Origin of the sequence: Winogradskyella eckloniae (genome assembly GCF_013249045.1) — a bacterium.
Lineage (GTDB): Bacteria > Bacteroidota > Bacteroidia > Flavobacteriales > Flavobacteriaceae > Winogradskyella > Winogradskyella eckloniae.
Map to the genome: position 1 here is coordinate 403,701 of NZ_JABRWP010000001.1, position 57,671 is coordinate 461,371.

Below are 57,671 nucleotides of genomic sequence, written 5' to 3' on the forward strand. Positions count from 1 at the left end.
GTTAATATCATTAATAATCAATTAGATATTTACAGATCAATTTCTAGAGAAGAAATTCAGTCCGTGGCTAAAAAATATTTAAGCCCAAATCAGAGAGTAGAAGTACAATACCTTCCAAAAAAAGACGATCAATAATATGAAAACAGCATTAAATATGAAAACTAAAATAGTAGCGTTTTTCGCATTATTTATAATTACTATTAGTGCAAATGCGCAAATAGATAGATCACAACCGCCTGTTGCTGGTCCTGAACCAGAAATTTCTATAGATAAACCAAAAGAATTTGAATTAAAAAATGGTTTAAAGGTATTGGTCGTAGAAAACCATAAGTTACCTAAAGTAACGTATTCTCTTAGAATAGATAACAAACCAATTGCAACAGGAAATAAAGCAGGTGTAGAGAGCTTACTTGGAAGTATGTTAGGTAATGGAACAACTTCAATTTCTAAGGATAAATTTAATGAAGAAGTTGATTTTTTAGGTGCAAATTTAAACTTTGGCTTTAGTGGAGGTTTTGCAAGCAGTTTAACAAAATATTCTGAGCGAATTTTAGAATTGTTATCTGATGCAGCGATAAACCCATTATTAACTGAGGAAGAATTTAATAAAGAAAAAGATAAATTACTTGAAGGCTTAAAAGCAGATGAAAAAAGTTCTGATGCCATAGCGAGTAGAGTGGGTTCGGCTTTATCTTATGGAACAAAACATCCTTATGGAGAGTATATTACAGAAGAAACAATAAACAATGTTTCCTTTGGTGATGCTGTTGCTTTTTACGAAACGTATTTTAACCCTAACAATGCTTACTTAGTTATTATTGGTGATGTAGAATATAAAGATGTAAAAAAACAGGTAAAAAAGTATTTTAATGATTGGACGAAGTCTGTAGATGTAAATTCTGCGGTGCCTCAACCCAATCCGAATGTGCAGTATACTCAGATTAATTTTATTGATGTACCAGATGCTACTCAATCAAATCTTTCTATTACTAACAATGTGAAATTTAAGATGAATGATGAAGATTATCATGCAGCTTTAATTACAAATAACATCTTAGGTGGTGGTGGTGAAGGTTACTTATTTAAAAACCTTAGAGAAGATAAAGGGTATACCTATGGAGCGTATTCTAGTTTAGGAAATGATAGATATGGCGCATCTCGTTTTAATGCGACAGCAAAAGTAAGAAATGAAGTGACTGATAGTGCTGTGGTTGAAGCCTTGAAAGAAATTAAAAGGATAAGAACAGAGCCTGTTGATGCTCAACTTTTAGAAGATGCCAAACAAAAGTATATAGGTAATTTTGTAATGGCTTTAGAGCGTCCTCAAACCATAGCTAATTATGCTTTAAACATTAAATTAAATGATTTACCTGAAGATTTCTATACAACGTATTTACAAAAAATTAAAGATGTAACTGTTGAAGATATTACACGTGTTGCTAACAAATATTTTAAAGCGGATAACTTAAGAATTATAGTTGTAGGTAATGGAGCAGAGGTATTAGAAAATTTAGAGAAGACAGAAATTCCTATTAAGTATTTTGATAAATACGCTAATCCATCGCAAAAACCAAAATTTGAGGTAAAATTACCAGAAGGTGTAAACGTAAGTTCTGTATTAAATAAATATTTTGACGCTATTGGAGGAAAAGATAAGATTGAAGCTTTAAATTCAATTTTGCTGAAGTATGAAGCCAGTATCCAAGGTTCTGCTGTAATAAGTGAAGAAAAAAGAATGAGTGGTAAGCTAGCGCAGACGCTATATATGAATGGAAATCCTATGATGGCCATCTTAGCGACTCAAGAAACTGCAACCATCAACAAAAACCCTCTACCTCCAGGAATGGCAAATGACATGAAACAATTAGGTGGTTTAGTAACAGAATTAAATCTATTAAATTCTGAAACTGCTAAAATAACAGGTATCGAGAAAATTGAAGGTAAGGAAGCTTATAAAGTACAATTTCCAGGTGAGGTTGTATCGTTAACCTTTTTCTACGATGTAGAATCTGGATTGAAAGTTAAAGAGATTCAAACGACCTCTATGCAAGGGCAAACACAGAGTCAAGAAACATTTTTAAAAGACTATAAAGAGTATGATGGAATCAAATTCCCAGGTACAAGAGAAGGTTCTCAAATGGGACAATTAGTTGTATTTAAGCTTTTAGAAGCTAAGTTAAACGAAGGCATTACTGATGCAGATTTTAACTAAGAATACCAGTTATTAAATATCTAAAAACCGAAGTGAAAGCTTCGGTTTTTTTATGCTTTTTTTCTGTTTGCCAAATAGACTCCAAATAGAATTAGTAGTGATGCCAATACTTGTATAACGCTAAAAGCTTCTCCATCTAACAGGCCCCAAATTAAAGCAACAATAGGCATTAAATAGGTAACTGATGAAGCAAATACAGGTGTTGACATTTGTACTAACCTAAAGAATAATATTTTAGCTAAGGCAGTGCCAAATACGGAAAGAATTGTGATGTACATTAAGGCTTCAGGAATAGCAGGATCTTTAAAGGTCTCAACTGTAAAAAAATCACTTAATAACAGAACGATTAACGCAGGTATAATTATAAAAACATAATTACCTGTTGCAATTGCTAAAGGTTTTACATCTTGTAGATAGCGTTTAATGATGTTTACATTAGCGGCATACATAAGCGTTGATGCTATAATATAGCCAGCATAAAAATAGTTTTGATCAGGATTTAGTTCAGAGCCTTTTAAAATTAAAATAGAAGTGCCAATAAAACCTATTATAACACCTAATACTTGCCGTTTGTTTGAAGCAATTTTAAAAACAGCCACACCAAGTAATATGGTATTTAGAGGCACAAGTGAGTTTAAAACAGACGTTACAGCACTATCAATTTCTGTCTCGGCAATTGCAAAGAAAAAGGCAGGAATAAATGAACCTAATAAACCTGATAGTAAAAGCCATTTCCATTTTGATTTATGAATCGTTTTAAGTTTTTTGTATCCGAAAGCAAGTAAAATAACACCTGTAAAAAGTGTTCTAAGCGCACCTATTTGATATGGTGTTAAACCGATTAACGATTTTTTTATTAAGATAAATGAGCTTCCCCAAATAATAGAAAGTAGTATTAAATATATCCATTTAACGTTTAAGTTTTTCATAGTAAGGGAGTCTCAATTAATCACAAAATTCGTTAATTATCTCACAAGATTCGTCTTTATTTATTAGATTTATCCAAAATATTAATTGTTTAATTCTATGAACACATTTAAAAGAATAAGTATAATTGCGATTTTAACATTGGTTATTACCTCATGTAAAAATGAATCGAAACCTGAAGTCATTTCGGCAGGTATTGAAGTTTCTGAGAAAGACGTTGCTAAGAATTTAGATCCAAACGCAACTTATGCAAAAGTAGAGTTTGGTATTGAAGGTATGACATGTGCTATGGGTTGTGCCAAAACTATTGAAAAGAAAATGGCTAAAATGGACGGCGTAAAATCTGCAAAAGTAGATTTTGATAAGCGTTTAGCGATGGTTGAATATGATGAAGCCAAAGTAAGCCCAAATTCATTAGAAGAAACCGTTGGTAAGGTAGCAAAGACTTACAAGGTAAAAGATATGCGCAAAGTAGAGGCTTTTGGTGCAGAAAAGAAAGCATGTTGTGCTAATAAGACAGAAGCAGAAAAAAAGGCGTGTAAAGAAAGTTGTGCAAACAAAACAGAAGCAGAAAAAAAAGTTTGTAAAGAGAATTGCAAGGAAAAATGTTGTAGTGGTGAAAAGAAAATGAAATAATGTTTTTTTCTCTATTAAAAAATAAAAACGCTACCAATTTGGTAGCGTTTTTATTTTTTAATATTTATCGCAATTAAACTTGCAAGAGGATAAATGTAATAAGATAGCCTGCTATAGGTATTAACCATAACAAAACTATTGAAGTATTAATACGTACAGATTTTGCATTTAAGATGACTCTTTTTTTACCGTTGTAGCGCATCCAGTTTTTAAAAATAATGAATAGTGCTATAAGGGTTATTAAAATCCAAAATTTGGTAGTCGTCATTATTTGCATTTTCATTTGTTTAGCAAATGCCAAAAAAAATGCACCTAAAGCCATTGTAATGGATAGTTCTAAAAGATTAATATACATTAAGGCTATTTTAAGACTGTGTTTGCCTAAATTCTTTTTATAATGATTAAGAATAGTAATGTAGAATTTATCCAACATATTAATTAATATTTAAAAAAATAAAAAACCTGCTAAATGAAATTAGCAGGTTTTTTTAAATATATTATTTGTACACGCAATTATTGCGCAATTACTTTTACGTTATCTACTTCGTAAGTTGCAGAACCAGATGTAGTAGACGTGTATTTAAAAGCGATAAATAAATTACCACCAGCTGCAGCAGATACATCAATCTCACCAGAATCCGTCCAGTTCCAGCTCCCAGAAGATAATGTTGCAGAAAGCGGTGTCCAAGAACCACTATTATTAGGGTTTCCTCCAGCATAATCAGTAGACATATAGACTTCTAAAACAGGACCTGTATAATTCATTGCTGTTTGAAATGTTAATACAGCACCACTTACAGAAGATAAATCAATAGCTGGTGTAATTAGCCAATCTTCATTATTTTGGTTAGAACCTGCATATCCTGACATAGCTGCACATTTTCCTGGATTACCATAAGTGTTTGGCGACCAAACTTGAGCACCTGTAACGCTATAATTAGTCCAAGTTAAGAAATCTGTTTCAAAAGCTTCAACAAATAATGGATCACATCTTACTTCATCCATAACAACATCGTCTGTTGTATTTAATTGTAAAACTAAATCATAACCATCATAGGTTTTATTAATAATTCCTGCGATAGATCCTTTACCATTAGTAGGTAATGTAATATCCTTAAAGTTAGCAAATGTGCTAGACTCCATTACAAAAGTTGAAGATTCTCCACAGCTTTCAATAGGTCTAGAAGAATCGTAATCATCAGTTGGGTCTACATATGGTAAACCTGCTAAGCCTATAGGAAATTGAACATCAATAAGTTTAACATACATTCCTAAATGAGATTCAGTAATTTCAGATAAATTTAATTCTAGAGGTGTTAACGTTTCGGTTACCGTTGATCTAAACAAATGATTTGGTATTTGATTTGCAGTCATTTCAAGAACGTCATTGTCAAAATCATCAATTTTTCCTCCAATTGTGATAACGTCATCACCAGTATTTGTTTCACCGATAACTAAATCTTTTAAGTAGATATAAACTTCTCTACCTTGGTTAAACTGGTTATACGTATCAGCTTGGTTCAATACAACTTTAAGTGTTGTTGTTGGGTTTGAAGGTGCATCTTGGATGAAAAACTCTTTATAAAAGTTTCCGGTTTCATCACTAGAAGATACATAGCCTTTCACCATGATTTCTGATTCTATTGTTATAGCCTCATATTGTACAGCTAAAGCTCTTACTTCAGTTATAGACTTCATCTGAATTTCATCGTCTAAACCATTATCTACACGGCTTAGTAATTCATTTAGTGTTTCGTTTTCCTCATTTCCTAAGCTATTAGGAACAGTATAATCGTCATCTTGCACACAAGATGTAATGGCAACTGAGACCATTAAAACTAACAGTAATTTAATTGTTTTATTCATAGCTTTTTTGTTTTTAATTTTTGAATTCATGAATGTTACACATTTCATAATCGTAATATTTTTTAGTAATTTTTCTTTTTTTTAGAATCTAAGATACACATTTAAAAAATAATTGGCTCCTCTACCATACCAATATTTAGAACCAAAGACTCTTGTGTCATTGCTAACATCATCTCTTAAGGCTCTATAATCAGCTCTTCTTCCTTGCTCATAACCACCTGTTTTATAAACCTTATCTAGTAAGTTACCTACACTTGCAAAAAAGCCAATATATTTATCTCCAACCTTCCAAGATTTACCACCAACAAGGTTAATGACCATGTAACTATCAAACTTTTCTTGTTTTAATAACTCTTCTGCTAATTCAGGATCATAGTCATTATATGGTAAACCATCTGCATCTGTATAAAATTCGTTAGATCGCGATAATGGACTAACATCTATATAGGCATTGTCAAAGAAGTTCGCCGTTGCACCAAACCACCAATAGTTAGGATCTCTATATTCAAAACCTATAGAATATGCCGTTTGCGGTCCACCTGCTACTTTATAGTTTTCTAAGTTTGAAGTACTAACCACTCCAGAGGTATTCACAGTGGTGGTTAAACCTGTGTTTGCATCAGTTTCAGTTTCTGTAAAATCATCAGATGTTGACGTCACATATAAATTTGGGTTGTTACTATACGTGTATTGACCAACTGAAGCGGCACCTTTTAATTTAATGGTTGGTGTTACCTGAGCTTCAATCCCTAATTCTCCACCAAAATGTTCTTTGTTTACACCAGATAAAACCTCTTGAATAAAACCTGTTGTACTACCTTGAGTAAAAAAGAATGAAATCTCATTAGCGTCTTCTATAGTTGTATAAAAACCTGTTAATTTTGCTTTTACTATTGGAGATCTAAAGATGTAACTCGCATCTACTGATGTAATGGTTTCTTCAGTGATGTTAATATCAGTATTATTAACTCCATTAATTTTACCTACATAATCATGACTCTCTCTTGAGTTGGTGTATGTATTTCTAATTGAAGGTGCTTTAGTCATATAACCTCCATTAAAATTCAATAAGTGTTTACCTGTAATTTTATAGGTTAATCCAGCCTTGGCACCTATACCTGTAAATTCTAATTTATCACCTTTACCGAATGAATTGTCATATTCTGCACCATCAATAAAAGAAATTTGATTTTCGTTTTTATATAACCCTTCACGTTGATAATCAGTTTTGGTTACGCTACCTGCTACGAAAAAGTCAATTTTATTGTATTTAAACTGAGCTTGCGCAAACCCTTTTAATTCGTTTGCGTAGATGTTATAGTTGTATCTAAATTTATCACCTTCAAAAGCAACTTGGTTAGGATTGTTTAAATCAAATTGATTTTGACTAAATGAATCTACATTTAATGCACCTGTTGTGCTACCCAACAAATCAATGATTTCTGCAAAATTTTCAGAATCTAATCGTTTATAATTGATACCACCATTTAAAAGTATGTTATCATTTAATTCTGTATTAAAGATAGTGTTAACAGTTAGTTGTTTGTCATCATTTCTATCTTCATATAAAACGTAGGCTGCATGTGCTCCAGAAATATTGTTTGTGACGTTAGCATCAATAATTCTTTCCCAATTTATTTGGCCATCGTTTATAAATTCTTGCTGAGCTTCATACGCACCTGCTAAATCATCATCCTCTAAAAAATAACTTGGTAAGTTTTGGTAATACGCAGGACTTGGATTAACACCACCTGCATAATCTAAACGGCTATTTCCTACTCTTCCAAATTGGTATCCAACATTGGTGTTTAATGTTGTTTTGCTGTTAATATCCCAATAATGATTTAACATTAATATAGGTTCTTCTACTTCTTTAATACGTGAATTGCGTTGCTCACCATCTAAATTACCCCAAAACTCATTGTATTGAATTCCTTTGAGATCATAAACTTCTTGCGTGTTAGCTGAAGACTTTCCTCTTCTATTTGGTGTGTAAATAGATGTAAAGTTTATGCTATGTTTATCATTTATTTTCTTTTCAATTGATCCAAAAAATGAATTTGAATCATATAAAGTAGCGTCTTGGTAGCCTTCTTCTCCCCAACGTCTTCCTACCATAAAGGCATAAGACCAACCACCTTCTGTAAGACCTGAAGCATAGCTTACCATAGCTCTATTGGTGTAACTTCTATTAGAAGAAGAATACGTAATACGGCTTCCTTTTCTATAGCTAGATGCTCTTGTGATAATATTTGAAGTTCCTAAAATGCCTCCAAAATTGTATTCAGAAGCTTGTAAACCAGTAGCTAATACTTGGTTGCGCATCATATCGTTTAATCCGCCCCAATTACTCCACTGTGGTCTTCCGTTATACATTTTATTCATTTCAATACCGTTCATTAACACAGAACCATTGTCAGAATCTAAACCTCTAATTCTAAAAAAAGAAGAACTGAACTCAAAGGCTGCGGTTCTTTGAAAAACATCTAATGAAGATGATAATAAACCAGATATATTATCTGCGCCACTTGTGTCATCATTTAACTCATCGTCAGACAATGTAATTGTAAACAAATCTTGAGCACCAGTGATTTCAATCTCTAAGGTCATGTCTGTTATGTTTACAACGCCGCCTTCATTTACAACAATAGGATAGCGCTTTGTTTCATATCCCGTTTTAGAGATTCTAAGCACTTGTTCCCCTAGAGGAACATCACTTGAAAACATAAATTCACCTAAACCATCTGTTAAAGTGGCTTGCTGCGTTTCTTCAATGGTAATTGTTACATCTGGAATTGGCTCAAAAGACACAGCGTCTTTTACGCTACCTTTTATAATGGTCTTTTGTGCCATCATGGTAAAGGACGTAAAAATTCCAAATAATAAAATAATTAAACTTTTTTTCATACTAAATTTTAAAGTTAATAGTCTTTGTAGATTAAATTATAGTTATTTAAGGCGTGCAAATTTACATTATTTATAATAAATATATACTTTTGGCTTAAGATTTGTAACGTTATTAATGTTAACATAACATACGCTAAATGAAAAAATTAAAACTAGGATTACTTGTGCTATTCGTAATAGCATTCGTTAATTTAAATGCTCAAGAAAAAAAGAAGTTTAAAATTCACACCGTAGCCTTCTACAATTTAGAGAATCTTTTTGATACCATTAATGATCCTACAAAATATGATGAAGCGAGTCCTATAATGGAAATGAATGAATCATTACGAGGTGAGGTTTATAAAAATAAGGTAAAGAATATGGCGCGCGTGGTTGCGGATATTGGATCTGATGCCACTGGAAATACACCTGCTATTATAGGAGTTTCTGAGGTTGAGAATAAACAAGTACTAATGGATTTGGTTAATGATCCTCAGTTGTTACATAAAGATTATGGAATCATACATTTTGAATCTCCAGATAAACGAGGTATCGATGTAGCTTTATTATATCAAAAAGCGCTTTTTACACCATTAGAGTCGAGTTCGCATGAGTTGCTTATCTATGATGACCTCACTAGAAAACGTGTTTTTACAAGAGACCAGCTATTAGTTTCTGGTAAATTAGAAGGTGATTTAATTCATGTTATTGTTAACCATTGGCCGTCGCGAAGTGGTGGAGAAGCTCGTAGTAGATCTAAAAGAGTGGGAGCAGCAAACCTTAATAAAAGAATTATTGATTCGTTGCAATCTATAGATCCTTATGCAAAAATTATTTCTATGGGTGATTATAACGATGATCCTACAAATGCCAGTTTTAAGAAAGCACTTAAGACACATGCAAATAAAAACAAAGTGCCATTAAAGGGGATTTATAATCCTTTTGAAAACCAATTTAAGAAACAAGGTTTAGGAACTACAGGGTATAGAGATGCGTGGAGTTTATTTGATCAAGTATTAGTAACAAAGCCATTTTTAGAAAAGGACTATTCTTCATTTCGATATTATAAATCTGGTATTTTTAATAAACATTACTTAAGCAATAAACACGGAAGATATAAAGGCTATCCGTTAAGAAGTTTTGCTGATGGTGGTTTTACTGATGGATTTAGCGATCACTTTCCTGTTTATATTTATTTAGTAAAAGAGGTCGATGCAGATAAACCTAATACAGAAGACCTAAAGGAATCTAAGACTAAGAATTAACATATTCTAGCATAAAAAAAAGCGTCAAAACTTAGTTTTGACGCTTTTTTTATGCATAAACTTTATTGTTAGAACCAAAGACTCCAAGGGATTTTAGCTAAAACTAAAACCAAAGCGATGCTGTAAAAAATAGCTAAAACTTTAAATTTTGGTTTAGAAGTAAGTTTCTTTTTATGTTTAGAATAACCTATAGTTACTAAGGTAACAGCGATTATCATAGTTAAAGGATGCTCAATAATTAAATTTCTTAAAGCAGAATTTTTCATTACTTCACCCATGCCTCCAACTTGTTTAATGGTAGAAAAATAGTCTTTTGTAAAAAATAAGATGAATCCAATTAGTAATTGAATATGCATCGTAATTAATGCAAACAACGAAATTCTAAAATCCTTTGCATCAAATTCTTTATCTCCAAAAAACTTAATAAGTGCATTAAGCGTAGCTAGAACTAAAACTAAAAGAACTAAATAAGCCCAATTTGAATGTATAAACTGAAGTGTTTCCATAATGAATATCTTGTTTTATTTCTGCAAAAGTAGCAATTTGAAGCTGAATGTGGTTACTCAGAAATTGTAATTTTGTGTTTTAAACTATTTCCTAAGGCATCCATAACCGTAATTATATGTTCGCCAGCACTCGGTAAAATGGCCATATCATGTATGTCTTTGGTGCTGCCAATATAGTCACTATCAACATACCAATGGATCTCGAGTTCTGGTTTAGAATGTGCTATTTTTAAGATTAAATCATTAGTTTTTCCATTAAAATCTTTAGGTAAATAAATGGTGCTTTGCTGATTAGGGTAAATAAATTCCATAGAAACTTCTATAGATTCTATACAATCTTCTCTAAATGGAGGTAAAGATTGGTAAAATGGATTTTTGTTTTTAAAATAATGGGCTTGCAAAGGAGGCAATACAAACCAAGGTTTATTGACAATACGAGTTACAGATTCGCAAGATGAGTTTACTTGGTATTGTTCAGTAGCATCTAAGTGAATGAGTTTATGAAATGGACATGGTTCTGTCTTTTTGCCACTTGCTTGAATAAATCTCAATTCGGTGTCATCACATATTTTAGATGCTCTATAACCACTCTTTTTGCAAATATTTACTTCTAGCATTTCATCAAAAGGTTGCTGAAACCAGTTGCTTTTAGGTAATAAATCAAAAACATCAAATAATATTGGAGCTGCAGTTTGCACACCAACCAAACCAGGTCTGCCTTCACCATCTGCATTACCAACCCAAACACCAACAACATAATCTTTTGTAGTACCAATTGCCCAAGCGTCTCTAAAACCAAAACTTGTTCCTGTTTTCCAGGCAATGTCTTGTGAGGAGTCATAGTATTCCCAACTTTCATCACTTTCTGGTCGGTTTACTTGTTTCATACTTTCAAAAGTGAGGTAAATAGAAGCGGCATCGAAAATATCTTTCTGAGTGGTTTGTTGCCCAAAATCTAGTGTTTGATTTGTATTGTAAATCGGTTCGCAAAATTCATTTGTAAAATACTGGCTAGAATTGTCATTAAAATGATTTAAAGTTGAAGACATAGCAGCATAACTTTTACATAAATCCCATAGGTTGCTTTCTGCGCCTCCAAGAATTAGTGATAAACCATAATGATTAGCGTTGTATTTTAAATCTTTTAGTTTTAGTGCTTTTAGATAATGATAAAAGCGATCTAAGCCAAATCCTTGAAGCATTCTTACCATAGGCACATTTAATGAACGCGATAAAGCGTCGTTTGCAAACACGGCACCATCATAAGATTGATGATAATTTTGAGGTTGATAACTACCAAACTGCGTTGGTACATCTGCAACTAAAGTATTTGGTAATAAATCACCAGCATCGAGCATTGCTGCGTACAAAAATGGTTTTAAAATACTACCAGTACTTCTGGGCTTGTCTATAATATCTACACTTTTTTGATGGGCATTATCTGTAGGTGAATTACCAATGTAGGTTAACACTTTTCTGGTTTTTACATCTAGAACTAAAACAGACATATTGTAAATTTCGTTTTGCTTTAATAGATTATAGTGTTGTTTTACAATAGTATTCGTTTGTTCTTGAAGTCTTAGATTTATAGTGGTTTTGATGCGTTTTCCTCTACTGTCTTTCGCTACTTTTTGCAGTAGGTGTGGTGCAATTTGTGGTAATGGATAAGGTTTTTGTGGTAATCCTTCTGCAATGGATAGCTCATAAGTAAGCTCGTCAATTGTGCCATTATGGTATAATTTTTTTAACAATCGATTGCGCTTTTCTAACAATCTTTGCTGGTTTTTTCCAGGATAAATTAAGCTAGGTGCATTTGGTAAAACGGCTAAAGTGGCACTTTCTGCCCAAGATAAGTTGGATGCATTTCTATTAAAGTAACGCCAAGCAGCAGCGTCGATCCCAACAACATTGCCGCCAAATGGTGCATGACTTGCATATAGATTTAGAATCTCTTCTTTTGATAACCTAAACTCTAAGCGCGTTGCTAAAATAATTTCTTTAAGTTTTTCTGTGTACGTTCTAGATTGTCCTTTTCTAGATAATCTAATGACTTGTTGGGTAAGTGTGCTTCCTCCTCGTTTTACAGAACCAGAACTGATATTACCTTTTATGGCTTTAAATATAGAAACAGGGTTAAATCCTGGATGTTTGTAAAAGTATTCATCTTCAAATTGAAGAATACAGGTTTTAAATTTCTCAGGTATACTATCATTTGCAGGAAAGCGCCATTGACCATCCTCTGCAATTAGTGCGCCTATTAATTCGTTAGACTCGCTCGTTATTACAGTTGCCGTTGGATCTTTAAATAAATGTTGAGGTAAACAGAAATAATAAACTACGCCAAGAACAATGATAATTGTAGATTTTATCTTATTTCGTTTTATGTAATTGAGGAGTTTCAAATTTTAATACATGGTTTCTGTTCTGAAATGTTTTTTAAGGTATTTAAGCGATTTTTATTCATTTAGAAATTCATATTCACGCTCTACTTTGCAGATGCGTACATTATACCAATTGTACCATTGTTCACGTCCTTTTTGTTGTGCAAACAAATGCGATGTATTAGCTTTCCAATTTTTAATTGCTTCTAGACTTTTCCAATAACTTACTGTGATACCAATGTCGTTTCGTGCAGAATCTATGCCTAAAAATCCATCTTGTTCTTTAGCTAAACGTTCCATTTTTTCAGCCATCTCAGTATAACCCTCAATGTTTTTAGTTTGTGTTGAGGTAAATATTACGGCGTAGTATGGTTTGTCGTTCATCATGTAAAAATGTGCTTGTGCTTCAAGAAATATTATAATAAAGACCTATAAGGTGTCTAAAACCTTACAGGTCTCTAATTAAGTGTTTCTATTAATAATCTTTTGGTATATCAAATTCAATTATTTTTTCAGTGATATTATCATCATAATCTGTGATAATAAATTTAAGAAAAACGCGGTTTGTAGATACAGCAACGGGATAATTTTTCACGTTTTTTATATTCTCAACATATTCTAACCATTTGTCTCCACATTGGTCAATAACTTCTGTTTTTAAGTCTTCAATTGACGTTTTTATGAATTTTTTCCAATCGTTTTCAGTATAAGTTAGAGTTTCAAAAGTATTAGATCGCAACTGTTTTATTGGTTTCCATTCAGAATCATAATGTTTCCATTCATTGGTATCACATTTTTTATCTGCACTCATAAACGAAATGCTATTTTCATAGCGTTGAAAGATGTTTACATGTTTATAGTCATTTTCTACCAAAACAATTTGCTTTTGTTCTGGTGTGGCACCTATATCTACATTTATTTTTAGTGAATCTTGTTGTTTTAACTTGTGAATTCTTTTGTTGTCACTTGTAGCTAAATTTTTTATTTCAACATTTAATTTTTCTAATCCTATTCTAATCGTTTTAGAAATTTTTGTTGACGATAAATAACCGTTAAACACATAACCAATATGATTTCTGGTTTCAACTTTTACCCATTGTCCACTTACTTTTTCTCCAGCCTCTACAACTACCAGTTCTTTATCTGTTTTTTCAATAACACCAATGGCTTCACCGTAAGATAATTTACTCAAAAGCTTTGCGCTAATATCTGGTTGGTCTCTAAGAGATAATCCACTTTCTGCAGCAACATAAGCTGTTTGTTGTGCTGTTACTAATGCAACACTTAAAAGCATTGCGATCGCTAAAATCTGTTTTAAATTGTTCATAATTTGTTGTTTTTGGGTTAAACATTTTTTTAGCGGTTTTTATTCTAGGATTCTTGTCTGTCGACCGACAAGTGTTTAGTTTGTTTTATCATGCTGAACTTGTTTCAGTATCTTATTTTTAGACCTGCTAGGTTTTAAAAACCAGCAAGGTCTTGGTTACTTCTCTACCGTAATCCATTGGCCTTTATTTCTAACTAAATAATCATTATCATACATGGCTTCAGCTTGTGCGCCTGGCAAATAATAGGTGCCTAAATATGATGCATTTAGTAAAACGGTAAAGGTTTTGGTGCCGTATTTTCCTTTTTTATTCATATCAAAATAGAAATTGACACGATCGTCTCTTATATCAGTATATCGAGCTTGGCTTACAGTTGTGTCTCCAAAGGCTGTGAATCTTGTATTCACAATATCCCAACCCGAAGGGAAAATTTGAGTTAACGCAACATCTCTCACATAATCATTTGTTAAGTTTGAAATACTTACGGTTGCTACAAAATCTTGTCCTTGTTGAAGCTTTGAAACGTCAATTTTATTGCCTTGTAAATCTTTATAAATAGTTGAAATAGTAAAGCCTCTTTGCTCTGCTAATTCTTCACCTAATTTTAGTTTACCAGAACTTACAACTCTAACATAGACTAAATTATCTTTGGCATTATTAATAGAAATTTGGTTAGTACCATCTTTAATAGGTATGCTGCGTTGTGCAATAGCATTTTTAGTATCAATAGTCTCCGATTTTCCATTAATACTGTATGATAGCTTTAAATCTTTTCCGCCATTTTTAATGACCATTTTTCCCATAGCTAATAAACTATATGCTGTGGTTTGAGTACTCATCCAATTATCTCCAGATAGATCTTTAGCAATTGTTTTTGCTAATTCTCTAGCTTTAGGATTACCTGTAATAATCATAGTTTCTAAAGCCATTGCTCTATTTCTATCTACAGAACCGTACGTGTAATAATTAGATCTTGGTGGCTGAAAATTAATATTTGCCGTTTTTGAAATAGCATCACTAGCTTCTTTTTGACCAGCCAATGCATAAGCTGCTGCTAATCGCCATTTAGCTTCGTTTGAGATTTCTTCAAACTCACGTAATCTATTCATACTGGCTAAATCTGGACTTCCGGCTAATGCCAACGTGTATAAACGATACGCTTGTGCTAAATCTGAATGATAAATTTTATAGCTTGGTCTCCAATTACGAGCTGCTTGTTTTTGATAGGCTAGCCAATTACTCTTAAACGTTAATGGTAAAACAAAACCTTTTTTCTCAGCTTCAATCATAAAATGACCTGCATAACTTGTAGTCCAATCATTTGCTGTGTTTTCTCCCATCCAATAACTCATACCTCCATTTGGTTGTTGAAAATTCCCTAAACGTTTTATTCCACTTTCAATATTACTTTGAAGTTCTTTCTTCCTTTTCGCTGTTAAATCAAAAATATCTGCTAAGAATAACTGAGGGAAAACACTAGATGTTGTTTGTTCTAAACAACCATGTGGATAACGAATTAAATATTGTAATCTTCGTGTAAAATCCATTGGTGGTAAAGTTGAAAATTCTACGGTTGCTGAATTGGTTCCAGGCACACCAAAAGTAGTAACATTAACAGATTGTTTAGCGTTAGCTTCTAGTTCATAATCATTAACTTTAGAGGTATAAGGGTTAGGGTTTTCTACATCTATCTCTACTTTATATGTCGATTTTTCGCCATTACCAGACGCTATAACTTCTATAGTATTTATGCCTTTTGCTTTAGTGACATCCAATTCAAAATACACCATTTTTTCGTCTGGTTTATTGAATTTTAAGGATTGAGACGCTTCGCCTTTTACAGTAATACCATCACTTAGTTTTAAAGACAGATTAACGTTTTTTACTTTGTCTTCCATGGCAAAAACCGTCACAGGAAGTGTTACTTTTTCGCCAGGACTTAATTTTCTTGGTAAGGTTGCCAATACCATTAACGGTTGCTTAACCTGTACGGATTTGTCTGTGCTTCCATAAGCTTCAGTGGCATTATTACCAGCAACAACCATGGCTCTTACGGCACCAACATAATTTGGCATTTTAAGTTGATGTGTTTTGGTTTTGCCTTCGCCTAAAAGGAAAGGACCTAAATACGTTACTACAGGTTTAAAACGATTGGCTTTTTTGTTTTTTCCACCAGCAGCACTGCCGTCACCACCAATTGCAAATACTTGGTCTACGCTGCCAGAATATGCACCTATAACATCATCAAAAATGTCCCATGTTTTTACACCCAAAGCTTCTCGTGCATAGAAACTATCCCAAGCATTTGGTGTTTTAAAACGGGTTAAGTCTAGCAAACCTTCTTCAACAACAGCGATGGTATAAGTCATAGCTTTGTTGTTTTTCTCAGACACAGTTATCTCATAAGATTGTTCTGGTCTAATGACATCTGGCATCTTAATTTCAGGTTCTAATTTTGTTGATGGATCTTCTACCATCATTGGTATGACACCAAATAATCGAATTGGTAAATCATTAGATGAAATGGCATGTGGTTGTAATAGTGAAATGTTAATAAAAACATTTGGTGCCATTTTAGAGGTTACCGGAATATCAACTGTAGTTTCTCCAGGCTGCGTTTTTACCCATTGGTGTTGCAGTACTTCTGAGCCATTTTCTATGCTAACTAAAGCTCTTCCTTCAGTGCCAGAAGGGAAGGTTAATTTTGCGACATCTCCAACATTATAGTTATCCTTATCTGTAGAAAAGACTAACATTTTTGCGGCTTCCTTATCGTTTGATGGATTTGTAGACCACCAATTTTTATAAAAATATGCGGTACGTCCTGTGGCATGTCCACTCACAGGATCTACGATTCTAATTAAGTAACGACCGCGTTCGTTCTCCGGAATTTTAAGTTTAAAATTCGCTTTACCATTAGCGTCTGTGTTTACAGAAAACGTTTGGACTGGTCTATGGTAATTGCTCGATACGTAACTCGATAGGTTGTCGTAAGACGAATTCCACCACCAACGCCATTCTACTTTATAAACTTTTACATCTAGGTTTTTGCGTTGTACAGGTTTGCCTTCTGCCGTTACAGTAGCTACATTAAAAGTGTGATTTTCGTCTGTAAAGAAAGATCCATAATTGTTTCCTTTTGGTGATTGTAAGCCTACAAAACTTTCGTAAGGTGCGTAAGGCATAGAGAAAGCATCTAGTGAAAAATCGCCACCATTTTCAAAAGCTCTTACTAAAAACTGCGCTCTTAACATGCCTGGTGCATTTTTACCAATATTTAATTTTGAATTAATTTTTGCATTTCCATCGTCATCTAAATTGCCTTCGAAAACATTGGTTTCTTCTGAGGTAAATGTTCTCGTAGGATCGTTGAAAACATAATCCTTGTAACCTTCAAAACTAGTATATGATGATGTGAATTTTGCTTTTACTTCGGCTTTTAAATTTTTAGCTGGTGCACCATGTAACCAAGTGACATTTAGGTCGCCTTGAAGGGGTTTATTGTTCGTTAAAATTTCATCTTCAAAGTCTATTTTAATTTTTAGTCGATTTGGTTTTACGGTTTCGATTTTTAAACCTTTTGAGAAGGTTGCACCACCTACAGATACTTTAGCATTATAGTTTCCTGTTTTATAATCTGATGAGGTTGGTACTATAAAATCATAGAAATTATTAAGATTATCTACTGACACTTTTCTGTAAACTAATTTACCAACAGGATCTGTAATTTCTAGTTTTACAGGATGACGTTTTGGTAATTTATTGGCATTGTCATTAAGCATAAAGGTTAAAAACAGACTGTCTCCAGGTCTCCAAACGCCACGTTCTGCATAGATATAACCTTTTAATCCGCGTTGTAATCTGCTTCCAGATACATCGAATTTACTTAGTGATAAGGACATGCCATCATGTAATTTTACATAACTCACACTTTTTCCTTTAGTGACGATGGCAAAGGCTGCTTTGTTTTTGGCATCAACCTTAAAAATACCGTCTTGGTTTGTGTTTCCACTGGCTAATTCTTGTTGCTGGTAATTGTATAGTGTCACATTTGCTGCACTTTCTGGATCAGTGTTTAGAATATTTGTAACGGCAAACATATAGTTATTGTCATTGCCTTGTTTTGCAATGACACCAAGATTTGAGCTAATTAAGTTCTGAGAAACAACACGGTTTCCGTAGTTAAAATAAGAATCTGTGCAAGGGTTATCTCTATCTCTCCAGCGGTAATTGTTGTTTCTGTAACTGTAGCTTAAGTTATCCCAATACAATTCTTCCCTATAATTTTCTTCTTCTTCGGTAAGGTCTTCAGAGGTATAGTAGTCTTCGCCATAATAATCGTCGTAGTAATCATCTTCTTCAATATTTGTGGTTTCAGCTTTTGAAGAACAATCGTATAATGAATACGACTTTTTATAGCTCAATTCTACGCGATAAATGGCACCAGGATCTGCCGATAAGTATTTAGATAAATCTATGCTGTAGGCTTTCCATTTACCTGTGTTTTGGTTGTCTTCTTGAATTAACGTTATGGTTTCCTTAGCGATGCGTCTTCCTACTTTTTTAATCGCGTATGGATCGCCACTACTAATATGATAATCTTGTAAAAATTGAAGCACGTTATTTTCGTATATTTTAATAATTCGCACATCGACTTTACTCAAATTAACGGCTTCAAAATTAAATTTTAAGTTATTGGAATTTGGAAGAATACTTCCATTACTGATGAGTCTTACTTCTGGTTTAATTTCTTCAAAAGTGATCGTTTCTGAAAATGGCTTTTTTAGCTTATAGCCATCTGTATTTTTGATGCCTTTAAATACATCGACCTGAATGTTGCCAACTAATTTAGTGTCTGGATACACACGTAAAACGTTGCCATCTACTATGTATTTTGGATTTTTTGCATTTTGAAGCGAAACTAAACCTGCAAAGTTTTGTTGTTTTACTAAGGGATCAGAAAAATTTAAGGATAAGTATTGTTCTGGACTTTGTACCACTTCGGTATTAACAATTACAAAGTTGTTTTTACCAGGAATGGTTAAGAAATTCTCGCCTTTGTTTTCTGCTTTTATTGCGGCACCATCCCAAGCGATATCAATTTTGCTGTCTTCAACTAAACGATTGATACTGTCTATTTTAAACTCGAAGTATTTTGAATATTCTAATTCTTCATTCCAAACTAATTTTAAGTCTTTTGAGTTTTGAGATGCCGAAACTAACTTTTTTGCATCGGAAAGTGAAATCACATCTGCAGATCTTAAATCAGCAAAAAGGTATTGCCACTCTTTACTGTAAGACTGTAAATTTTGCGTTGTAATATTAAAGCTTGGTGTAATGGTTTTAAATTGAAATGTATAATCTTCAAACTCCTTTGGGATATCGTTGTATACCTCTGACAATTTTATTTTTACCGTGTATTCTGTAGCAGATTCTAAATTTTCGTCTGGTGTAAAAAGCACTGTGTGATTGTTCATGGCTTTTAATTCGCCTTGAACGTGTGGTGTGATTTTTATAAGATCTGTTGGTAATACTTTATCAATTTCCCATCCAGCGACCGTATCAGAAAGGCTAATTTTTATGGGTTCTGCAACTGAAACTAACCCTGAAGTCGTATAACTTATATAATTTCTATACTTAAATATATTATCGGTTTCAATAGTTTTATCCTTACAAGAGTATGCGGCAATGACAATTAGGAGTAGGACGAGGTGCTTTTTGATGTTCATGATGTTGATGGGTTAAAGAGTAAAACTACGATTTAAAAAAGAAGGGTAGGTGCATTCTTGTTAAATAAGTACTGTGATTTTTATGGGTTTAGACTTTGGTTGGTTGTTAAATTGTTCTTAAAGTTAAGAATTGTTATGAAATGAAGGGAGGAAATTAGGATTGTTTTAGCATTGAAATTTGCAAATAATATGTAACGATTTATAATTATTTTTTAGAGGATTTAATAGGAGGATTAATCTCAATCTTGCGCTATTAAGTCTCAAACCTCAAGGATACGTTGTGTTAAGATCGGCCTTACTATTTATAAGCTTTGCATAGGTTGCGCATTACATAATGGCACGTTCAATTTGAACATCATTTAAAATGGGTAAACTTTTAGTTTTTGCGACTTTAGCTAAATGAAAAATAGCTAGTATTTGCTTAGCGTTTCGATACTCATGAAGTAAATAAACTCTATCATTTAACCATAACTTTAACATTAGTTGTTTTAAGATTTGAATTGATATTTAAAAAGTAAACGCCACTTTTTAAGTGAGATAAGTCGAGCTCTGTATTTAACGTGTGGTTATTAAATTGAATTTCTTTTAGATTTCTACCATTAATATCAATTACTGAAATTGTATGAAATGCCGTTTTACTAGATATGTTTATGAAGCCCGAAGTTGGGTTCGGAAAAATTGAGAAATTATTTAAATCATGATCTGCATTAGAGAGTTGCTCAACAAACTCTGTTGATACTGTGTTTGTTGTTATTGCAGGATTAAAATCGAAATAAATGTCTGCGGTATTTTCAACAATATCAGAAATCTGAACTGAATTTATTGGTTTAATTTTATAAGCAATATAACCATGGGAATTAGGTTCATCGTTAGTACTGTCTGGTAGGTTGATATCGTTAAAAATAAAATTAACTTGTGTGTTGTTTGTGATTTCCACACGACCATCATGACTTAGGGACTCTAGTTGCATGGTTGTCCAATCTAGTTTGTCATCTAATGTATTTTCTACATTGACGTTTATTGCTTCTGCTGTACCCGTATTTTGAAAACGAATGATATAATGTAAATAGTCATCTGAATCATCAATATGAACAGTTTCACCTTCTAAAACTCTAATATCGTTAGGGTCATAAGCACCAATTACAAGATCTTTGAAGAGAAAAACATTGTTATCTGGTGTTTCATCTCCTGCTATTGGATTTACGGTTGCAGTAAATTCTATAACATCATCAATATTAGTTGTTGGTATCTGAAAAACATTAAATCTTAAATCAATGGTTCTAATTTCAAAAGGGCTGAGGTCTGTAAAACTTAAACTCAATGAGGTATCTGAATCTTGAACAACATTTTCATTCGCAGTTATATATTGTATTTTTTCATCATCAAATTCTAATGCTACATTACCAGTTAATTCTGTGTTACCGTTATTGCGATAGACGAGTTTGTAAATAATGTCAAATCCAGGTCTAGGATCAGATAATGGATATAGCGATATACTTAAATCATCTACAACTCCATAACGTTGCAGGCAAAAATTGGCTGTATCAGTATTGCTATAACCTGTAAAAGAGGAGTCGTACGAGCTTGGGTATACATTAAAATAACTTGGTAATTGAGAGGCGATAGTTGTCGTATAATCACCTTCACCTGGAAATAATTGATACAAACTATTATTTAACGTCATTGATGTCAACGTTTCTGTACCATTTGTGGTTGTTACAAATATATTAGGTATGTCGACATTAGGATTTGTACAACCCGTGAGATTAGTGTCTAGTTTTACGTAACCTGAAATTTCATTACTTGAAATACCGAGATTTTTATACCAACCCATATCAGAAGAACTCACAAAAGCTATATCTAGAATACCATCTTCATCTATATCTTTTACAGAAATAGAATGAGCACCATGACCAGGACCACTAATACTTTGTATACTTCCAAAAGTACCAAGTCCGTTTAGGTTTTCAATCCAAACTATTTCTGCAGTTTCAACAGTACCGCCATAGCTACCATACGAAGCAATAATATCGAGATCGCCATCATTATCTAAATCGGCACTTTCAATTTCTTTAGGAAAGCTTAATTCGGTACTAATAATTTGTTGTGCACCGAAAGAACCAAGGCCATCCGTGTTTTCGTACCAGGCAATTTTACTATCACTAGAAGATACCGAGAGTACATCTAAATCGCCATCACCATCTACATCAGCAAACGTAGCTTTATAAACATAACTTACAAATGTGGTAATGACTTCGCCCAATACAAAAGTACCTAGTCCATCTGTATTTTTAAACCATCTTATTACGTTGTCGTAGTTAGAGGCTACAAGTAGATCCATATCACCATCACCATCAACATCTGCACTCTCAATATAACATGCACCATCTGCATTATTAAAGATAATTTGTTTAGAGCCAAAGTTTCCTAAGCCATCTGTGTTTTCATACCATGCCACAGTATCATCATAAGCAGAAGTTACAAGAACATCTAAATCGCCATCACCATCTATATCTTCTGCAAATACAGAAGAAGGTGCATTTTGAGTTTCTGTTATTATCTCCTCAGCGTCAGTATCAAAATAAATAAAACCATTGTACTCATTTCTATGCCAAGATACCTTGTCTTCTAATGAGTTTGCTGTAATAATATCTAAATCATTGTCACCATCTAAATCTGCAGCGTGTATAGAGGTCGCAAAGTTTAAACTAGAGATGTAAGATGGAGAGGCAAAACTACCTTCGCCATTTACATTAGTAACAAATTTTACGCTGTCACCACTACCTGCATAAGTTGTAGAATAAATAATATCTAAATGTCCATTATTTGTTATATCCTCCAAACAAAGTGACTCGTTGTAGGAGGCTTCACCGTATACGTAATGTGCTTCAAAACCTAATTGGGCAAAGGTTATGTTGAAAGCAAATAGAAATAAAAGTGTAGGTAAAAATGACTTCATGTAAATTTTGGGTTTTGAGTTAAAAATACAGTTTCTTATGAGTGGTTATTCAATTTATCAACTAGAATTCTACGAGATATCATAAATTTTATGTTGTAAACGTGTTAAAAGATAACATAGGTGTTTGTATGTTTATGGCTACATCGTAAAAGATGTAATTTAATAAATAACTGCTTAATAGAAAATTTTTGTAGATTTTTGTTTTATAGATGGAAGTAAGTAATGAGTTTAGATTGATGCTGTTTATTTTTGAGTTAAAATTGAGGAGTGATTAAAAGAGTAACTTTATTTATTCTTCTTCTTCTTCAATTTTCTACTTTCAATTCTTCAAAGACTTTTATTGTATTTTCATTTTCTGGATTTAATTATATTGATTTTTTTATAGTTTTTAATGCCATTTTCCTTACTAAGCATTCGGCAATAGCGTATTTAAAGTATTTAGATGTTTTGTTTTTCTCTATAAGGTCTTTTCTAAAATGTCAGAAGAATTTAATCATTAGTATAGTATATTATCTAAGGTCATGTCTAAACGTTCTTCCATCATACTAAAACTGCAATCCGAAAAAAATATCTTATACATTTCTCTTCTAAACGCTGCAAGTTCCATTTGGCTGTAATCATGATTATTAATGACCTTTTCAATTTTATCTAATCGCTTTTTAGAAGAATGCTTATGGAATTTTTTATGCATTTTTAAAAAGGATTTTGGAGCGGTTTTGTTTTGTATCATTTTTAATTCTTCCTCAGTTTCTGTTTTATCAGCATTAGCGCAGAGTAGCATAATATACACTTGTAATTCTGTTTTGGTCCAATTTGGCTTTTTACTTTTCATGATGTTTATATTTAATTAATAGCTTTATTTATGTTCTAATTCGTGATCAATTTCTTTTAGAATGGTTTCTATTTGCGTTTTAATGCCACCAAATAATCGAGGACCATTTGTGGCTTTAGCTAATAGGTAATAATCCACAAGATAATTTTCAAATTCAATAGAATTAAAGATGTCCTTGTTGTTGGTTTTTGCAGATATAGATTGAAATTGAGAATCAATGATTTTTAAATCTGTAACAATAGTTTTAGCGCTTCCGTTTTTAAAAAAAAGACTTGTTAATTTTCGTTGAGTAAAATCAGCATCATTTAACTGTGTGCTTAAATAATTTATGGTACTTTCAAAAGACGCTAAATCTTGCCTCAAGTTTTTATTTAAAATAAGATTCAGTTTACCAGAACTAATAATATCATTTAAGACACCTGTTGCTGGTGTGTATTGAATATCACTACCAAAAATAGGACCAAGTAATTGAGAAATTGTGTGTGTACTAGTCGTATCGCTTACATTCTTGTTAAATAAAGTCAAAATCGTTTTTAGTGATTGTACGCGCTGTTCATTGACGGAAATAGATGTGTTTATTTTTTTTAAATTGGTTTTAAACTCTGTTTGAAGCGATGTTAAATAGTCGTGTTCTATTTTTCTTTGCGCATTAAAATTGTTGTTGTTATTAATACCTAACGCAATAAGAATACCAATTACCACAAGGATGATTTCTCCAATGGCATAGATCAAATATTTAGAAAATTTGTTCTCGCTTAGAAGCCGTTGTCTAAATCGGCGTAATAATGTTATCATTTACTTTCTTTTAGGTTGAAAGTAAATTAGGTCAATGGTTGTAGATGAGGTTGGTTAACTATTTGTTTTTAAAGATATTAAAATGTTACAGAATTAACCCTAAGTTGTTGTAAAAGATGAGCAAAAAAACATAAATAAGCATCTTATTTGAAATAAAAAATGTTTCTTAGCTATCACATGAGACTTCATTTTATTATCAGTTTTTATTACAATTTATACAGCAGTAAAATTTGACATTTTATTACTAACTTCGCATAAAAATTTAATAATTCATAAAATTTAAACATATATGGAAGCAATTGCTACCGATTTCGGAATAAATGACGCTTTGAGTCAGTTAGGTGTTAAGGATTTAAATGAAGGAACTTCAACAGGCTCTAATACTTTTTCTAATGGAGCAATTATTGAAAGTTATTCTCCTGTAGATGGTCAATTAATAGGCAAAGTAAAATCTACGACAAGAGCAGATTACGATAAGGTAATGGATGCTGCAACCAGCGCGTTTTTAACATGGAGAGATAAACCAGCACCACAACGCGGCGAAATAGTGCGTCAGTTTGGTAATAAACTAAGAGATTTAAAAGAGCCATTGGGTAAATTGGTGTCTTATGAAATGGGTAAATCTTTGCAAGAAGGGTATGGTGAAGTACAAGAAATGATTGACATTTGTGATTTTGCCGTAGGCTTGTCGCGTCAGTTAAACGGACAAACAATTCCTTCAGAACGACCTGGTCACGTGATGCGTGAACAATGGCATCCTATAGGTGTAGTTGGTATTATTTCGGCCTTTAATTTTCCGGTTGCTGTTTGGGCTTGGAATACAGCTTTAGCATGGATTTGCGGTGATGTTTGCGTGTGGAAAGCGTCTGAAAAAGCTCCATTGTGTTCTATTGCTTGCCAAAATATTATTGCAGGTATTTTAAAAGAAAATGATCTGCCAGAAGGTATTTCATGTATCATTAATGGCGACTATAAAGTTGGAGAAATGATGACAACAGACTCTAGAATACCTTTAGTCTCTGCAACGGGATCTACAAGAATGGGCCGCATTGTAGGTGCAACTGTAGCAGAACGTTTTGGAAAATCGTTATTAGAGTTAGGTGGTAACAATGCGATAATTATTACGCCTTCGGCAGATTTAAAAGTTGTTGTGCCTGGTGCTGTATTTGGTGCTGTAGGTACATGTGGTCAACGTTGTACGTCTACTAGACGACTCATTATACACGAATCAGTTTATGATAAAGTAAGAGATGCCATTGTTGGTGCTTATGGGCAATTAACGATTGGTAATCCTTTAGATGAAAAAAATCATATTGGACCGTTGATCGACAAAGACTCTGTAGCGACTTATTTAGCTGCAATTGAAAAAGCAATAGCAGAAGGCGGAAATGTTTTAGTTGAAGGTGGTGTTTTAGAAGGGGAAGGATACGAATCTGGATGCTACGTAAAACCAGCAATCATTGAAGCCGAAAATCATTTTGAAATCGTACAGCACGAAACTTTTGCACCAATTTTATATCTCATGAAATATTCTGGAGAGGTAGAAAATGCAATTGCCAAACAAAATGGTGTAGCTCAAGGGTTATCATCAGCCATTATGACTAACGAGATGAAAGAAGCAGAGAAATTCTTGTCTTATGCTGGTTCAGATTGTGGTATTGCAAATGTAAATATTGGGACTTCTGGTGCCGAAATTGGAGGTGCTTTTGGAGGAGAAAAAGAAACTGGTGGAGGACGTGAGTCTGGCTCAGATGCTTGGAAGGTTTATATGAGGAGACAAACTAATACCATTAATTACTCAGATGAGTTGCCTTTAGCTCAAGGCATAAAATTTGATTTATAAATTCGGTTTACCGATTGTGATATAAAAAAAGCTGTTTCATGTGAAATGGCTTTTTTTATTTTAACATAATCTGACGCAACGGTTTCTGACAAAGTTCATCTTAATGTTATATATTTAGTTTAAATAACAGTGTATGAAAATTAACCTCAAGAGCCTTTCTATTGTTTGTATCTTTTTTTTGACTTTTGGTTGTGTAAATGAGTTTGAAGATGATGTACGGATTTTAGTTAAGGGAAATGTTGTAAACAATGATGGAGCACCTATAGAAAGTGCGCAAATTAGTGTGTATACAAAACGACCAAGAGGAATTTTTGTGAGCTCAGGATATGATGAGTATTTATTGGGTAGAGGTTATAGTGATGGAAATGGTGAATTTTCTGTGACGTCTATTTTAGATTTAGATGATGAGTTTTCTATAGAAATTGATGCAGAAGATCAATTATCTAAGTATAGATATTATACAAATACTATTAATTACATTCCGCCCAATTTAGTTTATGATTTAAACACAGTAGAGTTAAAATCTTTAGCGACATTGCATTATAATATTACCCGAACAAGTGGAGAAGGACACACGTTAGACTACAGCTTTAAATACACTAATATCTATTGTGTAGATTACTATGAGCTAGGTAGTATTAATGAAAGCCAAAGCTATTGTTATAATGACTTAATAGATTATAGAGTGTTAAATGATATCAGCTCTGATGTAGAACGTAGTTTAAGCACCACTTTGGGAGCAACTATAGAATTTAGATATGCTATAGATGACCAGCCAGAAATTATTGAAACCTTTACCATAGATCAACCAACGTATGAGTTTAACTTCAGTTATTAATAAAGCAATTGTCAGTTTTTGTTTGTTTATAAGTTGTATAGGTTATACACAAGTAGACACTGATGAAGAACTCGGTAGCAGAGAAACATCAAGTGTGTTTGGTAGTATAGAGCGTCAAAAATTTGTTTCATTTTCGGTTGGTTACCACATCCCAATATCAAGTGGAAATAATTTTGTTGGAAGCGCATATAGTGGAAAGTCTGGATATGATTTAAGACTAAAGTTATACGTCTATAAACAATTTTTTATGGAGTATAATAATTCTATAAGTTACTTTTCGGTAGATAACAACGCTTTAGTGGGGAATTATAATAAGAGTAAGTTTCAAAGCAACTTTCTGTATTTTGGTTATGAGTTTCTACCAGCTCCACATTTTAGACTAGGTGTTAATGCTGCGTTATTTGGAGAAACTAAAATGACAAATACGGGCTTTAATTTAAGCGAAGGATTTCAAAATGATTCTGGTCAACTGTCTAGTTATGGGTTGTATTTGGCTTATGAAATACAATCGCAAATTTCTCTGTATATAGATTATGCATTCAGAACTGTAAAAACCAATATTAGAGCACCTCAAGAAATAGAATCATTTTTTAGTAAAGGTAATTACAATACCATTGGTGTGGGTATAATGTTTTTATTAGGTAAAAGAGATTTTATATCTAGGTTTACGGATAAAAAGAGCCGGTAAATTGTGACTTAATGAGGAATTGTGTTTCGTATAATTGACTAAAAATGTTAAATTTTTAATATATTGACGGTCAATTAACTAAAAACACTAACCAATGAGTAAAAAAACATCCTATCTTTTAGGGATTTTGCTTACAATTATTATTGGAACTTTATTGTATTGCTACTTATGTGACGACTGTTATTGTTGTCCAGAGGAAGCGGTTACAACCGAAGAAACTAATACCATTGTAGCAGAACCAGAAGTTATTGAAGCAACACGAAACGGTTTTAGCCTTTCGGATGCCAATGGCGACTTCAAGATTAAAATTAATGACAACTTTAATTTTAAAACATCTAAGTTTTCAATTTTAGATCCACTGTCAGAAAACGTAACCGCAGAGGTTTCAAGATTAAAAGATTATCTCGCAGCAAATCCATTGAAAACAATTGATATCACGGGCTATTTTAAAAGCGATGAGACCAACAATTCTGCATTCCCTAATTTAGGAATTGCAAGAGCAAATGCTGTTAAAAATTATTTAGTATCACAAGGTATTATGGCTAAGCAAATAAATACTTATGGAAAACTAAATGATAGTATAAATCCAGACGATACTAACACATTGTTTGGTCCTTTAGAATTTGGTATGCTTACAGCGGAAACCGATGCTAAAGATGAGGCCTTAGAAGCCGCTTGTGCTGAGATTAGAAAAAATCCGATTGTATTATATTTTAATACAGGACAAGCACAAATTAACCTAACTGCCGAGCAACGATCAAAAATTGCAACGATTTCACGTTGTGTAGACAAATTAGGACTAAAAGTACAAGCAATAGGTCATACAGATAGTTCAGGAAGTGCTGCAAAGAATATGGAATTAGGACAAGATCGTGCAGATTTTGCTAAAGACTATTTAGTGAGAAATGGCATTTTAGAAGCTAATATAGAAACTTCTTCTAAAGGTCCTAATGATCCTATTGCAGACAATAGCACAAAAGAAGGTCAGGCTAAAAATCGACGAACCGTAATAACAATTAACTAACTAAAAAAATATTATAAATTATGAATTGGTGTATATTAATCCCATTGCTAGTAGGTCTCATTTGTGCTTTACTAGGTTATTTACTTGGAAAACTCCTAGGCGGAGGAAATGATAATGATTGTGAAGAACGCGTAGCACAATTAGAGGCAGATTTAGCGGCATGTAAAAAGGCGAGAACAGCTTTAGAAGCAGATTTAGCAGCATCTAAAAATGCAGCCTCTCTTTTAGCAGCTGATTTAAATACTGCAAAAACAGAAAATGCTAATCTAGCAGCTTCTTTGGCAGCTCCAGCAGTTGCTTTAATTCCGTTTGATGCTGACGCAGCAAAAGCTGTATTTGGTAAAAAAATAAAGCAAGATGATTTAACCGTTGTTGAAGGAATTGGACCTAAAATTCAAGAATTATTTCATAACCATGATGTAAAAACATGGAAAGCCTTATCAGAATGTACAGTAGAAAAGTGTCAATCTGTACTAGATAGTGGAGGAGAACGTTTTAAAATGCATAAACCTGGCACATGGCCAAAACAAGCCAAATTTGCTTATGAAGGTAAATGGGCTGAGTTGTTAAAATGGCAAGACGAACTTGATGGAGGAAAATAATCCAGATAAGAATATTTAAGATAAAAAACCGTTTCTTTAACAGAGACGGTTTTTTTGTAATTTAAACGTTTTCATAATTATAGAGTCTTATGTAATATGACAGCAACAGAAATTCATCATTTATATTGGCGCGCTGGTTTTGGCGCTAATCCTTTTGTAGTCAATACGCTACTTAAAGAAAGAGTGCAGGTTGTTGATCAACTTTTTGAAGATTCTAAGGCTGTGACCTATTTAAACATAGACCTTTCCTTTATGGATGGAATTACCCAAAAACGGTTAAAAGACCAACCTCAATTAGCTCAAAAAATTAAAAAGGAAAGTCGAAAAAAATTAGAAAACCTTAATACAGCATGGATTGATAGATTAGTGCATCCCAAAGAACTTTTAAGAGAAAAAATGACATTGTTTTGGGCAAATCATTTTGTATGTAAAGAGAATCATGTTGTCTTTGCTCAAAAATATAATAATACATTAAGACATTATGCGCTGGGTGATTTTAAAGCCTTTGTAAAAGCGATTTCTAAAGAAGCAGCAATGCTGAAGTATTTAAACGGAAAGCACAATAGAAAACGACAACCAAATGAAAATTTTGCACGCGAATTAATGGAGTTGTTTACTTTGGGTGAAGGGCGATATTCTGAAAACGATATAAAAGAAAGTGCCAGAGCTTTTACAGGATATAACCATGATTTTAATGGCAACTTTAAGTTTAGAGCTAAACAGCATGATGAGAACTTAAAGACGTTTTTTGGAAAAACAGGAAATTTTTCAGGAGATGATATCATTGATATAATACTAGAAGAAAAGCAGTGTGCAACATTTATATCAACAAAAATTTATTGTCATTTTGTTAACCCAAAACCAAATTTAGAACACATTGAAGCTATGGCAGAAGTGTTTTATAAAGATTATAATATTGAACAGTTAATGCGTTTTGTTTTTCTGTCTGATTGGTTTTATGATAAACACAATATTGGCGTAAAAATTAAATCACCAATAGAATACATTGTAGGTATGGCTAACACGATACCAATGCAATTCGAAAGACCAAAAGATTTGCTGAAAATACAGAAATTACTTGGGCAAATATTATTGGCACCACCAAACGTTGCTGGTTGGAAAGAAGATAAAGCATGGATTGATGCGAATACCATTATGGTGCGTTTAAAATTGCCTTCTGTGATGTTAAATAATGCTATGATTTCTTTAAAAGAAGGCGACACTAATATTAAGGCAGATTTAAAACGATTGTACTTAAAAAAGAATAAGGGAAAATTGCCATTTAGAATAAAAGCAGACTGGCATAAATTTTTGTCAGATTTTGAAAACATTTCGCACCATGATCTCACAACTTTTATAATTCAAGGTGCTATAAATAAGGGCACTGCAGACTATATAGAAACACTGAATACATCTTCTAAAAAAGAATATTGCATTCAATTAATGTCATTGCCAGAATATCAAATGTGCTAAAGGAACTACTGTTATGGATAGACGAAAATTTTTAAAGAATTCAGCCCTTGCGAGCAGCCTATTTTTTGTTCCGAATTTTGTAAAAGCGTTTGAAACAGTGGCTACAGAACAACTAGGATATAAACGATTAGTTATTGTTCAATTAGCAGGTGGAAATGATGGATTAAATACCATTATACCTTATAACAATGATGTGTATTATAATGCGCGCCCAAGATTAGCTATTTCAAAAGACATTATAAAATTAAATGATGATTTGGGTTTTCATCCAAGTCTAAAGCCTTTGCGCTCGTTATTTGATAATGGCGAGTTGTCTATCATCAATAATGTTGGGTATCCTAATCCTGTAAGGTCGCACTTTAGGTCAATGGATATTTGGCATACGGCAAGTGGGTCAGATGAATATTTACAAACCGGTTGGTTGGGCCGTTATTTAGATCAATACGGTAAAAAGCCATATAACGCCATAGAACTAGATGAGCAACTCAGTTTAGCCATGAAAGGAGAACACTTTAATGGAATTGCTACAAACGATTATAATGTATTGTATAAAACAGCACAAGATCCTTATTTTAAAAATGTAATTAATCACTATAACGATGCACATTTAAGTGAACATAATTTAGGGTACTTATATCAAACTATGATTGAGGCAACGTCTTCTGCCAAATATATTTTTGAAAAAACAACTGTAAAATCCTCAAATGAAGATTACCCTCAAAACAATTTTGCAAAGCAACTAAAAAATGTAGCCCAATTCATCAATTCTGGTTTAGATACAAAGGTGTTTTATGCCTCTTTAGGTGGGTTTGATACACATGCCAATCAAACTAACAAACAAGCAAAATTATTGTCTCAATATGCAGATAGCGTTTCGGCTTTTGTAAAAGATCTAAAACAGAATAATACGTACGAGAATACTTTAATCTTAACCTTTTCGGAATTTGGCAGACGTGTGAAACAAAATGCTGCTGATGGCACAGATCATGGAGCGGCAAACAATGTTTTTGTTATTGGTAAAAACTTAAAACACGCTGGTGTCTATAATAGCTTGGCTAGTTTAAGTAATTTAGATTCTAATGGCGATTTAAAATATAGTATAGATTTTAGATCTATTTATGCTACGATATTAACGAAATGGATGAATGTATCAGCAGAAGGTATTATTCCATCACAGCAGAAACAGCTGAATTTTATTTAAGGACTAAAAAAAACCTTGTTTCAATTTTAGCTTTTCGCGTCATAGAAACAAGGTTTAGTAATTGATTAATAGCCCTACAAAGATGTATAATTAATTCATTGGTGGGCAAATTTTTTGATGAATGGTTAAAAAAAATGTATAATCAGTAGGGTTTTTAGAGGGTTCTCGACAAGACGCAAAAAACAAGGTTGAAAAATGGGTTATTTCCGATAAACTAACTGTATTTTACTTTTCTAATAATTCTCATGGTCTCTTTATAGGATGTGTAGAGGTCTGAATTGTAGTCTTTTATGTACGGTTTTAAGATTTCTAATTTTACTAATGCATCCTTAAATCCGTTGAGATAACAGATTAAATAACTGTTGCCTATATGTTTTAAATCTTCTATTTCACTGAGGTTTAATGTGTGCTTTTTTTCAAGCTTTTCTAAAATTGCGTTGTTAGCATTATATATATGATGCAATACTTTTTTATCGTATTGTGGCGGCTCAAAAATGAGATTTGTATGAATTGAATAATGTGCGTTATTTTGAAACCGTATGATCTTTTCTTCAAGTTTATAATACTTATAAGATTTATTTAGACCTAATTTTACATATTCAATGATTTTAAAAACATCATCTGTATAAGCGATGGAAACTTCATCTAAAGCAGAATAAAATAAACGGACTTGCTCGTTTATAAGTTCTATATCTACACGAGAATAAAAAGTTTCATTTTTAACTACTTTTTTGTCTCCAGACCAGCATAATACAAAGTATTCTTTAAATACGTGATATTTAGGATGGTAATCTTGGCGTTTGTTCATAAAGTCAAAAACACCATCAAGCATGAGTTTAATGTTGTTTTGGGCATGATTTTCTATGGCAGTAACAATTGTAGAGTTAACGTCTGTGATGTTTACCTCAATTCCTTTTGGCATACTTATGCTGCCATCTCTAAAAAACGTTGAGCCTCCTTTGTATTTCCAAATTGTTTTTTTTAGTGATGTTGTTTCGTTATTAGGTCTAATGGTTACAAGGCCTACGACTTTGTCATCTGGTAAGTGCGGAAAAGAAATGTTTTCGTATTGTACATTAGGCGGATTATTGAGATAAGCATTTATAAGATTTTGAATTTTGCTGTCGTCAAAAAAATCTACACCTATAATCTTATTGTCTTCATCCTTAACGCCAATGACAATATAGGAGTTGTTTTTAGGGTTGCTATTAGATAGCGCGCAAACATGTTTTAAAAATTTACCTTTTCCTTCTTTATGACTAATATCGATTTTTCTCTTTTTATCATAAAAACTGTTCTCATCGTTGTGAGCAAGTAAATTTTTTATGAGTAGTCTTTTATTAATCATTATGGTTTAGTAGAAAACGAGACCTCGTAATTAAAGCATTTCTATTTCTTTAGTTAAGTTGCTGCGTGCTTGTTTTTCAAATTGCGTTTTAAACTGTTCTGTTAAATATAACCTATCTCTTTTAAGGAATTGTTGAAGTATTTTTTTTCGTCCTGAGTTGTATATGATGTTTGGGTAATTTTTATATTCTTGTCTTATCTTTTTAAGATACACATTGTAAGTTGCCCAATCTGTTCCTAAAATTGATAAATCTAAATCGAGTAAAACGGCATTGTCGTTAGTTTTAGAGCACTGTACCTCGTGTGCTTTTGTAGACATGATGAGTTTTTTTATGTTTTTATAGAAAATGCATCAATATCGAATGATTTTAATGCTTTTTCTGCAAAATTTGCGCTTTTTTCCTCGTTGTTGTTTTTTGTAGAACTATATATTATATCATGGTACCAAATGGCAAATTTGAGCTGGTCTAATGCTTCAATTTCAGTTTTAACTTGGTCGAGCAGAATAAACATGTGATGCAAATGTGCAAGGTTGTGGTAATACCTATTCTTAGAGGAGTAATGCGTTTCAATATCATGCCAAGACGCTGCAATAATTTGCTTGTCTTCGGTGTATTTTGAAGATAATTGCGTCCATTGGTATTTTAATTTTGTTTCCATTAAATTTTAAGTACCAGCATAGAAAAATACTATTTTATTTCAATTCTTTTTTACGGAACTTTATGTCCTTGGGCAGCTACTAAAATTAAAAACCAATCTTCTAAATCTAATGTTATGGAAGCTGCTTTAACGGCTTGTTTTATCCGTTCTTTTGTAGTGGTGCCTATCACTGGGTGAATATGAGCAGGATGCTTTAAGATCCATGCAAGTAACAATTGGTCTTCCGTGGCATTATATTTATCCATTAAAAGGCCTAGTTGTTTGTGTATGCGCCTCGTTTGCTCTGTATCTTCTCTAAATACTGAGCCTAAAGGTGACCAAGCCATAGGTTTAATACCATTGGTAGTCATAAAATCTAATGTTCCATTATGCATAGCAGTATGTGCTGTTAATGAAAATTCAATCTGATTTACATTAATATCTGTGCGTAAGCCTATCATATCCATTTGAGAAGGTGTAAAATTAGAAACACCAAAATCTCTAATTTTGCCATCTTTTTTTAAGACAGTAATAGCATCGGCAATCTCCTCGGCAACCATTAAAGGGCTAGGTCTATGTAATAGTAATAAATCTAAATAATCGGTTTTGAGATGCTTAAGAGAGTTTTCAACTGACCAAATAATATAGTCTTTACTATAATTATAGTGTTTTACGGTGTTTTGGCGATTGTCGCAAACATATTGAATACCGCATTTAGAAATGAGTTGAATATCCTCACGCTTTAATCCAGATTCTGAAAATGCTTTTCCAAAATCAGTTTCAGTTGTATATGCGCCATAAATATCAGCATGGTCAAAGCTTGTAATTTGGTTTTCTACGCAGAAATTCATTAAGGCTGCCATTTCTTTTTTTGAGAATTGTTTGCCCCAACTTCCCCAAGTCATGGTTCCTGCAATTAATCGAGAATATGTCACTTAGTTTTCAGTTTATATGGATTTTTTTGTAATTGGTGTATAAAAATACTGAAAACATAAAGAAATAGATATTATTGAAGAAGAATTATTCATTATCCCAAATCATGAAGCATATACAATCCATAAAATCCGTTGTTTTATTCCTAGTTATCTTAGTTAGTATGACAAGTTGTACAACAGAAGATTTAGGTAGAAGTGGTAATAAAGCTGCAGTATCTGTAAGCTTAAGAAGCACCTCTACTGACGTGTCTGAGGTGTTTTTAGATATTGAAGATGTTCAATTAAAAGTAGGTCAGAGTCCGTCAGAGTCATGGATAAGTTTAAACGCAATCAATACAGGAACACACAATATCTCGGATTTAACAGAGGCATCAGCATTACTTTTGGTAGATCATATAGAAATTGACCCAACCTATATTAACGAGGTAAAATTAGTGCTTGGCGACAACAACTTTATGAATATAAACAATGTATTGGTAAATTTAGAACGCGATGAGAGTACTATAGCATCAAATTTAGTGCAAAGGGCGTTTGAAGGTAGTTATATTTATCAATTGATAATAGATATTGATATCGATCAATCCATAGAATTCAATGAAGCTACTAATGCCATGGTATTAAACCCGAAACTACAAACAGAAATACGAAAATTTTAGTATTAATTAACCTTAATCTATAATTAAATCATAAAATGAGTGATACTTCGGTGTGACTCTTTTTTTTTAACCAATTGTTAACAGCATCTAAGAAAAAAATTTAACATTTTGCATCCTCTAAAATATTAACAAGCCAATTATTGCAAAATAAGCAATATGGTAATATAATAGTGTTGTTCTTAAACCCTTTAAAGTAATGGAAGAAACGAGTACAGTTGACATTAAGTCAATTAATGAAAAGATAGAAAAAGAAAGTGCATTTGTAGATTTATTAACCTTAGAAATGAATAAGGTTATCGTTGGACAAAAGCACATGGTAGAGCGATTGCTTATAGGTTTGTTAGGTCAAGGTCATATACTATTAGAAGGTGTACCTGGTTTAGCAAAAACTTTAGCTATTAATACATTGTCTAAAGCAATCGATGCTAGTTTTAGTAGAATACAATTTACTCCAGATTTATTGCCTGCCGATGTTGTCGGAACATTAATTTTTAATATGAAGGAGAATGACTTCACTATTAAAAAAGGACCAATTTTCGCCAATTTTGTATTAGCAGATGAGATTAACAGAGCACCTGCAAAAGTACAATCTGCTTTGCTAGAGGCTATGCAAGAAAAACAAGTGACCATTGGAGATGAAACCTTTGTGTTAGATAAGCCGTTTTTGGTTATGGCAACAATGAATCCTGTAGAGCAAGAAGGAACTTACCCTTTGCCAGAAGCACAAGTGGATCGTTTTATGCTAAAAACAGTTATAGATTATCCAAAAATTGAAGAAGAGCAAATGATTGTAAGAGCCAATTTAAAAGGATCTTATGAAAAAGTGAATCCAGTAGTTTCTGTGGCTCAGATATTAAGTGCTCAAAAATCAGTAAGAGAAGTTTATATGGACGAAAAAATTGAGAAATACATTCTCGATATAATTTTCGCAACACGTTATCCAGAAAAATATAGACTTGCGGATTTAAAACCTTTAATTTCATTTGGTGCATCACCTCGTGGTAGTATTAATTTAGCCACAGCAGCTAAATGTTATGCATTTATAAAACGCAGAGGTTACGTTATACCAGAAGATGTTCGTGCAGTAGTGCATGATGTGCTGAGACACAGAATAGGAATTACCTACGAAGCCGAAGCAGAAAATGTGACTTCAGAAGACATCATTAATAAGATCGTAAACGAAATCGAAGTACCATAAATAGTTGTCAGTACATCAGTATTCAGTAGACCGTAGTTTACTTGAATCCTGATCTGTATTAACTGCTAACTGAAGACTGCATACGGCATACTGAAAAAATGGACACTAAAGAATTACTTAAAAAAGTACGAAAAATAGAGATTAAGACACGTCGTCTGTCTGATCATATATTTGGAGGCGAATATCACTCGACTTTCAAAGGTCGTGGTATGACGTTTTCGGAAGTGCGTCAATATCAATTTGGTGATGATGTAAGAAATATAGATTGGAATGTTACTGCAAGAACCAATCAACCACATATTAAAGTGTTTGAAGAAGAGCGAGAATTAACAATGATGCTCGTCGCAGATGTTTCTGGGAGTAAATTATTCGGAACAAAAAATCAGTTTAAAAATGATATTGTTACAGAAATCGCTGCAACTTTAGCCTTTTCAGCCACTCAAAATAATGATAAAATAGGGTTGATTTTGTTCTCAGATGAGATAGAATTATTTATTCCTCCAAAAAAAGGACGTTCTCATGTTCTTAGAATTATTAGAGAATTATTAGAATTTCAACCTAAAAGTAAAGCCACTAATGTCGCAGAAGCATTAAAGTTTTTGTCTAACGTACTGAAGAAAAAAGCTATTGTTTTTGTGCTTTCAGATTTCTTTGCAGATGACTATAAACACAATTTAAAAATAGCAGCAGGACGACACGATATTACAGGAATTAGAATTTACGATAAACATGAAACCGAAATTCCTAATATTGGTATGGTACAGATGGAAGATGAAGAAACAGGTGAGTTAATTTTAGTAAACACGGCATCTAAGAAAGTAAGACAAAATTATAGCAAATACTACCAAGAAAAGGTACATTATTTTAAAGATAGTTTTGCAAAATCAGGCTCAGGAGCTATTGATTGTCGCGTAGATGAAAGTTATGTAAAAAAACTGTTAGGCTATTTTAAACAAAGAGGATAAAAGGATTTTAGATTTATGACATACAATAGTATATATAAAAATACAAGCACTGAAGGCATGCGTCATTGGACTTGTCATTTTGGCTTGTTTTCAATACTATTTTTTTTAGGTACTCTTTTCTCTTTTTCGCAAGTGACTTCCGAGATTGACACCACAAAGATTAGAATTGGTGAACAAATCAATTATAAAATTAATGTAGAAGCAGATTCTCTATCCTTGGTGGTTTTTCCAGAAGGGCAAACATTTTCGCCTTTAGAAGCTGTAGAGGCTTTACAAATAGACACCACAAAACACAATGCGAAATTTTTATTATCTCGTATTTACAAACTCACGCAATTTGATTCTGGTGCATATACCATTCCAAGGCAAAAAATTATAATAGACGAGAAACCCTTCTTTACAGATTCTTTAAAGGTAGAAGTTCATACAGTAGAGGTAGATACATCTAAACAAAAACTCTATGACATTAAACCAATTATAGAAGTTGAGAAAAGCACAAGCAATTGGTGGAAATGGCTTTTAATTACGTTGGCAATAATAGCATTAGTTGCATTTTTATTGTATTGGATTATCTGGCGAAAAAAACCATTAACAGAAGAAGCTAAAATCGCGCTATTGCCACCATACGATCGCGCAAAATTGGCGATTAAAAAACTAGATGAAAGTGAATATTTAGTGCGTGAGGAGGTCAAAGAATATTATTCAGAATTAACTTATATCATCAGAAAATATTTAGATGAAAAAGTTTACGATAGAGCATTAGAAAGTACTACAGGAGAACTTATTAAGAGATTAAATCTATTAAAAGACGGCAACCAGATTCCGTTATCTAAGGAAACGATATTACATATAGAATCGATATTACAACGTGCCGATTTAGTAAAATTTGCAAAATCAGCACCAGATATTGAATTAGCCAAAATGGATAGTATTACCATTGATAAAGCTATAGACCATGTTAAAACGAGTTTGCCAGAACCAAGTGAAGAGGAAAAATTATTAGATCAGAAATATAAAGAAGAACAAGAACGCAAGAAGAAGCGTAAAAAAATCTGGATTACAGTCGGTATTTCCGTGTTTTTAATCGTAGCAACTTTAGTTGGATTTGGAGCTAAATATGGTTTTGAATATGTAAAAGACACTATAATTGGGCACGAAAGTAAAGCGCTCTTAGAAGGGAAATGGGTAAAAAGTGCATATGGATATCCACCTATTTGGATAGAAACACCAAAGGTTTTAAAACGAGAAGAGGTTAAATTACCAGAAGCTTTAGAAGGCAAAGCCAAAATGAGTGTGTTTGGTTATGGTAGTCTTATAGAACGCTTCTATATTCTTACGAGTACAACCTTGTTAAATAAGCCAGAAAGCGAAAATCCAGATGAGCAAAAAGCTATAAATATTGAAACCGTTGTAGAAGGTAATTTAAAATCGTGGGAAGCCAGTGGTGTTGAAAATATTATAACCAAAAACGAAAAATTTGTAACACCAAATGGCGCAGAAGGTGTTAAAACCTATGGAACAGCACAGTTCCCTGGATTAACACCAAATAGTTTTGAAAAAGGAGAATACACACTATTTAGTTTTACAACAGAAAACGTTATTCAACAGGTCGTTTTAATTTGGAGAACAGATGATACTTATGCTGAAGATATTATAGAGCGTATTACGGATTCTATTGAGTTAAAACCAACAGAAGAAGAAAAAGAGAACTAATGTTAGAACAAATACAATTTTTAAATAAAGAATTTTTCTGGCTGTTGTTGCTTTTGCCTATAGCCATCGTTTGGTACGTTTTAAAACACAGTAAACAAACTGCTGAGTTAAAAATGTCTAGTATCAAAGGGTTTCAGGATACATCTTCGTTTTGGACAAAATTTAAACATGTTTTATTTGCATTGCGTTTAATAGCCTTAGCGCTTTTAATAACGGCTTTGGCAAGACCTAGAACTGTAGATGTATCGACTAAGACCAAAACAACAAGTGGTATAGATATTGTAATGGCTATTGATGTATCTGCAAGTATGTTGGCGAAGGATTTACGTCCTAATAGATTAGATGCCTTAAAAGAAGTTGCTGCAGATTTTATTGATGGTAGACCTAATGATCGTATTGGTTTAGTAGAGTATGCAGGTGAAGCCTTCACAAAAACACCAATTACTAGCGATAAATCTATTGTACAGCGATCACTAAGAGATATAAAATATAATACCATTATAGAAAGTGGTACTGCAATTGGTATGGGATTAGGGACTTCTGTCAATAGATTAAAAGACAGTAGAGCAAAAAGTAAAGTTATTATATTATTGACAGATGGTGTTAACACGTCTGGGCAAATAGATCCAAAAACGGCAAGTATATTAGCTGTAGAATACGGAATAAAAGTATATACCATAGGTTTAGGAACTAACGGAATGGCTTTATCTCCAATTGGTTTTAATCCTAACGGAACTTTTAGATACGGTAGAGCACAAGTAGAAATAGACGAAAATTTGTTAAAAGAAATAGCCGAAGAAACGGGAGGAAAGTATTTTAGAGCTACCAATAACGACAAATTAGCTCAGATCTATGACGAAATTAATAAGCTCGAAAAAACGGAAATAGAAGAAAAGAAATACTACAATTACGACGAGAAATATAGACCATTTGTGCTATTAGCTGGTTTGTTATTATTGATAGAGTTATTATTAAGAAACACAATATTTAGAAGCTTTGTTTAGACTTGATGAAACAATATGGTTTTGGACGTTACTGGTTATTCCGGTCATAATTTTGCTATTTGTAGTTTTACAATTATGGAGGCGATCTACCCAGAAAAAATTTGCAGATTCGGCATTATTAAAACGCCTAAGTCCTAATCAATCACTATTTAAAAGTATATTAAAAGTACTGGTGCTTTGTGGTGCTTTTGCATGTTTTTCATTGGCATTAGTAAATCCTAAAATAGGAACTAAATTAGAGACAGTACGTAGTGAAGGTGTAGATGTGGTGTTTGCAATAGATGTGTCTAAAAGTATGTTGGCAGAAGATATTGCACCAAGCAGATTAGATAAATCCAAGCAATTAGTAACGCAAATTATCAATAGCTTAGTAAGCGATAGGGTTGGTATCATAGCATATGCAGGCAAGGCATTTCCGCAATTGCCAATAACCACAGATTATGCCTCAGCAAAAATGTTTTTGCAGAACATGAATACAGATATGCTATCTTCACAAGGAACAGCAATTAGCGAAGCCATTCAGCTTTCAAAAACCTATTTTGATAATGAAGATCAAGCCAATCGTGTATTAATTATCATATCAGATGGTGAAGATCACGATGGTGATGCTATGGATGTCGCAGAAGAAGCCGCAGAACAAGGCATAAGAATTTATACAGTAGGTGTTGGTGATCTTAAAGGAGGGCCAATTCCTATTAAACGAAATGGAGTTATTTTAAATTACAAGAAAGATAACCAAGGCGAAACCGTAATTACACGTCTTAACGAAACAACCTTAAAGGAGATTGCATCTGAAGCCAATGGTGTGTATATTAATGGAAGTAACACATCAGAGGTCGTTAAAACCCTTACTGGTGAGTTAGCAAAAATGGATAAACAAGAATTTGAATCTAAGCAAATAGCAGATTTCAAAGATCAATTTCAGTGGTTTCTAGGGTTAGGAATCTTTTTATTATTTATTGATATATTTTTCCTAGAACGAAAAACAGCTTGGTTGAAAAAACTTAATTTATTTAATGAAAATTTTTAGAATTTCTTTAACGCTAAGTCTTTAAAGGCTTTAGTAATTTAGAGATCGTTTTTTAAAATTAGTACAACATGAGATTTTATATATTCATTATTACATTTTTAATTGGAAGCATTGGTTTTTCGCAAGACCCAAATGAATTACAATTAAAAGCAGAAAAAAACGCTACAAATCTTGTTTATAAAGCTAACGAACTCGTAGGATCTGATAATTATATTGAGGCAGAAATGGCTTATAGAAAAGCCATTTCAGAAGCACCAAGTAAAGCTGTAGGATCGTATAATTTATCACACTCGTATTTTAGAAAAGGTAATTTTGACGAATCATTATTTAGAAGTCAAGAAGCCGCAAAGAATGCCACTACTAAAGATGAAAAACACAGAGCTTTTCATAATATGGGTAATATTTTAATGCAAAACGAAGCTTGTAAAGAAGCCGTTGAAGCCTATAAAAATGCGTTAAGAAATAATCCAAATGATGAAGAAACGCGTTATAATTTTGCTTTAGCTAAAGAATGTGCAGAGCAGCAAAATGATGGAGGAGGCGAAGACAACAAAGAAGACGAGAATAAAGACGAAGAGCAAGACAAGGAAGACGAGCAAAAGAAGGAAGACGAAAACAAAGACGAAAAAGATAATAAAGATAAAAAGGACGAAGGCGACCAAGATAAAAAGGATGGCGATAAGGAAAAAGACGAAGACGGAAAGCCTAAGGACGATAAGAATGATGGAAAAGGCGATAAAGACAATAAGGATCAGAATCAAAAACCTAAACCACAACCAGGAAAAATGTCGCCTCAGCAGGTAAAAAATATTCTCGAAGCCATGCAAAATCAAGAACAAAAGGTTCAAGAAAAAATGAATGCAGAGAAACAAAAAGGCGTCAAAGTAAAAACAGAAAAAGACTGGTAAAATACGTTACGATTGTAGAATTTCAAATTTTGATTTAAATAAACTGAATCATAAAATAAAAATTTAGAGTCGTCAAAATTATGTACATCAAAAAACACATATCAATACTATTTTTAATACTTGCAACAAGTATAGCTTCAGCACAAGTAAAATTTGAAGCTAAGGTAAGTAAGAAGAAATTAGGCGTTAATGAACGTCTTAGAATCGATTTTGAGATGAACCAAGATGGTGATAATTTTGAGCCACCGAGTTTTGCAGATTTTGATGTTGTAGGTGGTCCTAATACTTCTGTAAGTAACTATTCTAGAAATGGTCATCGCTCTTATAATAAAACCTATAGCTATTTTTTAGCACCAAAAAAGCGTGGTAAATTCACAATTAAGCAAGCCAAAATTGAGATTGATGGCGAAACTTATAAAACGTTTCCTATAACCATAGAAGTTACAAAAGCTGTCAGTAAACCTAACGGAAACACAGCAGCATCTGATGTGGCATCAGAAAATATACATCTCGTAGCTGAGGTGTCAAACGCGAGTCCATATCTCAATGAAGCGATTACGGTAGTTTATAAATTATATGTATCGCCAGATATTGGTGTTAGTAGTAACTGGAGAGAAAAGGAGATTCCTAGATTTAATGATTTTTGGAGCCAGAATATTGAAATAAAAGGCCTTAATGTATTAACAGGTGAATATAAAGGCAAAGAATACCGTTATGTTGTTTTAAGAAAAACGGTGCTTTATCCACAAAAATCGGGTCGATTAAAAATTGAGCCTTTAGTTATGGATATCACAGCAGAAGTGCCTTCTAATAAAAGAGATATTTTTGGAAGAGCCTTAATGACAAAAGTACCTAAAGAAGTCACAGCCGGAAGCCGAGTAATAAATGTAAAACCATTGCCAGAAGACGGAAAGCCTTCAGATTTTAAAGGCGCAGTAGGTAATTTTTCTTTTGAAGTAACGACGTCTAAAACAGAATTGAATGCTGCAGAATCACTGCAAGCAAAAATAGAAGTAAAAGGAAAAGGGAATTTAAAACTATTTGAACTGCCTAAATTAACAGTACCAAGTTCATTAGAAGTTTATGAGCCAGAGCACAAAGAAAATGTGCGAACCAATTTAAACGGAATGCAAGGAGGAATCGCAGATACGTATACAATAGTTCCTCAATATAAAGGTAAATATCCTATACCAAGTATTTCGTTTTCATATTTTGATCCAGAAAAAGAAACGTATAATAGAATATCGTCAGATGAAATCATTATTGATGTAATAACTGGGCCAACAGCAGCAAACGGAACGACAGAAAATGCGTCTGCAAATACCAAGCAAACCGTACAAGCAAATAGTAATACATTTTCGTTTATTAAAACAACTTCAAATTGGGAATATAAAACAACAACGCCATTTTTTAAATCTACCACTTTTTGGAGCTTAACATTAGTACCTTTTTTGGCTATTCCTTTAGCGATATTTATAAGACGTAAACGCGATGAACGTCATGCAGATGTGCAAGGTAATCGAATACGTAAAGCAGATCGTTTAGCTAAAAAGTATTTGAGTGAAGCCAAAAAAGCAATGGGACAAAAAGAAGCGTTTTATTTGGCTTTAGAAAAAGCACTGCATAATTATTTAAAGTCTAAATTAAATATAGAAACCAGTGATTTTAATAAAGAAAAAATAGAAGATTTACTCACAGAGCGTATGGTAGAGCGAAGTGTTGTTGAAGATTTTATTTCAATACTAGAGCATTGTGAATTGGCAAGGTATACACCAATTACACAAGTAACAATGCAGAATGATTATGATAAAGCAGCGAAAACAATTTCGTTAATTGATAAACAATTAAAATAATATGAGAGCTTTTACCTTCTTACTTCTTTGTTGTTTAAGTTTTATTGGATTTTCTCAAAACGACGCAGTTTTTGAAGAAGCAAATACGCTATATAACAATGGTAAATTTGCAGAAGCTATAGACAAATATGAGTCTATTTTAAAGTCAGAGCAACATTCTGCAGAGCTTTATTATAATTTAGGTAATGCCAATTACAAACTCAATAATGTAGCGCCTAGTATTTATTATTTTGAAAAAGCGTTATTACTAAACCCAAATGATAAAGAGATTCAAAACAATTTGGCATTTGCTCAAAACATGACAATTGATGCTATAGAAGTGGTGCCTAAAGTGGGTTTTTCAAGACTTATAAATAATGTGGTAAACACTTTTAGTACAGATGCTTGGGCGAAAATTACGGTAGCATGTATATTAACATTTGTAGTATTGTTTTTAGTTTATCATTTTTCGTATAGTACCTCTAAAAAACGAATTGCTTTTGTAACCAGTATTATTAGTTTATGCGTTGCATTTTTTTCTGTAGCGATGGCGTTTCAGAAATCGGGATTGGATAAAAAAGATAATCCAGCCATTGTATTTGCTCAAGAAAGTAGAGTGAAGTCAGATCCAAATCAGGCAAGTGAAGAGGTGTTTAGATTGCATGAAGGCACTAAAGTGGATGTCGTAGAAACCTATCAAGATTGGAGTAAAATTCAACTTTCAGATAACTCTACAGGGTGGATTCCTGCAAAAGACATAAAATTATTACAGATTTTTTAACAATAAAATAAGAATTGAATATTATATTTGTTGCTTATGCAAAAAAGCACAAGATATAAATCTGCCATTTTTTTTACCATAATTTTTATGGCACTTATTTCTGCACCTACAATAATTTCGTCATTAGATGATTCCATTGACATTACGTGTTTTTATAGTATCAGTGAAGAAGAAGAAAATTCAAATACCAAGCTGCTTTTTGATAAAGATCATACCATAGCAGAATCACTGTTCGAAGATCAAATAGATACAGTTTTTATTGCCTATACCTTTAAGCAATATGCTAAACCGCATTTAAATTTAATTTCGCCACCTCCCGATTTTATTTAATTCCTTCTGTATTAGACAAATTTTGTCTGTCCCTAATTAATTATTAAATCATCTATTGAGAAGCCTCAATAGTAAAAATCATTATATAATATGTTTAAAACATTAAAAAGCGACTTGCCTGCAAGTGTCGTAGTATTTTTCGTTGCATTACCATTATGTTTAGGTATTGCATTAGCTAGTGGAGCACCACTTTTTTCTGGGTTAATTGCCGGAATAATTGGAGGTGTTGTTGTTGGGTCTTTAAGTGGCTCTAAAATTGGTGTCAGTGGACCTGCAGCTGGATTAGCTGCAATTGTATTAACCGCAATTGGTACGTTAGGAAGTTATGAAAATTTCCTTGTTGCTGTTGTATTAGGAGGCGTTATTCAATTAATTTTTGGAATTTTAAAACTAGGGATTATTGGATATTATTTTCCATCATCGGTTATTAAGGGTATGCTAACAGGTATTGGTATTATTATTATCTTAAAACAAATACCTCACTTTTTTGGATATGATGCCGAGCCCGAAGGAGCCGATAGCTTTTTTGAGTCCTCTGGTGAAAATACCTTTTCTGCGCTCTGGAATGTTTTTGATAATCTTATTATCGGTTCAATGGTAATAGGCTTTATATCTTTAGGTATTTTATTATTATGGAGTAATGTGCTGGTGAAAAAAGGGAAGTTTTTTGAAATTATTCAAGGGCCATTAGTAGCAGTTGTTGTTGGTATTGTTTTCTTTATTTTTACACAATCTAGTGAATCTCTCGCTATAGCAGAAACACATTTGGTAAGAGTACCAGTGCCAGATAGTTTTGATTCATTTCTAGGTCAATTTAGTTTTCCTAATTTTTCTGCGATAACAAATCCTGAAGTTTGGATAGTGGCTTTCACAATTGCATTGGTAGCAAGTTTAGAAACGTTGTTATGTGTAGAAGCTACGGATAAACTAGATCCTAACAAAAATGTAACACCAACAAATAGAGAGTTGTTAGCACAAGGCGCAGGTAATATATTATCTGGTTTAGTTGGCGGTATTCCTATTACACAAGTGATTGTTAGAAGTTCTGCAAATATACAATCGGGAGGAAAGAGTAAAATGTCTGCAATTATTCACGGATTCTTATTACTGATTTCAGTAATCTTAATACCAACGTTATTAAATAAAATTCCGTTATCTGTACTAGCGGCAATTCTATTAATTGTAGGTTATAAATTAGCTAAACCAGCATTATTTATGAAGATGTATAAACTAGGTTGGAAACAATTTGTACCATTCGTAGTTACAGTATTAGGAATAGTTTTTACAGACTTATTAGTAGGAATTGGCTTAGGTCTAGCCGTAGGTATTGTTGTGATTCTTTTAAAGAGTTACCAAAACTCGCATTTTCTTCATATTGAAGATAAAAGTAATGGTAGGCATAAAATAAAGATGGAACTCGCGGAAGAAGTTACATTCTTTAACAAAGGTGCTATCTTAAAAGAATTAGACAGTTTGCCAAGAGATACATATTTAGAATTTGATGTAAGAAAAACAAGATATTTAGATTATGATATTATTGAAATATTAGAAGATTTTGCATACAAAGCAAAAGAAAGAAATATTGATATTAAATTAATATCTAAGCGAGGTATTGTAGAAAATCCACCAAGTTTTATTGAATTTTTTCAATTAAAACCAAAATCTAATATGAGTTTAAGCTAAAAAAAGCATGGATAAAAATAAAATTTTGGTGCTGTCGGATATTGGTAATATGTCTGACAGCATTTTAAAAAATTCTGTATGTTTAGCTAAAATAATAAACGCTGACATAGAGCTATTCTATGTAAAAAAACCGACGGAAGTTGTAGTTGCAGAAAATCAATTTTCTGCAATGCGCGTCATTAATCAAGACTATAATACCGTTGATAAAGCTATTAAGGCGTATATAAATCCAATTTATGAAGAATTTGGAGTAAATATAACGTATAGTTTTTCATATGGTAACGTGAAAAACGAAATTAGTAGCTATATCGAAGATTGCCAGCCAGATGTTATTGTGATAGGAAAAAGAAAGCCAAAAGCGATCAATTTTGTAGGAAACAATATAACAGATTATGTTTTAAAAAAGCATAACGGTCTCTTAATGATTACGGCAGAAAATAATCCATTAGAACCAAACGAAGAATTAACGTTAGGTGTTTTAAATTCTGATGAAGAAACTACAAATGTTTCCTTTGCAGAAGGTTTTTTACCATATACTTCTAGAAAAATTACATCGTTTAGAATTTCTAAAAAGACAGCAAAAACAGAGCAAACTTATACACATTCCAATAAGCAAATAGAAGAATGCGTTTTTGATAAAAATAAAAACGTAGTAAATAATTTATCCAATTATTTAGTAAAAAATAAAATTAATCTGTTTTGTATAGACAGAGAAAAATCTATTAAAAAAACCAAGTCATTATTTGCCAAAGAAGATATAAAGCGAATGATAAATAAGATTAATGTTACAATACTTTTAACAAAATCAAACAATCCATTAAGCTTGTAAATATGAAATTCAAAATCAATACAGTACTGTTAACTTTAGCATTTTGTATTTCTTTTTTTTCGCTTGCACAAGATAGCAGTTTAGGAAATTGGCTTATTTATATTGGAAACAAAAAAGTCAATGATAAGTGGAATATTCACCACGAAGTTCAGTATAGAAATTATAATGTAATTGGTGATTTAGAACAGTTGTTATTACGTACAGGATTAGGTTATAACATTACTGAAAATAACAATTTGTTATTAGGATATGGCTACATCTTATCTGAAAACTATGTTGGAGATACTGATGATAAGGTATCCGTAAATGAGCATCGTATTTTTGAACAATTTACGACTAAGCAAAAAATAGGTAATGTTGGTATAAATCATCGTTATCGTTTTGAGCAACGTTTTGTAGAAGATGATTTTAAAATGCGTTTTCGATACTTTTTAGGTGTTAATATACCGCTTCAAAATAAAGAAGAAGGCAAGAATCCTTTATATGCATCATTATATAATGAGATTTTTTTAAATACCGAGACGTCTATATTCGATAGAAATAGAGTTTATGGTGGTTTAGGTTATAAATTTTCGACATCACTACGAATGGAATTAGGCTATATGAATCAGTTTTTTGAAACTTCAGGAAGAGATCAAATTAATTTGATTGCATTTGTAAATTTTTAAAAAATTTAAGTAAGGTAGACGTAAGACGAAAAACGAAGACATGAAAAACTTATTTTCAAACATTAAAGGCGATGCTTTTGGTGGCATTACAGCAGGTATCGTCGCTTTACCTTTAGCGTTAGCATTTGGTGTCTCGTCTGGTTTAGGACCAGAAGCAGGTCTTTATGGTGCGATTTTTATCAGTTTCTTTGCCGCGCTTTTTGGCGGCACAGCGACTCAAATTTCTGGGCCAACAGCGCCAATGACGGCTGTAAGTATGGTTGTTATTGCTGGTGTAGTTGCAGCTAATGATGGCAGTATAGAAAAAGCGTTACCAGCTATTCTAATAGTATTCTTAATGGCCGGACTAATACAAATAGGATTGGGCTTTTTAGGTTTAGGAAAATATATTAGATACATTCCGTACCCTGTGGTTTCTGGTTTTATGACGGCCATAGGTGTTATTATTCTATTAACACAAATATTACCATCAATTGGGTATTATCCTAAAGAAGATGAGGCATTTGTAGAAAATTTTAAGCCACAAGCTGAGGAGGTAATACTCGAAAATATTTTAAAGGAAGAAGCTGGCGAAGGTATTTTAGTACTTGAAAATTTTAAAGAAACCATAAAACGAGCCGATCAAATTACAGAAGCACAAATCTTAACGGAATCACAAACCTTAGCAGCAAAAGAAGCTTCTGGTACAGTTGGTGCTATTAAGGTTTTGCCAAGAGCGTTAAAGAACATTAATTGGTTAGAGTTTGCTTTGGCATTAGGAACTATATTCATTATTTATGGCTTTAAACGTATTACTACTTTGATCCCAAGTACATTGGTTGCGCTTGTTGTTATGTCAGGAATTGCCTATGGTTTTAAATTAGGTTACAGACCTATTTCTCAAATTCCTGGAGGCATACCAGTTCCTAGATTAGAAATGTTTACAACGTTTAGTTTAACGAGTGTTACACCATACATTTTTACAGCATTAACCTTGTCGCTTTTGGGAGCAATTGATTCATTGTTAACAAGTGTAGTTGCGGATAACATGACGAAAACTAAACACAGACCAAATAAAGAACTAATTGGCCAAGGTATAGGGAATAGTATCGCAGCCGTTTTTGGAGGCATTCCAGGCGCAGGTGCCACCATTAGAACCGTAGTTAATATTAATGCAGGAGGAAAAACCAAATTGTCTGGTATGATTGCAGGTGTAATGTTACTGCTTATAATGCTAGCCTTGAGTGATGTGGCTTCAAAAATACCAGCAGCCGTTTTAGCAGGTATTTTGATTACTGTTGGCATTGGTGTTATGGATTATAAAGGTTTAAAAGCTATACCAAGCTTACCTAAGGACATCAAATTTGGACCTCTAAAATTAAGTTCAGAAGTATTAATAATGTTGGTTGTTTTAGTATTATCTACATTTTGGGATTTAATTTATGCAGTAGGTATTGGCTTAGTTATAGCATCACTAATGTTTATGAAGAAAATAGGTGATTTAACAGCGGAACGCTCTGATGTAAAATCTCTAAAAGAAGAAGCCTGGGAAGATGAAGGTAAATTTCCCGAACGTTTAAAAGAAGAGGTATTTATTAAACATGTTAAAGGACCATTGTTTTTTGGTTCTACAAGCGATTTTCAGGCGTTAACCGAGCAGATACCACAAACGGCTAAAACTGTAATTTTAAGATTAGGACGTATGCAGTATATGGATCAATCTGGTTTATATGCCATGGAGGATATGCTTCAGGAACTAAAGAAGAATAATGTTGAAGTCTTATTTGTCGGTCTTCTTAAACAGCCAAGATATATGATGGAACGCATAGATATTATTCCAGATTTTATTCCAAATGAGCATGTTTTCGAAAATTTCAAATCCTGTTTAGACTGGGTAAAAAGAAATGTTGAAGATAAATATTAAATAAAAAAAATTATTAACTTCAGACATCATATGAATATGATATTCTGAAATAAAATTAAATTCAAAATGAGAAATTTAGCAATTACAAAAGACGTTCAAAGTGCATTAACGCCAAATAGTGTATTACAAGATTTATTAGAAGGAAATAAACGTTTTACAAACGGAAAATTAGAAGGTGCTGATAATTCGGCGTTAGTTAACCAAACTACAGGAGGACAATTTCCTAAGGCTGTGGTTTTATCTTGTATCGACTCAAGAGTACCTGTAGAAACTGTTTTAGACCAAGCGATTGGTGATATTTTTGTAGCCAGAGTTGCTGGTAATTTTGAGAATGTAGACATTCTTGGTAGCTTAGAGTATTCTTGCAAAGCTGCCGGAAGTAAGTTAGTTTTAGTATTAGGTCATCAAAGTTGTGGTGCAGTTAAAGCAGCATGTGATGGTGTAGAATTAGGAAATATTACTGCAATGCTAGATAATATTAAACCAGCTGTAGAAAAATCTAAAGATGAAGTTGAAGGCGAATCAAATTCTTCAAACGCAACATTTGTAGCTAAAACAGTTGAGAATAATGTGAAGTTAACTATTGATCGTATTAGAGAAAAATCTGAAATTTTAAAAGAAATGGAAGACAACGGAGAAATTGCAATAGTTGGAGGCGTTTATAGCTTAGAAACTGGTAAGGTAGAAATGTTGTAGAACGTTATTTCTTAAACTATTTTTAATTGAAATATAAAGCCATTCGTAAGAGTGGCTTTTATTATGCTTCCGGCTCTCTAATGATAGGCTCGTCTTCACTCTTAATTAAATTAGGAAAAATCAGTGGTGCCAACGATTTTACGGGCTTGTAAAGCATACTTTTCTCTAAATCTTCTTTTTCCATAAAAGGTAAGGTATTGTTCATTTTATGAAAAACAATTAAAACAACGCTTAGGATTAAACCTATTTTTAGTGCGCCAAACACGGCTCCAGCTAGTTTATTAATAATACCTAATGCTGCAAAATCTGCGAGTTTGGTTAATGCTTTGCCAGCTAAACCAATGGCCAATACAATCACCACAAACGTAATAGCAAAAGCAACGATATTAATGGTTCTCTCGGCCCAATCTACCTTTGATTCTAAAAAGCCTGCAGCAAAACCACTAAAGTGAATGGCGCCATAGACTCCTAAAACCAACGCAACTAAAGAGGCTACCTCTACAAATAAGCCTTTAAATAAACCTCGGATAAACCCAAACAATAATAAGGCAGCTAAAACAATATCAATAATACTCATACAACTAGCGGTTTAGACAAAAGTACATCAATTTTGTCATTTTAGTAAAATAACGTAAATCAAGATACTTTAGTTTATTAACTTTGAACTCTAAATGATGAAAGGAAAAGAAAACGCGGTTTTCTATGTTTTAAATTTTCAACAAATAAAATGGCAAGAGACGAAAAATTAAAAGAGCGATGGGACTTAGTGGTAGAAAAACTCTCAAACCAATTTGCAGATGGTGATACATTAGATCTCGATTCTATAATTTACCTTATCGGAGTACAAGAACTTGGACAATTGCATAGAGCATACAAAAAAGATCACAAGTTAGATTTAATGCACATAGCGATATGTAAAGTTTTAGAGCCCTATGGATTTTACGAATTTGATTATGTCGATGATGATGGTTGGCCACATTACAAAGTTTTAGCGCAGCTACCACATCTAAAAGCAGGAGAGCAGAGCGTATTAATGAAAGAGGCTATTGTAAATTATTTTGTAGAAACGGAATATATAGACTAGTTTCAAAGGCATTCAACTACAATAACTCGTAAAAAAAAACTAAATTTGCCGACTCTTATAGAGATACTGAATTAAATTCAGCACAAGATGATAGACAAGATAAAAGAACTTATAGCAGAAGCAGAAGCCTTTAAAACCCAATCTAAAGAAGAAGTAGAAGCCTTTAGAATTAAATATTTAGGTTCAAAAGGACATTTAAAAGCATTTTATAGCGAACTAAAAAATGTAGCCAATGATCAAAAGCGAGAATTCGGTCAGATCATCAATGAGCTAAAAAATACAGCAGAAGCCAAAGTTAATAGTTTAAAAGAAGCTTTAGAAAGTGAAGAAGAAGATAAGGGGATTTATGGAGATTTATCGCGTCCAGGAGAACCTATTGCCATAGGATCTAGGCATCCTATTTCTATAGTGAAAAATGAAATTATTGATATCTTTTCGCGTATAGGATTTAATGTTAGTGAAGGTCCAGAAATAGAAGATGATTGGCATAATTTTACAGCACTAAATTTACCAGAATATCATCCGGCTAGAGATATGCAGGATACATTTTTTATTCAAACCGATCCAGATATTTTATTGCGTACCCATACAAGTTCAGTACAAGTACGTTATATGGAAAATAACAAACCACCTATACGAACAATATCACCAGGTCGTGTGTTTAGAAACGAAGCCATATCAGCGCGTTCACATTGTTTTTTCCATCAAGTAGAAGGATTGTATATTGATAAAGATGTGAGTTTTGCAGATTTAAAGCAAACGCTTCAGTATTTTACGACAGAAATGTTTGGGAAATCTAAAATAAGATTACGACCATCTTACTTTCCGTTTACAGAACCGAGTGCAGAAGTAGATGTTTATTGGGGTTTAGAGACAGAAACCGATTATAAAATTACCAAAGGAACAGGTTGGTTAGAAATAATGGGTTGTGGTATGGTAGATCCTAATGTTTTAGAAAACTGCGGCATAGATTCTAAAACGTATTCAGGTTTCGCTTTTGGTATGGGAATAGATCGTATTGCTATGCTATTAAATCAGATCAGTGATATTAGATTGTTAAGCGAAAATGATGTTAGGTTTTTAGAGCAGTTTAAGAGTTCATTGTAGTAAGAGTTCTTTTATAGTAACTATTTTTAGAAAGTAGAGACTACAATTTGAAAATGTAGACAGTGATGAAAAAAGACATAAACATACCAGAAGTAAAAGACGTTCATGTCGCCGTCGTAAAAGAGCAACATTTAGAATATAAAACGCAAGACTGGAACGCTTATATCATTAATAATAGCGATAAGGATTTAGAAACAGTACTTATTGTATCTAGAGGTTATAACGATAAGAAATTAACACCTTTAATGCGACATACCATTGCTAAATTACCAGCGAGAAGCTATGCTAAAATTGAATATCTTCAAGAAAAGGTGCTAGAACTAAATAACGAGTTTAAAATTACATTTTTTGAAGGCAACCAGATGTTTGATAAGACCTATGTATTTAGAAAAAACACGATTAATGAAAAGGCCTTGCAAACGGTGCCTTTAATGCAATTACGTGGTGTTTTAGTTAAGTAATGGTTTTGTATTTAAAGTACAAAAGATAGCAAATAAAAACCGTACGGAAAATCAGAGAAGACTTCTATAAATAAGCCAGTACTAGCCATTAATTATAAAAGGTGTTACCGTAGTTTTTATTTAATATGTCTGTAATATATAATTAAACTATCCATAGTAATTGCTTTTAACGCTAACCCTTTTTGGTTATATACTACTTTACGTGTATAACTCTGCTTTTGATTTTCTCTATCTATCCAGCTGATAGTTGTTAACGTCGAATCAAGTTTTTTATTAGAATAATAATAGTCGGTTATTGCGTTAGAACTCAATGATGAATCGTCGTTATCATTTGGTTCGTATAATATTTCTTTTGTAGATAATATATTCAATTTTGTGTCGTAATTGTATTTTGTAATGCGCTTTTTACCCTTGCCATGATCGTTATTCTGAAACTGAGAAGATTCTTTAATTTTTCCATGATTTTTGAATTTAAAAATAGCTGCTGGTTTTAAAATATCCTGTTTTGAAATTCCAATAGAAGGTGTTGTATAATACTTATAGAGGATTAAGCTATCGCTATCAAATTCATAGCGAAAATTAAAAATAGCTTTAAAATCGGTAAAAAATATTTTTTGTTTTTCAAGGTTTAATGAGTCGTATTCATATTCTTCATATATACTATACATAAAAGATTTTCTCCATACGTTTTTAATTTTTCCGCTTCTATTATATTCGATGATTTCAATTGTATCGTTCTTTTTATAAAGTGCTGTATCAAATCCCGATATCAACAGTGTCTTCTTTATATCATTTTTTAATATGCTCGCTTGATTGAAATCTAAAAGATCTAATTCAGATATTTTTAAAGATTTATCGTTACAGCTTAACAATGAAAAATTTAATATTATTATTGGTAGTATGATTAATATTTTTTTCACAGGCTTCTGTTAAGTGCTTTACAACTGTGGTACTTACCAAGTCATCAGTTTCTCAAAATCTAATCTAACTTATCTGTTAATTTCTTAAAGACTTTCTTAGCGTCTTTTCCTTCGTATAAAATACTGTAAACTGCGTTGATAATTGGAAGCTGCGTTTTTTTCTTGTTCTTTTTATTTAACTCAAACGCACTTTTGGTCGCATAAAAACCTTCTGCAACCATGTTCATTTCCATTTGAGCAGATTTTACGGTATAGCCTTTGCCAATCATATTACCAAACATGCGATTTCTAGAGAACACAGAATATCCGGTTACTAATAAATCGCCTAAGTATGCTGAGTTATTAATATTGCGCTTCATCTTATGCATTTTTTTAATAAAGCGTTTCATTTCTCTAATAGAGTTACTCATCAATACACTTTGAAAATTATCACCATAGCCTAAACCGTGTGCAATACCTGCTGCAATTGCATAAATATTTTTGAGCATCACAGCGTATTCTACACCAATAATGTCATCGCTAATCTTAGTTTTTATATAATTACTAGATAAATTATCGGCAATGTCTTGTGCTTTTTCTGCATCAGCACAGGATATCGTTAAATAAGACAAGCGCTCTAAAGCCACTTCTTCTGCATGGCAAGGACCAGCAATGACGGCAATGTTTTCAAACGGGATATTGTAAGCATCATGAAAATGTTCTCCTACTAATTTTCCGGTTTCTGGCATAATACCTTTTACAGCAGATACAATTGTTTTATTGCTAATGTCTGTATTTAATTTTTCTAACTCTGCATGAATAAATGCGGATGGAATTACAAAAATGAGAACATCTGCCCAATCTGCAATTTCATTAATATCATTACTTAATTTTAATTGCTCAGTATGAAACTCTACAGAACTCAAGTAACTAGGATTGTGTTTTTCTTTTAGGATATGCTCTTTCGCATAAACACTTCTCATATACCAGCCAATTTCACTTTGGTTTTCACATAACATTTTTACAATTGCCGTTGCCCAACTTCCTGCACCAAAAACTGCGTATTTTGTGGTATTCTTCATAGAATGTCTTCAAGTTTATAAATCAAAAGTAAGGAAAATTTATAGAATTAATTATTCGTATTTTTTTGATAAGATATTAGTGTTTAGCCTTTATTATAATGGTCTTTGTTTCATTTTAGCTCTATTAGCGTCATCGTAGTTTTGTATACGAATTAATTTTTTGGCACAGGTTTTGAAACTCTACATAATATAACCTTAAAACCGTTAGATTATGAAAACTTTAAAATTACTATTAGGATTTACTTTTGTTGCAACCCTTTTTACATCTTGTTATGTAGAAGACGTCCATTATATAGATGAACCTTCAATATCATTAAATCAGTTGTTAAACTCTTATGATTTATGGTATGTAGATATCAATGAAACACAAGGTTACGGAGAAACCCCTTTTTTACAGATTGCTTTTACAGTGTCTTTTAAAAATGGATTAATGTATGCCAACAATAATTTAGTAGGTATCGGCAATCAAGGTAATGGTTATGGTGTAGAAATTGGCTCTTATGATGCTTATGATATGATTTTAGACGTTAACCATATTATAGATGGTTATGATAGTTTTGATGTGTACCAAATTGATCATAATACTATTGAATTGTATAACCCATTTAATGATACATCTTACTTTTTAGATGGCTACCAACGTTCTAATTTTGACTATGATTATGTGTTTTATGATAACATTCATTATTTCTTACAAGAATATGAAGCTTGGGAAAAAACATATACAAGTAATTATGGTGCGTTAAATGATTTTGATAACGAAAATTATCTTCAGTTTTTGTCTGGAGGAAATGACGATACGTTTAGAAGCTCGCAAGACTCTAATGTTAACTATATCAATTCTATATACTGGGATTTTACAGGGAATTATGGTGTAGGCGATGTGTACAATAATATATACCAAAAAACATTAACATTAGATTATGATTTCTTTGACAATGAATTTTTTGAACTCAGCGTTATTAATGATAATAAGATAGAGTTGTATCACTCAGATTCTGGTACACTTTATGAATTTACAGGTAGAGGATATATTCAATATTATAGAGATGCACCAACGGAAGGTAAATCTAATATTCAATATGACGCCCAGAAAAAACGTAATCAAAAAACTAAGAAAGTAGAGAATACAAGAGAAAATACAAGAAGCTAAATTTTGGTTGGTTATTTAGTTTCAAAACGCTCAGTTAAAACACTTGTTTTACTGAGCGTTTTCTTTTACTGTACTATTTCAATCCTTCTACTAGCACAGTTAAGTCTTTAAGATCATATGGCTTTGCCATAATTATTTTATCTGCACTTAATAAAAAGTACATTGGTGTTGCAGAAACACCATAGGTTTTAACGATTGGGTTTTCCCATTTACCTAATCCTAGTTGATGTATAAAATTAGGATAGTTTTTTATTTCTCTATTCCAATTATTGTCTTCGCGTTCTAAACCAAATGCTACAACGTTTAGGTTGGGTTTGTTAGAGACCATATTTTTAACCTTTGGTAGTTCATCTAAGCAATGACCACATGCACTACTCCAAAATACAAGTAAATAGTATTCTGCACCATCTAATTGATGTAAGCTGGTGTTTAGTCCATTACTGGTAATATTAAAGTCTGGTGCTTTTGTTCCTATAGAGGTGTTTTTAAATGAAGTTACCATTTCTTCTAACACTTTATTTTGGGTTGCAATTGCTAATTCTAATAAATAACTATCAGTAATGTAATTGGCAACTTCATGGTTTTCTGCACCCACAAAATGTTGCCATAACATTTCTAATAAGCTCGTTTTAATAATTAAATTGTCTGAAGAAATCGCTTTGGCCACATCATCAATGTGAGATTTGTAAGTGCTATTACTTGGATTTTCTACCATATTAAATACGTAAGCAGTGACGCGGTCCGTTAAAAACGTAGAACTTTGTAATAAGTAATTAC

The 57,671-nt window shown here is 32.6% G+C and carries 50 protein-coding genes (2 of these 50 cut by a window edge); 30 read left to right on the forward strand and 20 right to left on the reverse strand.

The window, feature by feature from the left end; translation table 11 throughout:
* Positions 1-135, forward strand: the 3' end of a protein-coding gene (locus tag HNV08_RS01815) for a M16 family metallopeptidase (protein ID WP_173279398.1). 1,185 nt of this gene lie to the left of the window's left edge; only the last 135 of its 1,320 coding nucleotides appear in the window; its start codon lies off the left edge, out of view; it ends in the stop codon at positions 133-135.
* A 19-nt stretch (positions 136-154) separates the two neighbouring features.
* Entirely contained in the window at positions 155-2,212 is a 2,058-nt protein-coding gene (locus HNV08_RS01820; protein ID WP_173279399.1) for a M16 family metallopeptidase, read from the forward strand.
* 50 nt (positions 2,213-2,262) lie between these two features.
* Here HNV08_RS01820 and HNV08_RS01825 read toward each other — a convergent pair whose 3' ends face one another.
* Positions 2,263-3,141 carry a DMT family transporter gene (locus HNV08_RS01825; protein WP_173279400.1) on the reverse strand — a complete coding sequence of 293 codons (879 nt, stop codon included), beginning with the start codon at positions 3,139-3,141 and terminating at the stop codon, positions 2,263-2,265.
* A gap of 97 nt (positions 3,142-3,238) precedes the next feature.
* Here HNV08_RS01825 and HNV08_RS01830 point away from each other — a divergent pair, with 97 nt between their 5' ends.
* Positions 3,239-3,775 (forward strand): cation transporter, encoded by a 537-nt coding sequence (locus HNV08_RS01830; protein WP_173279401.1) that lies wholly within the window; start codon positions 3,239-3,241, stop codon positions 3,773-3,775.
* Between the two features lie 73 nt (positions 3,776-3,848).
* Here the strand turns inward: HNV08_RS01830 and HNV08_RS01835 are convergent, their stop codons facing one another.
* From HNV08_RS01835 to HNV08_RS01845, 3 genes are all read right to left on the reverse strand, one after another.
* A complete protein-coding gene (locus tag HNV08_RS01835) occupies positions 3,849-4,208 on the reverse strand; it encodes a hypothetical protein (RefSeq protein ID WP_173279402.1) in 360 nt (119 codons plus the stop codon).
* Between the two features lie 80 nt (positions 4,209-4,288).
* Positions 4,289-5,641 carry a DUF5689 domain-containing protein gene (locus HNV08_RS01840; RefSeq protein ID WP_173279403.1) on the reverse strand — a complete coding sequence of 451 codons (1,353 nt, stop codon included), beginning with the start codon at positions 5,639-5,641 and terminating at the stop codon, positions 4,289-4,291.
* A gap of 81 nt (positions 5,642-5,722) precedes the next feature.
* Complete coding sequence (locus HNV08_RS01845; RefSeq protein ID WP_173279404.1) at positions 5,723-8,548, reverse strand: carboxypeptidase regulatory-like domain-containing protein; 2,826 nt, start codon at positions 8,546-8,548, stop codon at positions 5,723-5,725.
* A 137-nt stretch (positions 8,549-8,685) separates the two neighbouring features.
* Here HNV08_RS01845 and HNV08_RS01850 point away from each other — a divergent pair, with 137 nt between their 5' ends.
* The gene (locus HNV08_RS01850; RefSeq protein ID WP_173279405.1) at positions 8,686-9,792 is read left to right on the forward strand and encodes an endonuclease/exonuclease/phosphatase family protein; all 1,107 of its coding nucleotides are present in this window, start codon (positions 8,686-8,688) and stop codon (positions 9,790-9,792) included.
* 68 nt (positions 9,793-9,860) lie between these two features.
* Here HNV08_RS01850 and HNV08_RS01855 read toward each other — a convergent pair whose 3' ends face one another.
* From HNV08_RS01855 to HNV08_RS01890, 8 genes are all read right to left on the reverse strand, one after another.
* On the reverse strand, positions 9,861-10,301 hold the full coding sequence (locus HNV08_RS01855; RefSeq protein ID WP_173279635.1) for a hypothetical protein: 441 nt from the start codon (positions 10,299-10,301) through the stop codon (positions 9,861-9,863).
* 50 nt (positions 10,302-10,351) lie between these two features.
* Positions 10,352-12,700, reverse strand: coding sequence for a penicillin-binding protein 1C (gene pbpC / locus HNV08_RS01860; protein ID WP_173279406.1), 2,349 nt, complete (start codon positions 12,698-12,700; stop codon positions 10,352-10,354).
* Positions 12,701-12,754: 54 nt separating this feature from the next.
* On the reverse strand, positions 12,755-13,066 hold the full coding sequence (locus HNV08_RS01865) for an antibiotic biosynthesis monooxygenase family protein (protein WP_173279407.1): 312 nt from the start codon (positions 13,064-13,066) through the stop codon (positions 12,755-12,757).
* A gap of 88 nt (positions 13,067-13,154) precedes the next feature.
* A complete protein-coding gene (locus tag HNV08_RS01870; protein ID WP_173279408.1) occupies positions 13,155-14,006 on the reverse strand; it encodes an SH3 domain-containing protein in 852 nt (283 codons plus the stop codon).
* Between the two features lie 156 nt (positions 14,007-14,162).
* Entirely contained in the window at positions 14,163-19,736 is a 5,574-nt protein-coding gene (locus HNV08_RS01875; RefSeq protein WP_173279409.1) for an alpha-2-macroglobulin family protein, read from the reverse strand.
* A gap of 457 nt (positions 19,737-20,193) precedes the next feature.
* On the reverse strand, positions 20,194-22,695 hold the full coding sequence (locus tag HNV08_RS01880) for a DUF7619 domain-containing protein (protein WP_173279410.1): 2,502 nt from the start codon (positions 22,693-22,695) through the stop codon (positions 20,194-20,196).
* Between the two features lie 496 nt (positions 22,696-23,191).
* Positions 23,192-23,527 carry a hypothetical protein gene (locus HNV08_RS01885; protein WP_173279411.1) on the reverse strand — a complete coding sequence of 112 codons (336 nt, stop codon included), beginning with the start codon at positions 23,525-23,527 and terminating at the stop codon, positions 23,192-23,194.
* A gap of 24 nt (positions 23,528-23,551) precedes the next feature.
* Positions 23,552-24,322, reverse strand: coding sequence for a DUF6090 family protein (locus HNV08_RS01890; RefSeq protein ID WP_173279412.1), 771 nt, complete (start codon positions 24,320-24,322; stop codon positions 23,552-23,554).
* A 289-nt stretch (positions 24,323-24,611) separates the two neighbouring features.
* Here HNV08_RS01890 and amaB point away from each other — a divergent pair, with 289 nt between their 5' ends.
* The 7 genes from amaB (at position 24,612) to HNV08_RS01925 (ending at position 31,991) form a co-directional block, all read left to right on the forward strand.
* Positions 24,612-26,165 (forward strand): L-piperidine-6-carboxylate dehydrogenase, encoded by a 1,554-nt coding sequence (gene amaB, locus HNV08_RS01895; RefSeq protein WP_173279413.1) that lies wholly within the window; start codon positions 24,612-24,614, stop codon positions 26,163-26,165.
* Between the two features lie 133 nt (positions 26,166-26,298).
* Positions 26,299-27,003: a hypothetical protein gene (locus tag HNV08_RS01900; RefSeq protein ID WP_173279414.1), complete on the forward strand. Its 705-nt coding sequence runs from the start codon at positions 26,299-26,301 to the stop codon at positions 27,001-27,003.
* On the forward strand, positions 26,981-27,691 hold the full coding sequence (locus HNV08_RS01905) for a hypothetical protein (protein WP_173279415.1): 711 nt from the start codon (positions 26,981-26,983) through the stop codon (positions 27,689-27,691). The genes HNV08_RS01900 and HNV08_RS01905 overlap by 23 nt, the downstream gene beginning before the upstream one ends.
* A 94-nt stretch (positions 27,692-27,785) precedes the next feature.
* A complete protein-coding gene (locus HNV08_RS01910; protein ID WP_173279416.1) occupies positions 27,786-28,715 on the forward strand; it encodes an OmpA family protein in 930 nt (309 codons plus the stop codon).
* 20 nt (positions 28,716-28,735) lie between these two features.
* A complete protein-coding gene (locus HNV08_RS01915; protein ID WP_173279417.1) occupies positions 28,736-29,317 on the forward strand; it encodes a hypothetical protein in 582 nt (193 codons plus the stop codon).
* A 96-nt stretch (positions 29,318-29,413) separates the two neighbouring features.
* Positions 29,414-30,790 (forward strand): DUF1800 domain-containing protein, encoded by a 1,377-nt coding sequence (locus tag HNV08_RS01920; protein WP_173279418.1) that lies wholly within the window; start codon positions 29,414-29,416, stop codon positions 30,788-30,790.
* Between the two features lie 13 nt (positions 30,791-30,803).
* A complete protein-coding gene (locus tag HNV08_RS01925; RefSeq protein ID WP_173279419.1) occupies positions 30,804-31,991 on the forward strand; it encodes a DUF1501 domain-containing protein in 1,188 nt (395 codons plus the stop codon).
* A gap of 214 nt (positions 31,992-32,205) precedes the next feature.
* Here the strand turns inward: HNV08_RS01925 and HNV08_RS01930 are convergent, their stop codons facing one another.
* The 4 genes from HNV08_RS01930 to HNV08_RS01945 are packed head-to-tail and all read right to left on the reverse strand — an operon-like array spanning position 32,206 to position 34,912.
* On the reverse strand, positions 32,206-33,339 hold the full coding sequence (locus HNV08_RS01930; protein ID WP_173279420.1) for an ATP-binding protein: 1,134 nt from the start codon (positions 33,337-33,339) through the stop codon (positions 32,206-32,208).
* A gap of 30 nt (positions 33,340-33,369) precedes the next feature.
* A complete protein-coding gene (locus HNV08_RS01935; protein ID WP_173279421.1) occupies positions 33,370-33,657 on the reverse strand; it encodes an HD domain-containing protein in 288 nt (95 codons plus the stop codon).
* Between the two features lie 11 nt (positions 33,658-33,668).
* The gene (locus tag HNV08_RS01940; RefSeq protein WP_173279422.1) at positions 33,669-33,998 is read right to left on the reverse strand and encodes a hypothetical protein; all 330 of its coding nucleotides are present in this window, start codon (positions 33,996-33,998) and stop codon (positions 33,669-33,671) included.
* Between the two features lie 50 nt (positions 33,999-34,048).
* A complete protein-coding gene (locus HNV08_RS01945; protein ID WP_317170189.1) occupies positions 34,049-34,912 on the reverse strand; it encodes an aldo/keto reductase in 864 nt (287 codons plus the stop codon).
* Between the two features lie 104 nt (positions 34,913-35,016).
* On the opposite strand from HNV08_RS01945, the gene HNV08_RS01950 reads away from it, so the two are divergent.
* From HNV08_RS01950 to HNV08_RS02020, 15 genes are all read left to right on the forward strand, one after another.
* Entirely contained in the window at positions 35,017-35,568 is a 552-nt protein-coding gene (locus tag HNV08_RS01950; RefSeq protein ID WP_173279423.1) for a DUF4382 domain-containing protein, read from the forward strand.
* Positions 35,569-35,764: 196 nt separating this feature from the next.
* Positions 35,765-36,766 (forward strand): AAA family ATPase, encoded by a 1,002-nt coding sequence (locus HNV08_RS01955; protein ID WP_173279424.1) that lies wholly within the window; start codon positions 35,765-35,767, stop codon positions 36,764-36,766.
* 98 nt (positions 36,767-36,864) lie between these two features.
* Positions 36,865-37,731, forward strand: coding sequence for a DUF58 domain-containing protein (locus HNV08_RS01960; protein WP_173279425.1), 867 nt, complete (start codon positions 36,865-36,867; stop codon positions 37,729-37,731).
* Between the two features lie 57 nt (positions 37,732-37,788).
* On the forward strand, positions 37,789-39,444 hold the full coding sequence (locus HNV08_RS01965) for a hypothetical protein (RefSeq protein WP_173279637.1): 1,656 nt from the start codon (positions 37,789-37,791) through the stop codon (positions 39,442-39,444).
* Positions 39,444-40,448 (forward strand): vWA domain-containing protein, encoded by a 1,005-nt coding sequence (locus HNV08_RS01970; RefSeq protein ID WP_173279426.1) that lies wholly within the window; start codon positions 39,444-39,446, stop codon positions 40,446-40,448. Before HNV08_RS01965 ends, HNV08_RS01970 begins: the two co-directional genes overlap by 1 nt.
* Positions 40,441-41,478 carry a vWA domain-containing protein gene (locus HNV08_RS01975; RefSeq protein WP_173279427.1) on the forward strand — a complete coding sequence of 346 codons (1,038 nt, stop codon included), beginning with the start codon at positions 40,441-40,443 and terminating at the stop codon, positions 41,476-41,478. Before HNV08_RS01970 ends, HNV08_RS01975 begins: the two co-directional genes overlap by 8 nt.
* A 68-nt stretch (positions 41,479-41,546) precedes the next feature.
* The gene (locus tag HNV08_RS01980) at positions 41,547-42,386 is read left to right on the forward strand and encodes an aerotolerance regulator BatC (RefSeq protein ID WP_173279428.1); all 840 of its coding nucleotides are present in this window, start codon (positions 41,547-41,549) and stop codon (positions 42,384-42,386) included.
* An 80-nt stretch (positions 42,387-42,466) separates the two neighbouring features.
* Complete coding sequence (locus tag HNV08_RS01985) at positions 42,467-44,239, forward strand: BatD family protein (RefSeq protein ID WP_173279429.1); 1,773 nt, start codon at positions 42,467-42,469, stop codon at positions 44,237-44,239.
* 1 nt (position 44,240) lies between these two features.
* Positions 44,241-44,999 (forward strand): tetratricopeptide repeat protein, encoded by a 759-nt coding sequence (locus tag HNV08_RS01990; RefSeq protein WP_173279430.1) that lies wholly within the window; start codon positions 44,241-44,243, stop codon positions 44,997-44,999.
* 36 nt (positions 45,000-45,035) lie between these two features.
* Positions 45,036-45,329 carry a hypothetical protein gene (locus tag HNV08_RS01995; RefSeq protein ID WP_194241961.1) on the forward strand — a complete coding sequence of 98 codons (294 nt, stop codon included), beginning with the start codon at positions 45,036-45,038 and terminating at the stop codon, positions 45,327-45,329.
* A gap of 90 nt (positions 45,330-45,419) precedes the next feature.
* On the forward strand, positions 45,420-47,012 hold the full coding sequence (locus HNV08_RS02000; protein ID WP_173279431.1) for a SulP family inorganic anion transporter: 1,593 nt from the start codon (positions 45,420-45,422) through the stop codon (positions 47,010-47,012).
* A 7-nt stretch (positions 47,013-47,019) separates the two neighbouring features.
* Positions 47,020-47,841, forward strand: coding sequence for a universal stress protein (locus tag HNV08_RS02005; RefSeq protein WP_173279432.1), 822 nt, complete (start codon positions 47,020-47,022; stop codon positions 47,839-47,841).
* A gap of 2 nt (positions 47,842-47,843) precedes the next feature.
* Entirely contained in the window at positions 47,844-48,509 is a 666-nt protein-coding gene (locus HNV08_RS02010) for a DUF2490 domain-containing protein (protein ID WP_173279433.1), read from the forward strand.
* Between the two features lie 40 nt (positions 48,510-48,549).
* Positions 48,550-50,412, forward strand: coding sequence for a SulP family inorganic anion transporter (locus HNV08_RS02015; RefSeq protein WP_173279434.1), 1,863 nt, complete (start codon positions 48,550-48,552; stop codon positions 50,410-50,412).
* 66 nt (positions 50,413-50,478) lie between these two features.
* The gene (locus HNV08_RS02020; protein WP_173279435.1) at positions 50,479-51,108 is read left to right on the forward strand and encodes a carbonic anhydrase family protein; all 630 of its coding nucleotides are present in this window, start codon (positions 50,479-50,481) and stop codon (positions 51,106-51,108) included.
* A 61-nt stretch (positions 51,109-51,169) separates the two neighbouring features.
* Here the strand turns inward: HNV08_RS02020 and HNV08_RS02025 are convergent, their stop codons facing one another.
* A complete protein-coding gene (locus tag HNV08_RS02025; RefSeq protein WP_173279436.1) occupies positions 51,170-51,685 on the reverse strand; it encodes a CvpA family protein in 516 nt (171 codons plus the stop codon).
* 150 nt (positions 51,686-51,835) lie between these two features.
* Here HNV08_RS02025 and HNV08_RS02030 point away from each other — a divergent pair, with 150 nt between their 5' ends.
* The 3 genes from HNV08_RS02030 (at position 51,836) to HNV08_RS02040 (ending at position 53,760) form a co-directional block, all read left to right on the forward strand.
* Positions 51,836-52,192: a hypothetical protein gene (locus tag HNV08_RS02030; RefSeq protein ID WP_173279437.1), complete on the forward strand. Its 357-nt coding sequence runs from the start codon at positions 51,836-51,838 to the stop codon at positions 52,190-52,192.
* An 87-nt stretch (positions 52,193-52,279) separates the two neighbouring features.
* Positions 52,280-53,299: a phenylalanine--tRNA ligase subunit alpha gene (gene pheS / locus HNV08_RS02035; protein WP_173279438.1), complete on the forward strand. Its 1,020-nt coding sequence runs from the start codon at positions 52,280-52,282 to the stop codon at positions 53,297-53,299.
* Between the two features lie 65 nt (positions 53,300-53,364).
* Positions 53,365-53,760, forward strand: a complete 396-nt coding sequence (locus HNV08_RS02040; RefSeq protein ID WP_173279439.1) for a hypothetical protein — start codon at positions 53,365-53,367, stop codon at positions 53,758-53,760.
* 116 nt (positions 53,761-53,876) lie between these two features.
* On the opposite strand, the gene HNV08_RS02045 is transcribed toward HNV08_RS02040, so the two are convergent.
* Entirely contained in the window at positions 53,877-54,680 is an 804-nt protein-coding gene (locus HNV08_RS02045) for a hypothetical protein (protein ID WP_173279440.1), read from the reverse strand.
* Positions 54,681-54,739: 59 nt separating this feature from the next.
* Positions 54,740-55,741: an NAD(P)H-dependent glycerol-3-phosphate dehydrogenase gene (locus HNV08_RS02050; protein ID WP_173279441.1), complete on the reverse strand. Its 1,002-nt coding sequence runs from the start codon at positions 55,739-55,741 to the stop codon at positions 54,740-54,742.
* A gap of 211 nt (positions 55,742-55,952) precedes the next feature.
* Between HNV08_RS02050 and HNV08_RS02055 the strand changes: the two genes are divergently transcribed.
* The gene (locus HNV08_RS02055) at positions 55,953-56,894 is read left to right on the forward strand and encodes a nicotinic acid mononucleotide adenyltransferase (protein ID WP_173279442.1); all 942 of its coding nucleotides are present in this window, start codon (positions 55,953-55,955) and stop codon (positions 56,892-56,894) included.
* A 73-nt stretch (positions 56,895-56,967) separates the two neighbouring features.
* Here HNV08_RS02055 and HNV08_RS02060 read toward each other — a convergent pair whose 3' ends face one another.
* Positions 56,968-57,671, reverse strand: partial view of a TlpA family protein disulfide reductase gene (locus HNV08_RS02060; RefSeq protein WP_173279443.1) — the 3' portion only. It continues 601 nt past the right edge of the window; the window shows 704 of its 1,305 coding nt (coding positions 602-1,305); its start codon lies off the right edge, out of view; the stop codon is at positions 56,968-56,970.

Coding starts and splice junctions, on each gene's coding strand:
- HNV08_RS01820 (WP_173279399.1), top strand. CDS start 155: ATGAAAACTAAAATAGTAGCGTTTTTCGCATTATTTATAATTACTATT.
- HNV08_RS01825 (WP_173279400.1), bottom strand. CDS start 3,141: ATGAAAAACTTAAACGTTAAATGGATATATTTAATACTACTTTCTATT.
- HNV08_RS01830 (WP_173279401.1), top strand. CDS start 3,239: ATGAACACATTTAAAAGAATAAGTATAATTGCGATTTTAACATTGGTT.
- HNV08_RS01835 (WP_173279402.1), bottom strand. CDS start 4,208: ATGTTGGATAAATTCTACATTACTATTCTTAATCATTATAAAAAGAAT.
- HNV08_RS01840 (WP_173279403.1), bottom strand. CDS start 5,641: ATGAATAAAACAATTAAATTACTGTTAGTTTTAATGGTCTCAGTTGCC.
- HNV08_RS01845 (WP_173279404.1), bottom strand. CDS start 8,548: ATGAAAAAAAGTTTAATTATTTTATTATTTGGAATTTTTACGTCCTTT.
- HNV08_RS01850 (WP_173279405.1), top strand. CDS start 8,686: ATGAAAAAATTAAAACTAGGATTACTTGTGCTATTCGTAATAGCATTC.
- HNV08_RS01865 (WP_173279407.1), bottom strand. CDS start 13,066: ATGATGAACGACAAACCATACTACGCCGTAATATTTACCTCAACACAA.
- HNV08_RS01870 (WP_173279408.1), bottom strand. CDS start 14,006: ATGAACAATTTAAAACAGATTTTAGCGATCGCAATGCTTTTAAGTGTT.
- HNV08_RS01875 (WP_173279409.1), bottom strand. CDS start 19,736: ATGAACATCAAAAAGCACCTCGTCCTACTCCTAATTGTCATTGCCGCA.
- HNV08_RS01880 (WP_173279410.1), bottom strand. CDS start 22,695: ATGAAGTCATTTTTACCTACACTTTTATTTCTATTTGCTTTCAACATA.
- HNV08_RS01885 (WP_173279411.1), bottom strand. CDS start 23,527: ATGAAAAGTAAAAAGCCAAATTGGACCAAAACAGAATTACAAGTGTAT.
- HNV08_RS01890 (WP_173279412.1), bottom strand. CDS start 24,322: ATGATAACATTATTACGCCGATTTAGACAACGGCTTCTAAGCGAGAAC.
- amaB (WP_173279413.1), top strand. CDS start 24,612: ATGGAAGCAATTGCTACCGATTTCGGAATAAATGACGCTTTGAGTCAG.
- HNV08_RS01900 (WP_173279414.1), top strand. CDS start 26,299: ATGAAAATTAACCTCAAGAGCCTTTCTATTGTTTGTATCTTTTTTTTG.
- HNV08_RS01905 (WP_173279415.1), top strand. CDS start 26,981: ATGAGTTTAACTTCAGTTATTAATAAAGCAATTGTCAGTTTTTGTTTG.
- HNV08_RS01910 (WP_173279416.1), top strand. CDS start 27,786: ATGAGTAAAAAAACATCCTATCTTTTAGGGATTTTGCTTACAATTATT.
- HNV08_RS01915 (WP_173279417.1), top strand. CDS start 28,736: ATGAATTGGTGTATATTAATCCCATTGCTAGTAGGTCTCATTTGTGCT.
- HNV08_RS01920 (WP_173279418.1), top strand. CDS start 29,414: ATGACAGCAACAGAAATTCATCATTTATATTGGCGCGCTGGTTTTGGC.
- HNV08_RS01925 (WP_173279419.1), top strand. CDS start 30,804: ATGGATAGACGAAAATTTTTAAAGAATTCAGCCCTTGCGAGCAGCCTA.
- HNV08_RS01930 (WP_173279420.1), bottom strand. CDS start 33,339: ATGATTAATAAAAGACTACTCATAAAAAATTTACTTGCTCACAACGAT.
- HNV08_RS01935 (WP_173279421.1), bottom strand. CDS start 33,657: ATGTCTACAAAAGCACACGAGGTACAGTGCTCTAAAACTAACGACAAT.
- HNV08_RS01940 (WP_173279422.1), bottom strand. CDS start 33,998: ATGGAAACAAAATTAAAATACCAATGGACGCAATTATCTTCAAAATAC.
- HNV08_RS01950 (WP_173279423.1), top strand. CDS start 35,017: ATGAAGCATATACAATCCATAAAATCCGTTGTTTTATTCCTAGTTATC.
- HNV08_RS01955 (WP_173279424.1), top strand. CDS start 35,765: ATGGAAGAAACGAGTACAGTTGACATTAAGTCAATTAATGAAAAGATA.
- HNV08_RS01960 (WP_173279425.1), top strand. CDS start 36,865: ATGGACACTAAAGAATTACTTAAAAAAGTACGAAAAATAGAGATTAAG.
- HNV08_RS01965 (WP_173279637.1), top strand. CDS start 37,789: ATGCGTCATTGGACTTGTCATTTTGGCTTGTTTTCAATACTATTTTTT.
- HNV08_RS01970 (WP_173279426.1), top strand. CDS start 39,444: ATGTTAGAACAAATACAATTTTTAAATAAAGAATTTTTCTGGCTGTTG.
- HNV08_RS01980 (WP_173279428.1), top strand. CDS start 41,547: ATGAGATTTTATATATTCATTATTACATTTTTAATTGGAAGCATTGGT.
- HNV08_RS01985 (WP_173279429.1), top strand. CDS start 42,467: ATGTACATCAAAAAACACATATCAATACTATTTTTAATACTTGCAACA.
- HNV08_RS01990 (WP_173279430.1), top strand. CDS start 44,241: ATGAGAGCTTTTACCTTCTTACTTCTTTGTTGTTTAAGTTTTATTGGA.
- HNV08_RS01995 (WP_194241961.1), top strand. CDS start 45,036: ATGCAAAAAAGCACAAGATATAAATCTGCCATTTTTTTTACCATAATT.
- HNV08_RS02000 (WP_173279431.1), top strand. CDS start 45,420: ATGTTTAAAACATTAAAAAGCGACTTGCCTGCAAGTGTCGTAGTATTT.
- HNV08_RS02005 (WP_173279432.1), top strand. CDS start 47,020: ATGGATAAAAATAAAATTTTGGTGCTGTCGGATATTGGTAATATGTCT.
- HNV08_RS02010 (WP_173279433.1), top strand. CDS start 47,844: ATGAAATTCAAAATCAATACAGTACTGTTAACTTTAGCATTTTGTATT.
- HNV08_RS02015 (WP_173279434.1), top strand. CDS start 48,550: ATGAAAAACTTATTTTCAAACATTAAAGGCGATGCTTTTGGTGGCATT.
- HNV08_RS02020 (WP_173279435.1), top strand. CDS start 50,479: ATGAGAAATTTAGCAATTACAAAAGACGTTCAAAGTGCATTAACGCCA.
- HNV08_RS02025 (WP_173279436.1), bottom strand. CDS start 51,685: ATGAGTATTATTGATATTGTTTTAGCTGCCTTATTATTGTTTGGGTTT.
- HNV08_RS02030 (WP_173279437.1), top strand. CDS start 51,836: ATGGCAAGAGACGAAAAATTAAAAGAGCGATGGGACTTAGTGGTAGAA.
- pheS (WP_173279438.1), top strand. CDS start 52,280: ATGATAGACAAGATAAAAGAACTTATAGCAGAAGCAGAAGCCTTTAAA.
- HNV08_RS02040 (WP_173279439.1), top strand. CDS start 53,365: ATGAAAAAAGACATAAACATACCAGAAGTAAAAGACGTTCATGTCGCC.
- HNV08_RS02050 (WP_173279441.1), bottom strand. CDS start 55,741: ATGAAGAATACCACAAAATACGCAGTTTTTGGTGCAGGAAGTTGGGCA.
- HNV08_RS02055 (WP_173279442.1), top strand. CDS start 55,953: ATGAAAACTTTAAAATTACTATTAGGATTTACTTTTGTTGCAACCCTT.